This is a genomic window from Micromonospora sp. NPDC000668, assembly GCF_042897975.1.
In the GTDB taxonomy this organism is placed as follows: Bacteria; Actinomycetota; Actinomycetes; order Mycobacteriales; family Micromonosporaceae; genus Micromonospora.
This window is the reverse complement of the sequence record NZ_JBIAYP010000006.1, coordinates 443,410-501,080: the sequence shown is the minus strand read 5'-3', so window position 1 is coordinate 501,080 and position 57,671 is coordinate 443,410. Positions and strand designations below refer to the sequence as shown.

Below are 57,671 nucleotides of genomic sequence, written 5' to 3'. Positions count from 1 at the left end.
AGAGAAACTGCACCGCAGCAACGGCGTCAGCGATATACCCCATGGCTGCCGCCAGCGTGACTAATAATACGCCGATCGCTCCGATCAGCCCCCACGTCAGCCTCTTCATCCCCAGTCTTTCCTCTACTCGCTGGAGGTGATGTCTCCAGTGTTTCCACAGCCTAAGTCATCTTACGATAGGCCAAGAATGGGAGGAGCGATCGGCGTGCTTCTACCGCCAACCGCGAGCAGGTGCCCCCATCGGCAAGGCGGTGGCTCGCTGATAGGCGCCACTACCAGGCCCGCAAGAACCTCGACCGGCATCCAACTTCATCCTTGCCGCTTACATGTCCTCCGGCACGTCATCAATCACCACGCGGAACTGCCGAGTTCAGAGCGTCTCGTTACTTCATGAGGGGCTGTATTTGGGCGGTGGGCGCGCCCGGTCACGATCGCCTTGATACATCCCCGACAGCGTTCTAGGCGAGCCGCCAATCGAACGGCGCGTCGCGGCTTGGGGCCGATTATTGCGCCGATGGGTTCGCCTTGTCGCGTAACATGGGCCCCTGTGATTATTGCGGAGCCTCACCGTGCTCGAAACGAGCAGAACGGGCTTTGGCCAGCGCGACAGCCAGATCCGGGGTAGTCCACCCCTCAGCGTTCCAGAACCCTTTCTTGAGTTGCCAGCACTCCAGTGGGATTCCCTTGTATGCCGTCGGGCTGACCGTGAAACCCTTTAGCGTCTGTTGCGCACCCTGCTGATCCTCAAGCACGCCTCCAACCGGTCTCGCTTCCTGGACCGGCACATACTGGGCCATGGCAATGAAGCACGGAATCGTTGCGGTGCCGGGCATGCCCGGAGCATGTGACGGAGATCGGGGAATATCTCCCGCGAGCATCCGGTAGCGCCACCCGTCGACACACGCTTCACTGGCCAACTCCAGGGCGAGGTTCACTTCACGCTGCGTCGGAGACGATCCCTTGATCTCCAAGTAGACCTTTGCCTGGGGCAGTCGGAAGTCCGGCAGGTAGCGGCCAGACGGCAACTCCCATCCCTCGTGCTCGTACTCCCATGGCACATCCATCAGGTCCATGAAGTAGGCCCACCGGGGCTTCCAGACGGCTGCGGAATCGGCAGCCCGCGTAGTGGGTCTGGATCGCCTTCATCAAGTCGTACTCCTATGCAACGTCGCCGATCCGGCCAGTCTCCCGGTCGTCACGGTTCGCCGAACTAGTACGAACGTACAATCAGTCCGATACCGGCCGATCAGACCAACATCAGCTCCAGGCCAACCGTCACGGTCGGTAGTCCACCCGACCCGCTGCCCCGCATCCGGGCTCCCTCATCTGCCGCTGGGTTGAACGATCTCCAAGATGAGCGGTAGCCACCGCTCGAGCCCTGATTGGCCGGCCATCCGCTCATGGACCGAGTCTGGCCGGACATCGATCCTGCGCAAAGTCTCTAAGTAGCCGCGATCCGCGCGCTACCGGTGTGACACCGCGCCCGTACACAGACACCCATCGCTTCCACTCCGCCTGGCGGTGCAGTTAAGGTGGAAGTTCCGGACCAGGCTCGTGGCCGAGGCGATCGTCGGCGGGGTGACTGGCAGCATCCGCAGCCCCGTCACCGCGCTGCTCGGGCGCTTCGATCGGAGGGGGCGTGCGGTACACCGTCCGCACCCACCCGCTGACCGGCGCCCAGCGGGAGCAGCTCGCCGGGATGCTGTCTCCTCTGAATCCTCTGCAGCACCGCCGCGCAACCGTGGTGCACCCGTGGCCGGAGCCGCTGCCGGCGTCCTGGTCGGGGCAGCTGGAGCGGCCGGAGCCGCTGCGGTACGTGCAGATGGAACCGACGGTGGTGGCAGAGATCGACGCCGACGTCGCGTTCGAGCACGGGCGGTGGCGGCACCGGGTGCGGTACGCGCGGGCCCGGCCGGACATGTCGGTCTACGACGTGCCGCTGCTGCTCGGCGAGGAGGAGGGTTACTTCGGGGAGCCGTAAACACGCGCCTGCCCGCCAACGCACGGGCGGCGGGCAGGCGCGGGCGGCGGCTAGTGGAGCCGGGCGAAGCTGGCCGGTCAGGCGTTGGGGCCGTCGCCGGCCGCCGCGCTAGTGGTGCCGCTCACCGGCTCCACCCGCGCGCTGGTGAGGCTCTGCCGGTACTCCAGGGCCTCAGGCACCTCGTCGTACTGCAGGAGGTTGCCGGTCAGCGCGAGCAAATGCGTCTTGGCCTCCTGAGGGGCGACGTGAAAGAACTCGCGGCGTTGGTTGACGAGGTTGACGCGACGGTCCGCCAGGCGGGTGTGCATCTGGGTCTCGATGCCGACGGCGTCCTCGGAGAAGAACAGGGCATGCACGTCGAAGTTGAACGGGACCGAGGCGTCGCTGAGCTCTCGCACCCGGTCGAGCGGGTCGAGTCGCCGGGTCATGCCGATCTTCACCATATGCTCGCCGAACGCCCCGATGTTGGAGATCACGTAGACGTACCCGGCGCGGACGTTCGCGGCCCGATAGTCCACGGCGTCGACCGCCGCCTCGACCTCGGCGAGGCGTTCCTGCATCTGGGCGGCGCCCTCGGCGTCACCCTTGGCCTGAAGGGCGGCGAGCGCGTTGGCGTAGTGCTGCTTCTCCTTCTCCAGGCGGGCGCGCTCGCGCTCGATCTCCTGCTGGACCTTCCGCTCCTCGCGCAGGCGCGCCTTCTCCTCCCGCTCCCGCTCTTTCTCCTCGGCAACCTTCGCCAGGTAGTCCGCGGTGAGCTCGAGCTCCTTCCTGCGCAGGCGGTGGTAATCGTTGGAGATCCGGATGTCCATCGACTTGCCCAGCCGCGCGATCGTTTCCGCCACCTTGTTCAGGCGCTCGATGGCCGAGTCCACCTTGTAGGGCTTGAGGCCGCGAACCAGGTTGTCGGCCTCGGCGTTGTAGGAGCGCAGGATGAGCTTCGAGTAGTCCCGGACCATGGCCCGTCCTTTGGCCTCGGAACCGGAGATGGTTACGCGGGTGTCCGCCTGGACGGCGCCGCCATCCTTCGTGGCCATAGCCTTGATCCGGTCCTGGACGGTCGCGAGCTTGCCCTGGTAGGCGACGGCGTCGGTCAGCGGGTGCCGGTACTCGTACACCCCGGCTTCCTGCAGCAGCACGGTCTCCTCGGTGACGACCACCTGCTGGCTCAGCGCGCCCACTCGCTGTTCGAGCTCGGCTGTCTGCTGCGTCAGCCGGTCGCGGTACTGCTCCAGCTCGAACGCCGCCATCTGTCCAAGGCGCCGCATCTCGGACTGCAGACGGCCGTGCTCGCCTCGCAGCTGGGTGAGCTCACCCTGGCGCTGGTTCAGCTGGCCCTGCAGCTTGGTGGCCTCGGCATGCCACGCGGTCAGCTTCTTCTGCAGCTCACCGTTCTCGGCGGCCAACTCTCGCGCCTTCCCGCGGGCCCCGAACAGGGGGATCTCCTCGTCGACCCAGAGCTGCCACCCAGGAGGCGGAGGGCCCCATGCCGCGTCCGGCGTCCAGCCGGCCGGGGGCGTCCACCCGGCCGGGGGCGGGGGCCAGTTCGGCGGTGGGTTGTATCGCGTCGTTATGGGAGGTCGTGTCCTTTCCGGCTGCCGCACACCAGTCAGCCACCGCGCCGGCCCGTTGGGGGGCCCGGACAGAAGCGAACTGATCAAGCGTGGAGGTCTTCGATGAACTGGTCAATCGGCCGCAGGTGCTTGGGTGTCAGGCCGACGTGCCGCGGCGGGCCGACCGTTAGCACCGTCCCCAGCGAGCGCAGTGGCCCGTCGCGGCCCGCCACTCCACCCGCCAGCGCAAGGCGGGTGTCCCCGCTGCTCGGAACGCTGGGGCGGCGAGGAAGAGGGCTACTTCGGCGAGCCGTAGGGCGTGGTCAGGGCTTGTGGTCGTCGCAGCCCCAGCCGCCCGGGTAGAGGCGCGCCTTCTTCGTACAGCCGTTCGCCCGGCCGCACACCCCCGGGCGGACGACCACGATCGGCGGCGGGGTGAGCAGCTGCGGCGCCGGCGGGTTGGCCAAGGTGGCGAAGACCTGCTCGCCGGTGTCCCGGACCGTGCTCGTCGAGCGGACGTCGGACTCCTCGAGGTAGCCGCACATCCGGTCGAAGGCCCGCCGGTGCGCCCGCGTCTCCGCGTCGACGACCTGGCCGTCGGCCGGCGGCTCGTCGTCGTACGTGACCTCTTCTGCGTCAGCGGCCGGCACCCAGAACCAGCGCGCGACCCGCTTGCCTTTGAGGTCGGCGTAAGGCACCAGCTCGCCGGCGGCGCCGCGGGCGATGAGGTCGTCGAAGGGGACCTGGCGGACGTCCCAGCCGGAGCAGCGGCGGCCGGCCTTTCTTGTCGGGGCACACGGTGCCGAGGCGGTGGTACTGCTCGCGGACTAGGGCGCGGACACCACCTCGGACGGGCAGCGGATCGGTGGTGTACTGGTGCCAGGGCATCTGGTCGATGCGCGCCCACGGGGCCTGGTCGATGAGCTGGGCCTTGCGGTCCGTCGTGGTCCAGAGAGGGGTGATCCCGTCGGCCACGGCGACCCGGGTGCGCTTGCGGACGGACGCGGCGGTCGCGTACGACAGCTGCGCCTCGCAGCCGAGGGTGACCGTACCGCGGACCAGGACGTCGGTGCGGCGCTGGCGGTGCCGGGGGCTGTCCTCGACGACGGCCTCGAATCCGGCGGTGGTGGCGGCGGTGGCGATCCGCTCCTTGAGGGCCTTGTGCGCGTCGCTTTCCGGGGCGCCGTGTTCGCGGAGGCCGGTGGTGTGGTGGACGGCCTCACGGCGCCCGTTCCGCACCCGCAGGAACATCCACTCAGGGCAGTCGGGTTCGGCTGCCCGGCATTCGATGCACTGGAGGACGCCGTCGCGGTAGGGCTGCCGGTAGATCCGGCCCCAGAGGTCGGTGTGAGCGGGGTGGCCGAGGTCGTCTCTGGTGAGGTCAAGCTCGATGCCGAGGGGGACGTAGAAGACGCCGTTGGCCATGCCCTAACTCTATGGCCAGTTCTGACCACCTCCCACCCTGCGCGCCTTGCGTACCCTGCCCGCCAGCTGGTGGCGCTGGCGGGCAGGACGCGGCTCACTGGAGCCGGGTGTTGGCCTATCCGGCGGCCTGCCGCACCTCGTCTTCCGTGCCGAACAGGGTCACGGCCGGGATGAGGGCCTGGAGGATGCCGCACAGCCGCATAGCGGCCCCCGCCACCTCCCGGGCGATGTCGGCGCGTAGTTGTCCGCCACGACGTGCAGCTTCACCCTGGGGTGCGGTCCGGTCGAGGGCCTGGACCTGGGACTTCTCGTCGACCGAGAGCACCACCGCACCGGCTGGCGGGTCCAAGTACAGGCCGACCACGTCGCGGATCTTGGTTTCCAGCTGACCGAGATGCCCTCCCGGCGTAACTGGTCGGCCAGTAACCGGGCCGACCAGTGCGTCACGCCCAGATCCGCTGGTGGCCGCCCGTCGTCGGACACGGTCCGCACAACGATGGCGACCTCGTCGACCACCGCCGGAGCTGAGGCGAGACTTCGACCCTTCGATTTCAGGCCGCTCGTCATCGAGTTGAAGCCAGACGGGGAGCCCTGAGTGGCCGCCAGGCCGGCTTGCCGCCACCTAGTTGAGTGGGATGGCCTCTAGAAGCTGGCGTGTGATCGCTTCGCTGCCGTCGTCGATCGCGGCCAATGCCCCCGTTTGGATCAGGTGGGACAGGTTGCCGACCATCCCGTGCGTGCGTTCGTGTAGGTACCGGTCCAGGCGGGTAAGGGTGCCGCCCTCGTGGCGGTGTAGCCGCAGTCCGGCCTCCAGGCTGGCCACCAGGCCCTCCCACTCAGACCCGTAGGGAATCGGCTCCGATTTGACGATCGTAAACCGGCGAGCGGTTTGCGGCGAGTGCCCCCCGGTGAACAGCCCGGATTGTTCGAGATCGGTCCCTGCGTAGACGAACGTCGCCGGCAGCAACTCGGTCAGGTATTTGAGCTGATCGAAGGGGTACTCGTCAGCGGCGGTGGGCACGTACAAGTTGTTGATCTCGTCAACCAACACCACGTCACATCGGGCTTCTATGAGCGCCTGGCTGACAGCGTCGACGACGTTGGTGAGGCTGACCCGCGGGTTGATCGGTGACAGGCCGAGAAACCGGGCGGCCGCCACAACAAGGCCGCAGGGCGAGCATTGCGGCGGGGTGGCCACGTAAACCACGGGGATGCGATCCTGGCTGGGATAGCGCTGGCGGATCCACAACTCGTGAGCGCGTCCAAGCTGCATGAGAGCGGTGCTCTTGCCCGTGAACGAAGGTCCCGACACGACCAGGCCACGGCGGGCGATAGAGCCATGATGGTTAATCAGGGTCAGCCGCTGCTGTTCGACCTCCTGAAGAGTGGGGGTCGCCAAGACCACCCTTCTGCAGTGGTAGTTGAACCGCGCCTTGTTGTAGGCCGGGCGTGCAGCCTCGGACAGCGCGGCCCACTCGGCCTCGGGGAGCAACTCGAAGCGGGGCGGGACTTCCTCCACAAAACGGCGCCAGCCGCGCAAGGTTGTGATCGGGTCGGGCCGCTCATTCGGCAGACCGTCGCCGTGCGCCTCCGCGCTTACTGCCATTGCGTGGCCTCCTCGTTTGCATCGAAGACGGCGAGGGGAAGGCCCCGCCAGCAGCATTTCGTCTAGTTCCGGCTTGGCCGGTGTCTCCACGAATCGGTGCCGTCGGTAGTCGCGGTTGGGCGGGCAGGGGCGGATGTCGCGGTGCAGATAGGTGCCACCACCCGACTCGCGGCCGCTGGTGGCTCCGCCACCGCACCGCTCTCTCATATTGATCGACGATGATAGTAGCGGTCGCATGGCCAAAGGCAGAGGACATTCAGCGGGCCACGCCGGGGTCCGAGTTGGATTCAACCGAACATCGATCGGCCGTACCGAAGACCGGAAGGAGATTCAGCCAGCTGCCGGTGGCGGTCGCTTCAAGATCTCCCGAACGAAGCCAGATCGGATGTGCAGCGGCGATTGTTCGTGGAGACGAACCTGCCACAGTCGGGCACGTGTTCGTGGCTGACGGCGATCGGCGACAACGTCGACTACACCCACGTCTGCCTCAGGACGCACTTCTGGATACGGCTTCGCCGCCTCCCGGCGGGGAGCCCGAGGGGTTCGGGTACCCGAACCCGCACCGAGCGCGTTAGTACGCGCGTTCTAAGATCCGTTGTATTGTCCGTGGATGACAACCTCCGATGGGGCCGAGGCCGAGCCACCCCACATCAGTGCCAAGCAGCAGCGCATCCTGACTGTGATACGGGATTGGATTCAGCAGCACGGCTACCCACCCACGGTGCGCGAGATCGGCGCAGCAGTCGGGCTTGGCTCCCCCTCGTCCGTGGCGCACCACTTGAACATGCTGGAACGGCGTGGCCTCCTGCGTCGTGAGGCAAACGCGTCCAGGGCGGTCGACATCCGCAAGGCGCAGGTTGGTGCGGCATCGAACGGAGCAGAGGAGCCAGGTGTCAAAGTTCCGGTGCTTGGCACTATCGCTGCCGGTGCCCCGATCCTCGCCGAGGAACACGTGGAGGACGAGCTGGCGTTGCCTCGCGCCCTTGTAGGGCACGGCACGTTGTTCGCTCTGATAGTTAAAGGCGATTCCATGATCGAGGCGGCAATCTGCGACGGAGACGTCGTCGTCGTGCGCCAGCAGGCGGTCGCCGAGAACGGCGACATCGTCGCCGCGATGATCGAGGGCGAGGCGACGGTCAAGGCCTACCGGACCCGCGACGGTCGCGTCGAGCTGGTCCCGCGAAATCCGCTCTACGAGGTGATCCCCGCCGAACACGCGGTCATCCTGGGCAAGGTCGTCTGTGTGCTTCGGCGCGTCTAGCGTCCAACCGACGTCTGCTTACGGACGTCGGCGCCGTCCTCGGTCTGCTGCGATGCCAGCTAATTGGTGCGGCTGTCTTGGGCTAGGTCGCCCAATGGCACGCCGAGGGCATGCGCGATGCCGTGCAGCACGCCGGTTGTGCAGTTGATGCGGCCCTGCTGGACCTCAACCAGCATCCGCGCGAGATCCCGCGGCGCTCGGCGAGGCCGTCGAGGGTGAGATTGGTCGCGTGTCTGGCCTTCGCGACCGCCCGGCCAAGCGCCGCAAGGTTCCACAAAAATTCAGGCAAGTCGCTGCGGGACGCGCCCAGTGACGGGCGAGGGTGCCGCCTGGGGCCAATGCCACCCTTCGCCGCGAAGATCATCGAGGGCTGGGGTAGCTTCCACTGAAGGTCGGGTTCTGTAGGCAGTTCGCCATCCCAGTGCACGTCGTGGCGGACTTCCAGCACCCGGAGATGCATCATGGCATCGTCGATCCACCGGCTGTGGGCACGGAAGCCCTGGCCCGGGCCCAGCGCCCGGACCTCGACGAACACGTCACTGCCGGCGCGTACTGCCCGCAAGTCCCCGGGCCCGCCCTGCGGTTTTACCGGCTCAAGCGTTAGCCGCGCACCGGCTTGGCTAGCGAGGACCGCCAGCCGGGCCAAGGCGATGTGATGGCGGAACTCGTCGGCCGCCGGGTTGACGCGCAGGTTCTTCCGTACCTGGCCGATGCCCTGGACCCGGGCGTCGACCAGGACCTGCAGACGAGCCCACAAGCCGATCGCGGCGACGAACGCCGGCGCGCCCAGCAGCGAGGCGAAGTAGGGCGCCACCGTCGGTCCGGTCGTGCCTGGTCCGGGATGGGTGGCGCGGTGCAGCCAGCCAGGTCCGAAGAACGCGTCCAAGTCCGTGATCGCTCGGCTCGCAACTTGGTGGCCGAGCGGCGTCAGGTACTCCGCCTCGCCGGGATCGCCGATGGCGAACGCCCAGTCCAATTGTTGGCGGCCGGACTCGACGTCACGCCATGCATCGTTCACGTTCCTAGCTTCCCCTGCCTCGCCAACACTTTCCCGACACCGCACCCTCAGCGACTGCGGGCCGAGCCCGCGCTTCTCCACCAGGCGCTCCGGGCTCACGAGGCTGTCACGCCTCTTCACTCGGGCGTGGGCGCAGGCGACCCCTATCGGCATCGGGCAGGCCATGGTCGCCGGCGTGATCGGAAACCTGGCGTACGACGCGCTCAAGGCGGCGTTCGGCAAACTGCGCCGCCGCGAGGCATCTCCCGATCTCATGAAACCTGATCCCGACGTCGTGCTCCTCGGCCGTACCGCATTGGACACGCGGTACGGGGAGCTCGACGTCGATGAGGTGCGCGTTGCTGACGTCGACGTCGTTTGCTTCCGTGCGTCCGACGGCGTGGAGGTCCTGTTCCGCGCCAAGCCTCGTGGGTCAAGACATCGGTCCAGCTGTCGGTTGACGAGCAGAGGGCGGACGTCAAAGCGGAGGTTCGCCCGCCGGAAAAGCTGGTCAGCCAGCGCGGCGAGGTGAAGGACGACGGGCCGGCCGTCGGGGTCCTCCGTGTGGACGACGGGTGCGAGCGGCTACCGCCGACGTAGCCCAGGCCCTCTGCACAATCCGCACCGCGTGCCGGATCTCGTCGAGCGACGGCCCGCCGTTGTAGCGCAGATGCCCACCGACCCTCCACGCGGGTAGCCCGCCCTGGAACGATGAAGCTCGGCGGACCGTCGGAGTTGGGCTTGGGGCTCGCCCTCTCCCCCACCGGCGCGACCGGTCGTGATGCTGCGGTGCCCAGCTACTTCCTGGTCGTCGGCCTTGAAGTGCTGAAGCGTGTGCACGTCGTCCAGGGCGGTGTTACGGCCCCCGCAAGGCCATGCCGGTGTCGTAGGTGAGGAGGCGGACGCGGCGGCCAGCCAAGGTCTAGACGGTCGCCGTGCGGTCGACGATCTCATCATCGGTGATCGGTAGCCGGGTGTGCCCCGGCGGGTCGAGGACGACGTCCAGGGTGGTCCGGCCACGCGGGATGCCGCCGCTGTCGACCCGTGAGTAGTCCCGGTCGCGCAACAGACCTGAGATATCTCGTGAAGCTGTCAGTGCTTGATTCTCAGGGCCACATGTCAGTTGTTTCTCACCGAGTGCCAGTCTCGCGGGTCGGGTCTATCGACGACCTCAGCGGGCCTGACCTCCCACGGGCTCGGGGCAACTGGCGGATGTTGTTCGAGCGCGACTGAAGTGCGTGCGGGACGAAGGAACTCCTGTTAGCCTCAGAGCCGCAGGAGGCCCAATGGGTTCCCGCGCCCGCCTTGGGGCCCGCTTATGCGGGCCCTTCGTGCACTTGGCGCCCTATTTCCAACATCACAGCTCGGGCAGAACGGCGTGGCCTACGGTCATAGCCCCAGGCGAGCCGGGCGGCCGACCCGGCGCGCAGGCCGCGGGATCACCCCCGTCACCACAGCGCCGCACTGCGCGCAGCGGCCACCGTGACGTTCCGTTACGGCGAGCCGGCACCGACCGTATGGCGCATCCGCTTCTAGCCGAGATGAGTGCGCCGGCCCGCGCCCATGCCAGCTTTTCGGGTGGCGTGGCGAAGGCGAGCACGACCATAATCCGACCGTGACAAGTCCGGTGGTCGACTGGTCGCCTGCGGACCATCCCGAGGCGATTGCGGTCTCGGAGATCCAGTGGTGGCAGCGTGCAGCAGAGCTTGCCCTCTTGCGCATGCGGGATTCCGACGACCACCGGATCTCCTGGTTCAGCTCGCGTCAGATTGACGCGCGCCAGCTCATCTTGGCTCTGCGGCAACTTCTCGGCGCTGTCGCACTCGTGGACGGCCGACTGCAGGAGCTCGGTCTCGATCAGGCTCAGCACGCTCTCACGCAAGCGAAGAACGAATACGAGCAAGCCTTGCCGGGACTGACCGAGGTGCGAAATGCTCTGATGCATTTCGAGGCTTGGGCGCTCGGGGCTGGCCACGGCCCGCAGAAGCGGCGCATCGCCGCGGGCGCTCCGGCGCGTCAGGTTGCGAGTGAGTTCTGGGGGTTCGCATACGAGCCCGACACCGAGACAATCTCCCTCGGCCCGTACACCATCTCCGTAAATGCTGTCACCGGCGCCGTCGCTCGACTCGTGGATGCCGTGGATGTGGCTGCCCGGACAGTTGACCGCCGCAACGCGGTCGATTTGGGCGCCGACGTCAAGAAGGCTCTGACCGCTGGAGGGATCTCGACGGATGAGGGACCATCGTTTCCAAGGCTGATTGTAGGCAGTGACAACAGGCTTCGGCTGTCGCTGAACTCAGACGGAAACGCCGACGAAGTCGATCGTCATGCACTGGCGAACCGTGTCGTCAGAACTCTCCGCGCGGCAAACTTCAAGGTCATCTGGCCCGAGATGCCCAACGATTATGATGTGGCCGGCCCGTTGGCTCGTGGGGTGGCCCTCTTTTGCGAGAGAGGTTCCAACTGAGCCGGCCGACGGGCAATTCGTCGTGTCTGCGAGCCGCAACTGAGTGACCCGGCCGCTTCCGATTCTTCCGGCCGCAAAGCGAGCCCGCTGGTTCCATCTTTCAGTTTCGCCTTTCGGGCTTTCCTACGCGGCTGGTGGAAATGTCACACCCATCGCCTATCGTGGCCGGATGACTAAGCAGGAGATCGTGGTCGCATTCGCCCCGCACGGCCGGCACCCGGTTGGGAGCATCTGGCGTTTCACCGCCCAGAAGACCGACTTCTATCTGAAGGCCGTTGGGCGGCGGAACTCGCTGTTCCACCTGTCCGCCCACGGTCCGAACGAGCAGCATCCCAGCGGCCACCGCTTTCACCTCAAGGTGGACCAAGCAGCCATGACCAGGCGCGAGCGGTCGGGCGACTTCGTTATACACAGCGTGCCGGACGCGGGGCATCCGGTGACCGGTGAAGAACTGGCCCCCGGAGTGTTCCGTGTTGCGCGAATCCGTTGGCAGCGGGAGCTGCAGGACGGGCCATTCCGAGAGTACGCAGCCTACCGCGGGACGCTGCCGGAAATCACCGACACCCGGGCCGGTCGGGTATTGCAGAGACCGCTCGAGGTCGGCGATGCGGCCGACCTCGACGTGGTGATCTCCTACGATAAGGAGCATTGGCTGGAGGGCGAGAAGTCGTTCGAGGACAACGCCCGGCTGGGCCCGCTCCGCAACGACGCCGGTATGTACCTGACCGTAGTGTCGTACCACCGGACCGAAGGCGAGCGTCCGACCCCGCAAGAGCTGACCGTTCCGTCGCCCAGCCTCGGAGAAACCCCCATCCCCATGCTTTGCGTCGGTCCAGACGACGCCGGCACCATGTACTGGTTCGTGGAACAAATGACATCCCGCGAGTTCCTCGAAAGTTGAGGCGTTATGGCAAACCGATCAACACGTCAAGATCTAGCGTACTGATCTGCCGCAGATTTGGTCGCTTCGGCTCGTCGGTGAAGGTCCTTCTTTCCCGCGTCCTCATCCCCCGGCATTACCGGTTCTAAGCGGGGAGACGTTCCCTCTGGTTCAGGAAGGCGCTCACTGCTTCTGGACGCGATGCAGGTAGCGGTAGGCGGAAGGGTTTCCAACGCTGCCGCTGTGGTCGTAGCGGGTCTGATTTGTCGCTACATTCACGGCGATGTTGCCCAGTACGGTCAGCACCGACGCCGAAAGCGCCGTCTCAGGCAGGCCAGCTGCGACCCCGACGGCGGTCGTGGCCACCGTGACGTCCACCGACTGCTTGACCAGCGTCAGCTTGTGTGCCCGCGCCGCTCTGTGGAGATCACCGACGGCCTCCTCGATCTCGTACTTGACCCGCAGGAAGGCGTCCTCCGGGTGGACATTCCCGCAAGCTGTGCAGCAGATCCTGGACCGTCACCATCAAGCGCACCCGCTCCTCGGCGTATTTCTCTCGGAACGCGACGAGATCGCCAATTCTGATGTCGCCCTCGGGCACCGGCAAGACCGCGCCGATGTCGACTTTCCAGCCGGCGGCGTTCTCCTGGCCGGGGATCGGATCGGTGCCCAGCCGGTGAGCGGATGGCACGTCGGTGTGTGGGTGCAGCCCGAGAGGTCCCTGACCGCCGAAGCGGGCGTTGCGGTTAGCGGCGATTTGGTCGGCAATGATGCTCACGACGAGGTGCATCAATGCGGGCGAGCCCACCAGACGGTTCGGCGAGTCTGGATGCCGGTACACCAGTTCACGGCGGAGCAAATTCCGCACGACGCTACGGTGCAGCTTGTCGACATGCAAGGTCCGGGCGTGCCCGTCGGGCGCATTGTGCGGCGGGATCAAGTCGTCCAGCGGGATCTGCGCGAGCGCGAAGTCGAGCTCCGGCTCGATGACGGCGAGCGGAACCGGCTCGTAGGCGTCATACGGCTCGATCGGGCGATACAGGTCGGTGGCAAGGAGCTCCCGCATTGCCGGACTCATCCGCAGTCGCCATCCGGGCGCGACCACGGTGCTCAGATTGTCCCAATACAGAACCGCCTGGTTGATGACCTGGCTGGGCGCGTCCGCGAACGGGTAGTAGAGCATGCCGGGCACGGATGCCTCCCTAGCAGTCGGCGTATCCGATCGGATGCGCTCACATCCGGGGTGTTCCTGTACTGGTGCGCGGAGCGATGTATCGAACCGCTCCGCGTGCGGCGGATGGACGTGAGCCGTTCGTGCGCTGGCCGCAGGAGATGCGCCGGTTCAAACCGTTGACGGCGGGTCTGAATCGACCCAGATCCTGGTGCCAGAACTCGCGACCATCCCAGAGCCACCGGAATCTGACCACGTCAGCGCCCAGCCCCGCAATGACGTCAACGACCGGCGTCCGTCTGCACCACCAGGTCGTCCGCGAACAAGTCCGCGTTGACCATGACCTGGCGGCGCTGAGCATTCAGGATCCGTACCCGCAACTCCTCAGATACCTCCACAACGAACAGCTCGACGCCGAACTCCGCAGCCGCCCGGGCGAGCCAGCCCGAGATCGAGTCGCGTGCCTCATGACTCGCGAACGCGATGATCGTCCGGGTCCTCTCCCAGCCGGGCTCCCGCTTGAGCAGAGCCAGCTTGAGCACATCCTGCGCGATCTTCTTCGGCTGCGCACCCTTCAACCTGCCCTGCCGGGCATACGCCTCGACGACCACACCCATGTCCGATGTCGCCGCATCCACCTCGACGAACACACCACCAGACAGAGCAATTCTCTCCGGCTTGGCCAGGACCACACCCAGAGACGCGGCAAGCCCCGCGAGGATCTCCTCTTCAGCCTGACGCTGCGTATGCGAGTCACTCTGATGCGAAGCACCCTCGGGCATGCTGCCGAGCATACGGCCACCAAGTAGCGCAACGGCACAAGCCAGCTTGTATCGGAACCGGTCGGGTGCACCTGCCCTCGGCGCTGTCCGGTGGGCAGCGTGGTCGTCGAGCGTGCCTTCGCCGACGCCCTCGGCATCCACGTCGACGACACGGTCAACATCGACGGCCATCCGCTGCTCGTGATCGGGACCGCGGTCACCGCCGCGAGAGCGACGTATCCGTACGCCGGGTGGCACTACCCGGGCAGCGTCTTGGTCGAGCGCGGCGGCCTGGTCTGGGTCGACCGCGGCGACATGGCCACGCTCGCGGGCGGCCAGCCGCTGTCGTACACCCTCAACCTTAAACTCGCCGACCCGGCGGCCAGCACCACCTACGCCGGACGCTCTTGTACTTGCTCACCCGAGCCTTGATTACGCGCATCCGTCCACCCTCGATCGATTTTCATGTTTGACGTCCGTGAAGGGTTAGGGGGCGACACCGACACCCCCGTCGTCTACTGCCTGCTCAGCGGGGCAGCCCGCCGATGAACGTCCATGATCAGCGGCGGCGGCGGGAAGAGTCGGCCCGGCGAGGGCCCGGCACCGGCCACCCCGCGCGGGCGACGGGCATTGGCCGCCCGGTGGTAAGGGCCGCTACCGCCGGTGCAAGGCCTGCTGGTCGTCACGCGCCCACTGCTGGACGTCGGCCCACGACAGACGCAGCGCGCCCTGGCTGGTGACGATCTGCTGCCAGAGCTGACTGTGTGGGCGGCCCCGGTTGTCGTCGGTTTGTGCGGAGAGCTGCTGGATCCAGCTCTCGTGGGTGGCGGCTGTCCAGTCGCCCAGCGCGCACCGCACGAGGGCTTGGTACAGCACGGCCGGGGAGTTGCCGTCGTACCCGAAGGTGTATCGCGGCTCGTCGCCGGGGTTGGGCACCGGCTGCGGCGCCAGCAGTGTCCCATCGGGGCCGGGGGTCACCGCGAACAGGCCGGTGCCGGAGTAGGTCTCGTCGGCGGCGATGACGGTCTGCGCCGTCCAACCGGCCGGCGGCATGCCGGTCGGCCACTCGACGAGCAGGTGGTCGGCGATGCCCGCAACACCGGCGGTGAGGTGCGCGACGAGGCGTCCCTCCGGGTCGCGGTAGAGACCGACCAGGCGCTCACGAGCGCCGTCGAGCATCTGGTGGTGAGCGATGGCGGCGTCGGTGGCGTCCTCGGTGAGAAGGCGGACCAGCCGGCGGGTGGGGCGTTCCGGGTCGCCGTGTGCGTCGGCCGGGGTCAGTCGGGTGAGGTGCCGGCGGTACTCGTCGTGGATCGGGCCGTGGGCGTCGGGCCAGCTGTAGGTGACGCAGAAGGTGTAGACCCGCTCGGGTTGGGTGGCGGCGAGCCGGCCGCGTAGCAGCAGGATCGCCTGACGCAGGGCGCCGCCGTATGGGTCGCCGGGCCGCCACGGCAGGTCGGCCTCGACCTGCGCGAGCCGGTCGAGTTCGTCGGCAGCGGCCTCGGGGTCGAGGTCGCGGCCGGCGGCGACGGCGGCGCGTTGCTCCGCCACGGCGGGCCAGGTAGGTGGCTGGGGTGCGGCGGCGAGGTACCAGCCGTCGCCGGTGGTGGGGTGGGTCAGTGCGGTGCTGACGTCGCGATGCACGGCGCGCGTCTCGCGGGCGAGCAGGGCGAAGGCCTGCGGATAGGTGGTGTGCACGGAGTGCTCCAGCGCGGCGGTGAGCCGGGCGACGGCGGTGGGCCACTCGGTGATGGTGTCGGGGATGGGCAGCGGGCGCGGCTGGTCGAGCAGCCGGACGGTACGCATGATCTCCGGGGTGGTGGTGCCGGCCCACCACAGCGGCACGGGCCGGCCCAGCACCCGGGCGACTTCGGAGGCGAACACGGAGCCGGCGTACTCCGGCGCGTCCGGGCGGCGCTGCCGGCCGATGACGGGTTGCCGCAAGGCGGCCACCGGCTCGCGCTGGGGCAGGAAGCGGCGCAGCATCGCGGGCAGCGCGGCCGGCGCGGGATCCGGCGCAGGGTCGGGCTGCTCCGGCATCCGCCACAGCTCCAGGTGCGGGTAGGGTCCGCCGGATCTGGGGTCGAGCAGGAAGGGCTGCACGACGACGGCGCCGGGGCGGCGGTCCGGGTCGAGGCGCGCGATGGCGGCTTCGGCGATGGTGTCGCGGCTGACGTCCTGCCCGACGTAGCCGACGGCGTAGATGACCGGCTGGCCAGCGCCGTCGAAGATGGCCACCGCGGCGGTGTGCCCGCGGGGCAGGTCGATGTCGCCGGACCAGATCACCTCGGCGGGCTCGGTCTCGTCGGGCCAGCCGAACGGCCACACCGCGTCGTCGGGCACCGTCCGGCCGGTGGCGCGCAGCCACCGGTCGATGGTGGCGGTGGTCCACACGTCGGCGCCGTCGGGGTCGACGCCATCGGGTGCCGGTAGCCGGCGCTCGCCGTGCAGTACCCGCAGCCGCTGGGCGCTCATCCGCGCCCGGCGGGCGAACTGCGCCAGGGTGTGCGAACGGGAACGTGTCACTGTCATGCCTCAACCCTCCTGTTGCGAAGAAGGTAACAGTCTAGTCGGGACACGCCAACCACGCCACGCTCGGCGGGCAACACGGCGGTGTCAATCACCTCCCTTCCACGCTCCGCCTCACCCTCTGGCGGCCGGTGGACGAGCTGCCAAAGTTAGGTCCAAGAACGGAGGATTCCCGGGCTTACTCACTGGAAGGTGTTACCCCTACCTGCGAACGGTGGGGTCACGTCGTTCCGGTGCCCCAAAACCGCGCCACGCCCACGAGAACGACGGTAGCCCCCGGCGTCGCCATAGGTGTCTAATGTGTTGCCCTGCCCCACAGGCCCAGCCGGTCCCCTGCGTCGAGGCAGACGGGGAGCCCGACGGCCTGTGCCCCGGCGATGGCCTTCGTGCTTCCGTACGGGGTTCAGCCTGCCCGTGCCGGACCTGCCCCTGGCGCCTCGACACCGGCGGCCGGGTGCCGTGCCGCAACCTGAGCGAGTACGCCGCCGGCACCGTCCCCGGCGAGCCGGGCTTCGGCGTCGACGAGCCGGACGACCCGCACGCGGCGCTCGGGCTGCTCTTCGCCTGCCACAGCACCGCCGAGGCCGACGTGGACACCCTCTGCGCCGGACACCTGGCCGTCGTCGGGCACGCCCACCCGCTGGTGCGACTCGGCGCCGCTCTGGGCCTCATCGACCCGGCCGTGCTCGACGCCGGCCGCGGCTGGCCGGGTCTGCACGCCAGCTACGAGGACATGCTCGCCGCCACCGACACCCGCCCGGAGACGCCGTGAATCCCACCGCCAGCACCGACCTCATGACCCCGGCCACCGTGGACAACCGGCGCCGGGTGCGCCTGCCGGCCGGACTCGCCGACGCGGCCGGCCTGCATCCCGGCGCCGTCGTCGTGCTGCCCGGCGCGGCCCCGGGTGAACTCGTCCTGGCCACCCCGGCCGCCGCGCTGGCCCGCCTGCGCCGTGACCTCGCCGAGGCCCTGCGGCTGGTCGGCCGCTACCCGACCCTGACCGCCGCGCTCACCGGCCACACCATCGGCCGGGCCGCCGTCCCGCCGGCCGCAGACGGCCCCGCCCCGGCCGCCATCCCGGCCGCCAGGCCCCTCCTGGTCGACACCGCGGTGCTCACCGCGGTACTCGCCGATGGCCGACGCGGTGATCCCGCTGCTGCCCCGGCTGCAGCTGACCGATGCGGTTACCGACGACCTCATCGCCGCCGCGCACGCCGCCGGGCTGCCCGCCCGGCCCGGCAGCTTCCGGGCCATCCTGACCGCCCTGGACGCGCTCGGGGTGCGCAACTACCGCGCCGCCCTGGTCGTGCGGGACTTCGAGCTGCGCACCGCCGGCGTGAACTGCCCGGCCGAACGGGCGGCCCTCGCCCTGGCCGGACACCTCGGCGCGCCGGCGCTGCTCGCCCGCCCGGCCACCGGGCTGCCCGCCGGCGTGAGCGCCATCGACTACCGCCACCTGGCGGCCGTCGGGGCGTCGGCGTGAGCGTGGAGCGGCTGCCCGCCGTCCGGCAGCCGACCGACGTGCTGCACGGCGAGCTCGTCAACGCCGCGGCCACCCCGAGCCGGATCGACCTCACCCGGTGGCTGGCCACCCACCAGCCGGCGGCCGTGGCCGACGTCGGTCTGCTGCACGACCTCGCCGCCGACGTCGCCCGGTTCGCCGAGGCCTCCCGCGCCGCCGGCACCATCCGCAAGTACGACGTCGGCTGGGACGCCCTGCTCGACTGGTGCGCCCGGTTCGGCTTCGACCCCGGCCCGCCCACCCCGATCGAGGTCGTCGCCCTGTACCTGGCCCAGATGGTGCGCGACGACCTGGCGATCTCCACCCAGGACGGTCGGCTGGCCGCAATCCGCGACCGGCACCTCGCCGCCGGGCTACTGCCGCCCACCGACGATCCCCGGTTCCGCCGCATCCGCGACGGGGTGCGCCGCCTGCACGGCCGGCCCGTGGAGGGCAAGGCCGCGGTCACGCTGCCGCTGCTGGCCGCCATGCTCGCCACCCGCCCCACCGGCCGCCGCCCGGCCCTGATGCGCTGCTGGAGCAGCGACGCGACCACCTGGCCGCGCTACGCGACCGGTGCCTGCTGAGCCTCGGCTTCTTCGCCGGCCCGCGCCGCGAAGAACTGGCCGGCCTGCCGGTGGACCACGTGCAGCCGGTCCAGCAAGGACTGCGGCTGCTCATCGCCCGATCCAAGGCCGACCAGACCGGTCGCGGCCGCCACGTCGACCTGCCGGAAGCCCCCGCCGAGCTGGCCGCGATCTGCCCAGTGCGCACCACCGTCGCCTGGCTCGACGCCGCCGGCCGCCGCGAGCACCTGCACCGGCCCGGCCGCCGCCGCACCGGCACGATCCCAATGCTGTCCGGCATCAGCGTCGGCGCCCGGGTCCGCGCCACGGCGTTGAGCGACCGGTACGTCGCCGAGACCGTGAAGCAGGCCGCGCGGGACGCTGGTCAGCCGCCCGAGGTGGTCGACACCCTGGCCGGGCACAGCCTGCGGGCCGGGCTCGCCACCGCCCTCGAAGCCGCTGGCGTACCACAGACGGTCATCGCCCGGATCCTCGGCCACGCCACCGGCACCACCGGCCGCTACATCCGGCACGCCTTCGACGGCGCCGCCCACCACGCCCTGTACGCGTACGCTGCCCGGATCATGGCTGAGTAGTACCAGCCGCACGAAAAGGACGAATCAGGGTCGGTCGGCGCTCACCTGCCAGAGGTGAACTGCGGGCACAGGTCTCACTGCTGATATACTCCCCCGATAGGCTGGCCCTGACTCTGACAATCTCAAGTGGGCCCACTGTGAGGGCTTAGAGGTAATTCGGCAGCCTGCCGAGAAGTTCGGGCATCAACCCCCGCACTGGCACCCTCTGGCGATACGGCCGAACGGTCACGAGCGCGGCTGGCAGCCCGCGAGCGCATCATTATCGCCGACGAGCGCCGGGCCGGCCGATCGGTCCAGTCCATCGCCGAGCAGCTAAAGCGAGCGCCGTCGACGGTCAGCCCGGAGATCAACCGCAACAGCGGCCCGGTAACCGCCGACTACCATCCCTTCGCCGCCCACCCAGCGCGCGGCGGCCCGCCGCCCACGACCCAAGCCGGCCAAGCTGCAAAGCAACATCGAACTACAACTCGTGCCTCGCGTACACGGACCGCTCGCATGATCAGGTCAGGGTTCGGCTTGCCACGCCCGCAACGCCCTGGCCGCCGCTACGGTCTCGGGGTGTTCGTCGCCGAGGAGCCGCGCGGAGTCGGCGACCACCGTCTTGAGGAGGCTGATCGCCTCAGCGGTGCGTCCCGCCTGTCGGTAGGAGGCGGCGAGGTGGGCGCGGGCGGTCAGCGTGTCCGGGTGTTCGTCGCCGAGGAGCCGCGCGGAGTCGGCGACCACCGTCTCGAGGAGGCTGATCGCCTCAGCGGTGCGTCCTGCCTGTCGGTAGGAGGCGGCGAGGTGGGCGCAGGCGTCCAGCGTGTCCGGGTGTTCGTCGCCCAGGAGCCGCTCCCGGTCGGCGACCACCGTCTCGAGGAGGCTGATCGCCTCAGCGGTGCGTCCCGCCTCTCGGTAGGAGACGGCGAGGTTGGCGCGGGCGGTCAGCGTGTCCTGGTGTTCGTCGCCGAGGAGCCGCTCCCGGTCGGTGACGACTCTTTCCTCGATGGTGATCGCCTCGGCGGCGCGTCCCGCCTGCCAGAAGGAGGCGGCGAGGTTGGCGCGGGCAGTCAGCGTGTCCGGGTGTTCGTCGCCGAGGAGCCGCGTGGAGTCGGCGACGACTCCTTCCTCGATGGTGATCGCCTCAGCGGCGCGTCCTGCCTGTCGGTAGGAGGCGGCGAGGTGGGCGCGGGCGTTCAGCGTGTCCGGGTGTTCGTCGCCCAGGAGCCGCTCCCGGTCGGCGACCACCGTCTCGAGGAGGCTGATCGCCTCAGCGGTGCGTCCCGCCTGTCGGTAGGAGACGGCGAGGTTGGCGCGGGCAGTCAGCGTGTCCTGGTGTTCGTCGCCCAGGAGCCGCTCCCGGTCGGCGACGACTCTATCCTCGATGGTGATCGCCTCAGCGGTGCGTCCCGCCTGCCAGAAGGAGGCGGCGAGGTTGGCGCGGGCGTTCAGCGTGTCCGGGTGTTCGTCGCCCAGGAGCCGCTCCCGGTCGGCGACCACCCTCTCAAGGAGGCTGATCGCCTCAGCGGTGCGTCCTGCCTGTCGGTAGGAGACGGCGAGGTTGGCGCGGGCAGTCAGCGTGTCCTGGTGTTCGTCGCCCAGGAGCCGCTCCCGGTCGGCGACCACCGTCTCGAGGAGGCCGATCGCCTCAGCGGTGCGTCCCGCCTGTCGGTAGGAGACGGCGAGGTGGGCGCGGGCGGTCAGCGTGTCCGGGTGTTCGTCGCCGAGGAGCCGCGCGGAGTCGGCGACCACCGTCTCGAGGAGGCTGATCGCCTCAGCGGTGCGTCCCGCCTGTCGGTAGGAGACGGCGAGGTTGGCGCGGGCGTTCAGCGTGTCCGGGTGTTCGTCGCCGAGGAGCCGCTCCCGGTCGGTGACGACTCTTTCCTCGATGGTGATCGCCTCGGCGGCGCGTCCCGCCTGGTAGAAGGAGGCGGCGAGGTGGGCGCGGGCAGTCAGCGTGTCCGGGTGTTCGTCGCCCAGGAGCCGCTCCCGGTCGGCGACCACCCTCTCAAGGAGGCTGATTGCCTCAGCGGCGCGTCCGGCTTCTACGTTCGCAGGATCGGCACCGACCGGGTGCTGCTGGATTGTTAGGGCGGCGCTGTCCATCTCCTCTGGTGCGGCGGGCGGATGTGTATTTTTCAGTGAGGTCAGCATCGCCCGGATCCTGTCGGCCGGCATTGGCTTGAAGAAGTAGTAGCCCTGGGCAGCGGTACACCCCAACGCCTCCAACGCGGCCCGCTGCTCGGCCGTCTCTACTCCCTCGGCCACTACCCGCAGCCCCAACTCGTGGGCGAGCCCGATGCTGGTCCTTACGATCGCCGCCGCCTCCGGTGACTCAGGCATCCGCATCACGAAGGAGCGGTCGACCTTTAGCTCGTCGACCGCAATCCGGGTCAGGAAGGTCAGCGACGAGAAGCCGGTGCCGAAGTCGTCGACGGCGAGCTGCACGCCCATCCCGCGGACCGTGGCCAGCACCTCGTCGATCACCTCCAGCTCGCTCATCAACACCGTCTCGGTTATCTCTAGGACCAACCGGTGCGGCGGCACCTGGTGGCGGCGCAGCGCGTCGGCGATCTCGGCCGGTAGCCGGGAGTCGAGCAAGCTACGGGCCGACAGGTTCACCGAGATCGGCACGTCCAGGCCGTCCCGGGCCCAGTCGGCTGCCACGGCGAGCGCCTTGTCCAGCACGTACCGGGTGAAGGCGCCGAGCTGCTCGCTGTTTTCCACTTGGCGGATGAAGTCGACCGGGCCAAGCCACCCGCGGCGCGGGTGCCGCCAGCGGATCAACGCCTCCACCCCGGTTGGCGCGCCAGTGGACAGATTTAAGATCGGCTGGAAATGCAGTATGAGCTGATCGTTGACGGCGAGCGCCTCGCTTATCTCCGCCAGCAGCGCCAGCTGGTCGGTGCTCGCGGCATCTCGGGCGCTGTCGTACACGGCGACGCTCTCGCCGCTCTCCTTGGCATGGTGCATGGCGATGTCGGCCCGGCGCAGCAGCTCGGTCAGGTCGGCGGTTCCGGCCCCGGCCACCACCACCCCCACCGAGACCTCGACGGATATCCGTACCCCGACCGCCTCGGTCGGTGTGGCCAGCCGCTCGGCGATTTCCCTGGCCTGGCGCAGCGCGTAGGTGACCGGGGCAGTGCGGTCGTCAACCACCGGCACCGAGGTGAGCAGCAGTGCGAACTCGTCGCCACCGAGCCGGCCGAGCAAGTCGCCGGAGCGAGCCAGGGCGGCGAGCTGGTTCGCGGTCAACCGCAGCAACTGGTCCCCGCCGGAGTGCCCGAGGGTATCGTTGACCTCTTTGAGCTGGTTGATGTCCAGCAGCAGCAGCGCCACCGGATGCTCATGGGGGAGCTGCCGCAGCGCGTGGTCGCCCTTGACGAGCATCGCAGCCCGGTTCAGCAGGCCGGTGAGCTGATCATGCACCGCCTCAGACGAGGAGCGCGGTGTCTGCTGCGACTTTGTCGCCGCGACGATCCCTCCGATGGTCCACAGCCTGATCGTGTGGTCGAGGCTCGCCGTTACGACTGCCATCGAATCGTCCGGGAATGTGACGGCTGTCAGCGCTGAGATCGGCCCATGATGGCCAGTCTGTTCGACAAGCAGCGGTGTCCCGCCCGGAGCCCAGACCCTGACCGTGGTGTCGACGCCCGCGCTGGCGAAGGCACCCGCAGGCAATGGCAGCACCGAGTTGACGAACCCCTGATGCGCCGCTAGGACCCGATGTGTGTCGGCCCATGGGTCGCTGACGTGCACCGTGCCGTCATCGCCAGCGCTGAGCACCACCGTTCCGTCTGGAGCTCGCAGGGTGGCGATCGCATTGACCTGCCCGTCGTGCCGGCCGATTCGCCTTGGCGTGCGACCACCACCCCCGAGCGCGTCCGACAGCCATATGCCACCTGCTCGGTCGCCGAACACCAGAAGCCGGACGCCGTGTCGGGCGATCGCGCTGACGGTTAGCACGGCCTCACCATCGGGGTGTTTCATTGCGGGCGCCAGCGGCCGGCCGGTCTCCGGGTCCCAGGCACGGACCGTGGCGTCTTCGCCGCCGGAGATGAGAACCGGGACCTCACCGGAATCGGTCAACGTGGCCAGTGACCATACGGTGCCTCGGTGGCCTGTCAGCGGTCCGCCGAGCAGCGCGCCGGTCGTCACGTCCCACAGCCGGATCGTACGATCGGTCCCGCCGGCGGCGAGGACGGGTCGTTCATGAAGGGTCAGGCAGGTCAGGGCGTAGATCGCACCGGTATGCCCGGTCAACACCCCAGCCGAAGAGCCGTCCATGGGATCCCACAGCCGGATCGTCTTGTCCTCGCCGGCGGATGCGATCAGGACCCGTCCGCCGGGCAGGGGACACACCGCGAGGGCCCTCACCGGACCGTCATGTCCGATGAGGGTGGCGCCTAACCGCCATTCGATGGTTGGGGTCGTCGTAACATGTTCAGCTGACCGAGGTGCCCGGTTCGACCGCTCGCCTGCCGGGTAGAGGCGCTCGAGCGCCGTCGGGCTTAGGAGCGCGAACGCCGTGGACATTGTTCTGGCGGCGCCCGCCGGGTCCGGGACGAGTGCCTTGAAGGCGCTACTGGTGTAACCGGCCTGTCGCTCGATGCTTTCTGACACCTTGAACAGCAGATTCATCGTTGCCGCCGCGTCCGCCCGGCCGAGTCCGTCGAGCAGCACCTCACGAACGCCGGGGAGGAACGCGTACCTGCCCGGCACACCTTGGGTGGGTTTGAGCAAGCCACTGAGAACTACCTCGGCGAGTACGCCCGGATCAGGCTTGCCGAGGACGGCGCGCTGAATGAGTTGCATGAGCGGCACGGCAGGCGTGGTGGTCGCCGCGCAGTGCATCAGCCGTACCGCGGACGGTGAGGCCGCCGACCGGAAGGCGTGGATGAGCTCTGCCGCCGTCTCTTCGGAAGACGGCGGCGAGAGCGAAACGGGCACCGGCCGGCGGTGCACATAGGTGACCGCGGCCGGATCGAGCGCCGCGCCGTTGGCGACCATATTCGCCCAGCCAGCGAGCCAGTCCGGCCGCAGTTCCAGCACTGGTACCACCAACTCGCCCGGGGCCGGACCAGGCAACCCGTCGTACGGGAAAAATCGCGTGTGGCTACTCGGCGCGCACCGCCCGGCCGCCGTCAGGCGGCCGACAGTGACTGGCGCGGCGGTGCGGCCCCACAGACGCTCGGGCAATGGCTGCAGGATGGCGATCGGCCCGTGGCCGGCCAGCCGACGCAGCATGCCGTCGACTTCCCCCGTCCGCCAGGTAGGTCCGCAGCAGTCGCTCATGATGAATGTGACCTGACGCCCGTCTGGTCGAACCAGGGCCGCCGGATTCCGATGGGAAAGGCCGCCTTCCGAAACCAGGACAAGACGGCCTTTGTCGGACCGGTAAAGGTCCCACACAGTGACGTTGCGGAAGATCCCGGATTCGATGAGTGTCTGGCGAAGCTCCGCGCGAAGCTGTTGCCAGACCGCCATGGACGGCGCGACGTCGAACACCAGGGCGAGGTCGAGCCAGCGGCGCGTGCCTGGGCGGAGAACCGGCAGCCAGCTCCGGTGCCGCGGGTCCTGGTCGGCGATGAGATCCGCAGTGGCCGCCTCGTCAACGGCGTACTGGCGCGGGTCCGACACCCGCCGGGCCAGTGGCCTCAGGGCCCGCTGCAATGCAAGCCGATGGCCGAGCGCCGGCGCTGCCGGCGCTAGCAACGGGGTCGCCCGGGTTCCGGTGGTGTCGTCGCCAGCGGGCAGGTGCAGCGGTACGGCGGGCCGGGGGCGAAGGGCCGATGTCGGTTCACCGGGAGCTGCCGACCGATCCGGGGCCCGGCCTATGTCGTCGCCGGCAAATTCGGCGGCCGACCCGCCGTCCGAATTACCGGCCCCGATCGGCGGCAACACCGGGGCACCGACGCGCTCCGCCAGCCAGAGCACCTCCGCCAACTCGCGTGGGCTCGGACTGGCGCCGGTCGCCGATAGCGCCGCCCGTAGCCGATCAGCCCGCATCGGTCTCGGGTGGCTGCGCGGACAGGTAAGGCATCAGAGCGGCGGCCAGCGCCAGGGGGTCCGTCGCGCGGGTAATCTGGGTGAGGTAGATGGCATTGAGAAGCTGATCGGTGGCAAGCTCGCCGGTGCTGCGCCGAACCAGAAACTGATCGATGATGTCAGCGGCGTCGTCAACCAGGTCCGGTAGATGCGCGGCGATGATCCGATTCAGCTCCGCGCCGGTAGGCTGCGGGATCGCGACGGTGATACACCGTCGCAGGAAGGCGGGCGGGAATTCTCGTTCACCATTGCTCGTCATAATTACCAGTGGGAAGGCGCGGCAGGTGACCCGGCCGTCGGTGATCGTGACTCGCGATGTGCCGCCGGCGTCCAGCACCTGGGCGGTAGGGGTAGTGGCCCGAACTAACTCGGGGATCTCGTAGCTGCCGTCCTCGAAGATCGTCAGCAGGTCATTCGGCAGATCGAGGTCGCTCTTGTCGATCTCATCGATGAGCAGCACACGCGGCCGCGCGGACGGCAGCATGGCCGTGCCGAGCGGCCCAAGGCGGAGATATCGGCCAATGTCCTCCTCGTCACTGGCGCGACGACCGGCATCCTGCAACCGGCTCAGCGGGTCGTACTGGTACAGCCCGTCCCGGAGGCTCACCTGGCTACTTATCGACCAGCGCAGCAACGGGCCCAGGGACAGCTCGTGGGCCACGGCATACGCCAGTGTGGTCTTGCCCGTGCCGGGCGGCCCGGTCACCAGCAGCGGCCGGCGGAGATAAAGCGCCGCGTTGACCTGCTGCACGATCTGAGGGTCGGGCCGATACGTGGTCGCCCTGACCACATTGGCATGCGCAGTCGACGGCGGCGGAGAGTCCATCACAGGCCCGCCATCAAACACCCGCCACGGCGGCGGCGCGGGCAGCTTCCTGATGCTGTCGTGCGGCACACCCGTGCCCTTGTAGATTGCCCAATTCTCCAACATTGCCGCCTCACTCCCCGCGGGCCATCTGCAACGGCGGTGTCACCGGATGCTGGGAGGGAGGATCCCACAGCAGAGTGACCCCATGTCCGTGATGGTTTTCGTCGCCGGCTTCGCCGGCCTCCGTCCGCAGTCGTCGCAACACCTCCGGCAGCTCCACCAGTGAGCCCGAGTTCCCCAACGCGGTCATTTGCTCAGCCATTTTGGAGCGGAACTGGCTGCCCGTGCAGTTCTCCGCGGCGCCGTTCCCCTCGGTGTGCTCGGTGCAAGCCTCGCGGCGCCAGAGCATGACGGGCAGCCCACTGTCAAAGGCTGCCCGCAGCGCGGGGTGCGTAGCTACTGGCTCCGGCGCCGCGGCCAAGGCGAGGACGGCCCGTTCAGTGTGCCGGGCGAGCGCGGCCGCCAACTTTGACGCATCCACGGCATCGCGGCATCCGATCCAATGCACGACATCGTCGCAGCCGCTCCCGCACAGGGCCAACCAGCGGCGGCTGTGGTCCCAGTCTGGCGCCTGCTGCTGAAACCGGGCTAGGTCTCGCACGGTGACCGGATGACGCCAGCCGATCCGTACCACGCTGCCCGGTCCAAGCGTCCAGTCGTCCACTGGCAGGGACAGCAGCCCGCGTGGCAGGACGAACTCGACCGCCACTTGCGGACCGCTCGGCACGTGCCGAGCGATCACCTGCGGGACCAACTCTTGCACACGCGTACGGAGCCTGCCGCGAGATACGACCTCGTGACACAACTCAGCCAGTGGCTCACCGGCACGCCGCAATCGGATGCTCAACAGCAGGTTCCGCTGCCCCGAGCCGCTGCGGGACACACATACGGATACAGTAATTGTCTGCTCGGCTGCCGGCGGCTTTAGCGCCTGGTCATTCGGCGGACTGATGAGGCTACGACGGAATAGGTCGAGCACGGACCGAATCCGAGCAGGGTCGGTCCCATCCAGATAGAGCCCTTCGGCCAGATATGCCGCGACCTCGTACGCCGATCCTGCCGCTGCCAGTGCGGCCGGCTCCGGCTCCGGGCCGCGCTCATCTTCCGTAGCCCGGCGGGCAGCCGTGCGCGCGAGGTCGACCGGCATCCCGGCAAGCGCCCGGCGCAACTCGGTGTGGTCCGACGGTGCCAGGGGCCCCAGGGGAAGCAGATCCATCAGCGGCGGCCAGTAGTACTTCAGCCGCACCGTGGGAAGCATATGCCCCAGTCGGTCGGCCCGGTCGGCTGAGGTGATCATCCCGACGACCTCACCGCTGCTGGGCAGAGCAACGGCGGCACCGCTATACCCCTTGCCTACCACGGGGCCGAAAGCGGCTTGACTCTGCAGTTGCACCCATTCACCGTCGATGAGGAACCGGGCGGTGGTGGCCCGCACCGCGGCGATCCTCCCGTAGCCATCGCCTGTCGCTGGGAAGCCGAGAACTACCAAGTCTCGCGGCAGGTCCAACGCGTTGCCGGCGGCGAACCGAGCCGGCGCTACCGGCACGGGCTCACGCAATCGGAGTACTGCGACGTCGCCCTGGCCGTCGCCGCTTGGTTGCCACGTCCCGACGAATTCGACGGTGGCGGACAGCTTGCCGAGGTCTGGCCTGGCGGGCAGCTCTACGGTCGGCTCCGTCATGCCGTACACCACGTGTGCCGCAGTCATCACGTGCTCCGGCGTGATGACGAAACCGGAGCCACCTCCTCGCGGGCGGCCAGCGTCGAATACTCGCGCCGGCCAATGTTCACCGCTCATCCGCCTGCGCGCCCTTGGACGCTATCTGCCTCACGCGGATCGCCCTCGTCCCCGCGGGTCGCCTGGCGTTGCCAGCACAACTTCACCGTGAAGTGACCTTCAACCGCGGACTTCGCCAGGATGGCGCCAGCCTCCGCATTGAGCTTGACGCCAAACTCCAGCTCAATCCCGTCCGGCCGCAAGCTGCCGTCGCGGAACACGCCTAGGGCGCTCTCCGCGGCATCCCGTACGTCCTGCAGTGCGCCCTCCAGCTTCCGCCCGGCATCGGCGACGATCCCTTCCCGGGCCACCCGCTCAAAACCCGGCTCGCCCTCTGCGACCTCCACCACGACCGACCCAGACGCCGTTTCGAAGCGCATCAGTTCGTTCATAGCCGTCACCTCGGAGTTAGTGCGAGCATCGACCCGGATAGCCGCTGAAAGCAGAGTGCGACGGTACTCGCAACGGTTGCCCGTCCGCCATAGCCCTCATGCATTTTCTCGAGTCGTATGTCCGTCAGTGTTAGTCAAGCGTTCTCTCATGCCGCGATCCGTCCAACGGCTCGCGGTCGGTCCATCGCTGAAGGCCCTGGCCAGCCGAGGACACGAGCGCCGGTCGGCAGGCAGGCACGGCCGTCCCAGGCCTGATGCGAAGATTGGACGTCTCCTGCTCCGCCCGGCAGCCGGAGCACCGGCGAGTTTCGGCGAAGGACTGACGATGATGGCCTACCTGGACGAGACGGACGGCGCAGACCGCACCGAAGCACTCCTGTGGGCTGCCCCTACAGGACCGCTTCCCGCGCCACCGATCGACACCAAGGCTCAGGTGCTGCCCATCGGTGACCTGCACTGGCCGGACGCCGAGCGCCTGTTCCTGAAGCTGCTGAATACGGTCCGGCCGGTTCAGTATGCCAAGCTCTTCGGCGTTCCGGGTCAGGCCCAAGGCGGGATCGACGCCTACGCCCGGCTCCCACTGGATTTGACAAATGGTGAAGCCGGCGGCCGAGACTACATCGCCCTGCAATCTCGGCGGGTCCAGTCGTTGACGGCAGCCAGAATCGAGAAGGCTGTTGACGACTTGCTGAAGGGCGAGTGGGCCACGAAGACGGCCGCGTTCTATTTCGCCACCTCGTTCGACCTGCAGGCTACGACGCTGGACGCCGCGATCCGCCAGCAGACCGAACGGCTGTCCAGGCTCGGGATCACCTTCGTTCCATGGGGTGTGCAGGAGGTCTCCGCGCTGCTGAAGGATCATCCTCGCATCGTCGACGACTTCTTTGGCCGGCCGTGGGTCGAGCGTTTCTGCGGGCTGGAGGCAGCCCAAGCCGTGGCCAACAACCTGTCTTATCAGGACAGCAGAGACCTACGGGCCGGGCTACGTGACCTCTATCGGGCGGTCTTCAATGCCCAGGGCGGAGTCCACCCGGCTGAAAGCACCGAGTCCGACCACGAGTTCGTGATCTTGGATGTGGCCCCTAGCCTTCAGCAGTCCACCGTTCTCGAGACCGAACGGCCCGAGGCGACCGATGAGGGTCAGCACCCTAGGCAAGGTCCGGTCGACGGACACACCTACATCGCCTCCCGGCTGGGTGCCCGCCGGCAGTCGTTCAGATCCGCCCGCCACTTGCTCCACCGCACAACCGGATCCGCGCCGGCCGCGGTCGGCTCTGTCGGCGCCGACGAGTGGCTGGCCGCAGCCAAGTACCGGCTGCTCATCGGCCGTCCGGGAGCGGGTAAGTCCAGCCTCCTGCGGTTCGTGGCAACGGACCTGCTCTCGTACGAGCCACAATCGATCGCGCTGCAGCGGGAGCACGCCACCGACCTACCGATCTGGCTGCCGTTCGGGTTCCTGTGCCGGCACTTGGAAGCATCGACGGAGAACTCGCTCGTCTCGGCTGCCGAAGCCTGGCTGAAGTCGCAGAGCGCCGTGTACCTGTGGCCGCTGGTCCAGCGCGCCCTGCGAGACGATCGCCTGCTACTACTCGTCGACGGCGTCGACGAGTGGAGCGACGTCGGTGCAGCCGAACGTGCCCTCGGGATTCTGGAGGCGTTCCTCGTGCGTACCAACGCCTCAGCGGTCCTCTCTACGCGCCCGTACGCGGTCGACCGGCTCAACTGGCGGCTCCCGTGGGCGCACGCGGAGATCACACCGCTGACTGACGGTCAGCGCCGTACGATCGCCGCCGGGATCCTCCTGACGGCCGGACAGGCGGAAGCCGTCCCGGCCGGCCGATCGACGTGGGGCGCAGGGGTAGAGCCTTTCCTCAACCATCTCGCGGCGATCCCGGAACTCTCCGCACTCTCCCGGTCCCCCCTATTCCTGACGTTGCTGGCCGCGACATGGCAGGGCGAGCCTCTGCCGCGGCAGCGGTTCAAGATCTACGCCCGGCTCGTCGAGTTGCTTATCGAGAAGCATCCTCAGATGCGGCAGCGGGCCTCCCACGCCGACGGAGGGCCACTTACAGCCGCCGAGGTGACCACGCTGTTCGCCGCCGTGGCCTACCGCCTTCGCGTCAAGGACCCCGCCGGCGCCGTCACTAAGCCGGAGATGCGCAAGCTCATCGTCGAGTCGATGACCGACGACGAGGTCCTCGGCTACGAGCAACCCGCCGCCCGCAAGATTGCCGATGCGGTCCTCGCCATGGCGGAAGACGAGTTCGGCCTCATCGTGTCGCACGGCGCAGGCGCCTTCGGCTTCCTGCACCGAGTCGTGCTCGACCACATGGCCGGCCAGTACCTCGCCACGCTGCCCGCCGACGAGCAGGTCGAAGCCGTGCGGCGGTTCGTCCACGACCCGGCCTGGCGCGACGTGCTCGTTGCATTACTGACCGCACAGGTCAGTTATCACGCCACCGAACTGCTGCTCACTGCGGCGCTCGGCGTCGGTGACGGGCCGTGGGCAGACGTCGACGGGTACGATCTGCTGGCTGAAGCGCTCGCCGCAGGCGTCAGGCTCACCCCGAAATCTCAGATCACGTACGCGAACCGCCTCGTCGAACGCGTCGAGACCCATCCGTCGCTGCGCCACCGGGCGAACCTCATCACCGCGCTCGTCGGCACGCTCGCGAGCCACTCCGCCTGCAGTCACCTGCTCCCGATCGTGAAACGGTGGCTCACCGCGCCTCGCCCCGACCCGTCACCGACTATGTGGGGGCTACGAGATCTCGACGTCACTGACGATGTCACCGCCGGGTACCTGTTTTGGGGTATCCGGCACCCCGAGGACAACGTGAAGGTCAACGCCGCACTGGCCATCGCACACCGGCTCGGCGGTCAGCCACACATCGCCGACCGGCTCGTGGCGTTCACCGAGACCGGGCCTTCCTCGGCAACGCAGGCCGCAGCCATCCTCGCCCTCGGCAACGGCTGGGCCGAGGCACCCGAACACTCCCGCTTGATCGACTGGGCCCGCCGCCAGCCGTCCACACCACTGCGGCTGGTCGGCCTGCACCTGCTGCAACGCGGCACCGCGCACGGTGACGCCGCGCTCTTCCGGCCAGAAGAACGTGACTGGCTGCTGTCACTGCTCCGCCAGGAGGAATATCTCCGCGGGCCGTGGCCGACAGCAGACCTCGTCAACATCGCCGCCACCGGCGACGCGCAGGCGGCCGACTTCGCGCTGGAAACCTTGACGACGAACGGACGCACCGGAGGCGACCGATGGCTCGCCTGGACCCTTGCCTGCAACGCCTTCGCCGACGACAGCCGCTTCAAGGAGTGGGTGGCGGCGGAGCTCGCCGAGCCGGAGGCACGGGGCTTGACTTTGTACGACCCCGGCATGATTCCCCAGCAGTGGCGTGACGATCCGGCATTCGCCCAGGCACTCCGCCCCTACGTGGACGCCACGCTAAACAAGCCGATGGCGTACCGCGTCGCCGGTCTCGCCACGGCGATGCCACCCGACGATGCCCGAACGGTGCTGCTACGCGGCCTGGACGCCTGGCGACCCTACGCCGCAGCACGCACGCTGGTCGAGCAGTACGCAGACGACGAGCAGGTCCGTCCAACCCTCACCAGCCGCCTTTACGGTGAGTACGCGCGCGCCGCGCCCATGGCCGGCGTTGCCATCGACGTGCTCGGCCCGAAAGAGGGCTTCGCCGTCCTGGTGTCCCTCCTACGCCAGCCAGATGAACGTGGGCGCACGGAAGAACAGGTCATCGTCGCCGAGGCGACAGCCGAAGCCTGGAAGCGGCTTGAGGACACCGCCCGGGACCCAGGAGCCGAAGGCGAAGCCGCGCGGGACGTGCTCGCCAGCTACGACCCGGCCGAGCTGGCGGCGCTGTGCACGGCCGTGAACCCCCACCACCTGATGTGGCACGTCCCAGCCGTCATCACCGCCTGGCCCGGACAACCAGCGGTCCAGGAGTTCGCCGACAAGCTCATCCACGACCCCCAGCCCATCACCTCAGGCATTCCGGACACCATCCCGGTCGCAATTCTCAGGGCGTACTGCCGCAGGACCGACGAACCCTCCCGCCGAATCCTCGACAAGACCCTCAACCTGCTCAAGCACATCGAACCAGAGCTGCGCGAAGTCCTGGCCTTCGAACTGGCCCGCAGCTCGCTCGCCGCGAACGACCTCATCGACGTCATGGGCGAGTGGAGGAACGAACCCGACACCGAGGTTCGCCGCAACGCCTTCATCGGGCTCATCCAAGCAATCCAACGTCACCAGCAAACCCACGACGACGTAGCAGGCGCCGACACGCTGACCGCCGAAATGGCATGGCTCCGCAAGGAGATCAAGAACGACCTGTGCGCCTACGGCCCCGAACTCGAAGAACGTCGCCAACTGGCGTGGATCGGCATGCTCATGCTCGGGGACCTCACGCTCAGCGACGGCATCCAAGAGACTATCGGCCACGAAGGGCAGGTGCCTGGCGTCAAGCTCGATGTGCTCTACGACGGTGACGTAGACCATATCCTCGCCGACCTGGTCGGCGAGAACTGGGAACGGTTGCAGGTCCACTTCGGTGATGAGCTCTTCGCGCGCCTGAACAGCACGTCCGACCGACAGCGTCGAACCGCCAGCGAGCAACGCCACCACGTCATGTCAGCGCTGGCGACCGTCGCTTCCCGGTACCCCGCCATCGCGCAGATGCTCCGCGGCGAAGCCGACGCCGATGCCGCACTACGGGAGGATCGGCGCTTCCTCCTGTGGGCCAAGGAGGAGAACAGGGGCGACGAAGGAGTCCTCCGGGCGCTCGTGGCCAACCTCGGCGGAACGGTACACGGGCGGCAGGACCAGGTCGTCGACTCACTGCTGGACCGAGACAGCTGGAGTGTGCCCGATGAGGCATTCAAGGCCATCCTCACGGAAGACGCGATCGACACGGGGTCCGGCCTCGTCTACGTCAGCGACACGCTAGCCACGTACGCTCAGCTGTTTCCGGCGGACGCCGTATCCATCGCCGCCCTCCGTGACCTCGAATCGTGGTTCCGAACCGACCGCGCGACTCGCGAACGCCGCGATTGGGACGACCTCCTCGCCATCGCGTTCGCCACAGTTGACCCGCAAGGTCTGCCCGCCATCGTGACCCGCGCCCACACCCGCATCCGCATGGGCACGTCCGACCGGTACCTGCCCATGTTCACCAAGCCGCTCATGCGGCGGCTACGAGTAGACGTTGACGCCGTCGAAGCGTTCAGGGCCGCGCTGCGTGAACCGATGAGCATCCGTGAGGACAGCCCGATCTTCGAGACCTCCTGGGACCCAATTTCCGACGTGTGTCCCGACCTGCAACCGCTACAACGCACGTACCTCTTCGCCGTCGTTCTACGCCATGCGGGCGCCTTACCTCAGCAGGATGCGACCGTGGCCACCCGCGTCCTCGCATCCGCGTCACCTGACACCGTCGTGCACAATCCGTTCACCAACCATGAAGGCCCGCTCCGCCTAGCCGCATTGGACCTCACCGCTCACTGACAAGGCCATCCTGGTTCGAGGCTTCTGGGACACCGTTGCCGGGGTTGACGTGGCAAACCCTGATGTCCTCGCCGGCACGGCTGGGCCGCGCTGGACCTGACGGCACGTGGGAACCGGACGGCGATCCAAGGCTTTACGCCTGGTAGGCATCCGGCCAGCGCCAAGCCACCATTCTATTATCATGCCCCGATACGGATCGCCGAGATGGAGAGCCACACATACCGCCCTTGCGGGAGCAGCAGGACCGGTAGCCGTCGGCGGCGACGCGGCTCGGCCAACACCCCCCGACAGGCTGAGGCCAGCGCAATCCTCGATGTTGCGAAACGGTATGCAAGACCATGGAACCGGGCGCGGCTGAAATTCTTGGGGTATAGAAAATGGAGATCTAGCGAGACGATTCAGTCTGAGCTTCTCCGGCTCCCTCCGACGGGTTCTCATCGAGGCTGAGATCCAGCACCCTGACGCGTGCGTTAATACCGCGGTCGGCGAGCATCCGAGCACGGCTATCCAATTCCTCAGCAATGCTGGAACACCCTTTCCTCGCCCTGTTCCGGCGCGTGTCTCCGCTAATCCATGCATCGCCGTCATAGTACCCAACGATATAGATCCCGGTTGAGCCATGCGGCCCGCGGAGGTAACGGTTACCGAGCTGAGCTTCGATGGCTGTGATCACGTCGCGGTGCCAGTTGCATTTAACCTCTATGGGTAGCTTGACGGCATCGCCTGCGTTTGCGGACGCTATGGCGAGCAGGTCTGGTTGATCGCCAGCCTCCCCGGCCAGTCTGGGCTGGATCTCTGTTTCCCGTAGCATCGCAATCCGTGGCCGCACTCGTCGCTCAAGTTCGCGGGCCAGCCGATCGGAGAGTTCATTCTCCTCCGGCGGCGCGTAGCCCACCCACTGCCCTCCGCGTCGTTGCCGATGCCAGAAGAGCGCCTTTATCGCCCGATCACCTTGAATATCCTTGATTAAGGTGTCGAGTTCTTCGAGAATGAGCTTTGCCAGCTGATCGGGTGTGCGAACGATCCTCATCACGTGGTTGTCGAGGACGGTCAGGATTTCAGTCGGATCAGGTGGTTGCCAAGCGGCGGCTTTTGCGTTGGTGCGCGCTAGCCGGGCCGTGTGGCGCAACCAGACGTCTCCGGTTGTACGAGCGATCTCGTCAAGCGCTTGGACGGCCGCCGCATCGGGTATGTTGGTCAGCCGTGCCAGCACCTCTTCGGGGAATTCCTCGGCTGGATTCACCGAATAGGGGACGCCGGGCTGCGCCTTCCTTCTTGGTGGAAGGGCATCCCGTGCCCAGAGGTAGAGGGTTGCAAGTTGGTTGGGGGTAAGGGCCTGCCCGAACGCTGGTAGTTCCGCGGAAACCTTTGCGATGACAGCGCGGGCGAAGCGGATGTCTTCTTGGAGCGCTGCGAGGATTTCGGGAAAGGCGTCTTGCAGGCCAGGCATACGGGCTAGGGCTGCTGTTGCTTCTACCGCGCGTTCCTGCGCTTCCCGTACGTTGTCGTCGCTCTCCTGTCCGGCGTCATCGTCCAACGTCCGATCGACTGCACGATACCGACGCAGATGCGCGATGGCGGCGTCAGCGGCTAGCTCGGGAAGCGATGTCGCAGCGAGTTCGAGCAGTCCAGCCAGCGAACGCGGATCGGCATCGGCAGTTGTTGTCAGATCGAGGGCTGCCTCACTCAACGCCGTCGATCGGTATCCGCCCAACTGGTGGACCAGCCAACCGCGGCCCTCTGATACGTCGCGGCGTAGCTGCTCGATGAGAATCTCGTCGGTTCGCTCCCGGTCGGCAGCCACACTGCGGGCTCGGGCAAACCTCGATGCTGCGTCCGCGGCGGGTGTCCGCAAGAGGTGGGGAAGCCATCCAAGCCAGTGGTCTGGTGGCACTTCATCGAGTGCATGCCGATCTTGGATCGCGAGAATGGCATGGGCCTGGACGATGTTAGAACTGGTTTCGTGGTCAGCGGCGTCGAGGTCCCCTCGACGAAGGTACTTTGCAGCCGCAGCAGCGACTCGCTGGCGTTTTTCCGCATCAAGAGCCGGCCAGGCATTGACCGGCTGCCAGCCCCGGTCTCGCACTTCGACTTGCCGGTCGAGTTCACTAATTGCCGCGGCAAAGTCGTCGGCGCTGAGCGCGGCATCCAGGCGCTCAACGGAGAACATGAATTCAGCCCCGCGAGCGTCATGTCGATGCGCCTCCCGTGCGGCGAGAGCCTCCTGCTCCTTGCGTGCCCTGATTGCCGCGTCACCGAACAGATTCTCTACAACGGCGGGCGGCACATTCAGCGTCAAGGCCCGCTGCCTCGCGGAACGCGACTCCTGTTCATTCATCCGCCAGACAAGGCGATCCAACACCACCTTTGCGGAGAGGGCTGCCGGAGTGTCCGCAGCCAGTCCCTCCGCCAATTCCGTCAACCACCAGTCAAGATCTTCTGTTCGGATCACTCCTGCGTCGAGGAGACGTGCGGTGCCGCGTTCGCTCCGACGGCCCATGAGGACGTCGCGGGCAAAAGCGCGGCGATGATCGTCGCCGATGCCTGCTAGATCCTCCAGCATCCAGCGGAAGAAGCCACCGCTCGCGTGCATGCTCCGGACTGTTATTGCCACCGCCTGGCCCCACAGAGGCTCGCCGGGCCCCACGGAGGAGACGACGTCCAACACTGCTCTTCCCGCTAGATTGTCGTAGCTAGGATCATGGTGCGATAAAGCGTCGGTGAACCACGGCAGCAAGTCACGCGGTCGCACCTTTCCGGTGCGTGTGGCCCTCTCGAAGAGACGGATCATGCGTCGCCCGATGCCGGGCACGTTGGGGCGCCGGTCGTCGCCGGTCACGATAGCGAGGAGTTCCTGCGTGGACAAACGCGTAGGCCATAACGATTCAAGCAGCGATATTCGCAGCTGACGTGGCACGCCGGCATTTGCCGCCATCGCCTTGAGGCTGTCGACCAACTCCTGGTCGGGACTGCCAGTGAGGGCGTGGGCGGCGAAACATGCGACTTGTACCTCGTCATCGTAGTCGTCCGGCCCGAGGTTCTGGACTGCGGCGACGAGCATGTCGAAGATCGGACGATCCAGCTCGTGTAGATCGGTCACAGCCGCTATCAGGACAGCCTCGCGCCGTATCGCGGCCGGTTGATTCGGGTCAAGGAGCGGCCGAAGGTCCGCGTCTAGGCCGTCGTATGCCATGCCGTGGTACTTCAGTCCGGCATCAGGTACGTCGCCACCGCCTAAGTGCGACAATATTGCCTGGCCTACACGGCGGCGCTGCTCATCGGACCGCCTGGAAAGATCAAGGTTGACCAGGCTCTGCGGTTCATGCGTGAGCATCCACTCAAACCAGCCGACGTCCGCAGCGGCCAGCCAGGCTCCCACCTCCGCCAGTTGCGGCAACAGATCAGAAGGGTCGCTCGGATCGGCCAGCAAAGCGAGCGCAGTCTTGTGCGGAACCGCTCGGAGATGCTCGGCGCACAGATACTCTTCAACACTGCGGTGTATCCACGTACGGCCATCGGCGCCACCGGTAAGCAGCGCCGAGTCAAACACCGCCTCCAAGTCATCGCGGGTCACATCTTTACTGATCAGGATGTCCAGCTCGACCTGGCCCACCGCAGGCACGGACGTACGACGATACGCGACGCGGGGTCGACCGGTTAGCAGCGTGGCCGCGGCGAGACGCCCAGCGGCGGCAATTAGTCGGTCGAGCGCCGGCCCCGCCTGCCGCCGTTCATGGCGCCGCTCTCCTACTTCCTGCGCCAATACCTCGACACCAAGGTGGTATACGTCAACTCGGCCGTTCGGGAGCTCCGAGGACCTGTTGACACCCAAAAGCAAGCGCAAGGTGATGGGCCTCGCCGCCAACGGTCCTGCACCTGAGTCACGTATCGCCGCGACGAAGGCATCGACATCATCGACCTCCGTAGCTGCCGCCTGGCGGATCTGTTCCACGGTCAACGGTGCAAGCGCGAGCGATACCGCGTCACCACCCGACCATTCCGATAATGCATGGGCCAGGCTGACCGGCCACAGCGAACTCCGACAGGTGATCACGACCCGTACGTTGTCCCGATCCAGTCGACCAAGCTCACGCCGCAGGACATCCCCGAGATTAACGACGGAAAATAGTGGTTCGTCGAACCCGTCAAGCGCCAATGTCAGGCACTCCGCACCACTCGCCCGCCACCGTGAGACCGCTTGCCGGACGGCGTCGCTCACTTCACTTGAGCTTAGATGCTCGCCAAGATCAATATCTTCGACAAAGTAACCCTCGGAACGAAGCCGCCCGACCTCCGCACGCAGCTCAAAGGACTTGCCCATCCCAGCATCGGCAAGCAAAATCACGGCCCGGCGCTCCGAGTGGTCAGCAAGCACCGACACTTTTGGGTAGTGGTGACGGAGGAACATATCGGACAGATCTGGCAACATTCCGTCGCGATCCAGTGTCGGCTGGACATCTGCAGGAAGCCACCACCGCGTCCAAGCAACCGGATCACCTGCTACAAAGCCCACAAGCAAACAATATTCGGTGCAGGTTAAGGTCGGCTACCACCTTGAGCGCGTTTCGGCTCGGGCGACGTTGCAGGGGGTGGCTTTGCACCTGCGGGTTCTGCACTCGACAGAAGCGGATGCGCCGCCTTGCCGATGGCGCATCGCTGGTTACGGAACGCCACGACGGCCACCCACACTACCCATGGTCTCGGTGAGGCCGCGGGTCGGCTCGGGAGCGGTTGGAGCGCCGAACTGCCCGCTTTATCTCAGCTTCCGTCTACACGACGCTGTGCATGTTCAGCTGTACCTGCCTGGGCACCACGGCGGGGACACCCGCGACTCGCCCAGCGTGTCCGGTCTGTTGATGCGGGCCCTCGGCTTCGCCGAGAACATGCGCGCAGCCGCCAGAACCGCCGGGAGCACCAACGCGGGTGCCCGCATCACGTTCGCCGACGTGTTCTCCTGTATGTCCCCCAAGCCGACATGAACCGCGATTCGGTGATGACAGCACGCGGGCGCAGTGGTTACGGTGGGCTTCTCGACGGTGGGAGGTGTAGCCGTGAGCATTCGGTTGATCGGTGACGACGGTGCCCTCTGGTGCCACGGTGGGTCGGCCGCCGCGTCTCGGACGGCCGTAGCAGCGCGGTTTCCGAGGTACGCTGTGCCGCCGCTCGATCCCCGGTCGCCGCTTGGGTCGCGGTAGGACCGGAGCCCGGCATGTCACGCCCGCAGGCCGCCGCTTCGCGGCAGCGGTGCGTGGCTGCGGGACAGGTCGACGTGAGCTTCGTCTGTTCCGACGGGCAGGACCGCAGGGAGCCGCTGGACCAGTGCTGGATGCAGCCGTTCGAGGCTGCCCGCCCGATACACGCGACGCGGTCGAAGCGGGGTTCGAAGGGTTTCGCCGGGTTGTGGTGGTTCGCCACCACCGCGGATCACGTCGGCTACGAATCGTGGCTGCAGCGGGATCATGTCATGGCGTGGGACTTCGACCCGACGGTTCTGTCGCTGGCGCCACGGCCGTTGCGCCTGATCTGGCAGCGCGACGGCAAGACTGTCACCCATACACCGGACTTCTTCGGCAGCCTGTCCCACCTCATCCGCGCCGCGGCGATACGCGCGATCCTCGACGGCACCGAGACCATCTCGCGGGCCGCGATGGACGCGGTGCGCATTGACCACGCCGCCGAGTCCTCCGCCCGCCGCGCCGGTTCGCGACAATGATCCCGGCAACCGCCGGCTGGGGGCAGCCGCGGCTTCGGCGGCTGCCCAGACGCATCGCCCCGGTACACGACGAGACGCTCGAGTCGTACATCGGCCGGCTCGCGGCGAGAAACTATCTGTCCCGCGCTGATCTCGCGGCCCACCTGACGCCGCGGCGCCAGGGCAGCCGCCGCGGAGTCATCGCGTCGGAGTCCCTCGCGGCGGTCACCGGATTCGCCGAGCCGCGGCTGGCCTACGCCTTGCCGGAGATCCGCCAGCGCGTCCCGTACCGCTACGCGCCGCCGATGATTGGACAGGTCGTCGGCAGCTACCCCAACCGGCGGCATCCGTCATGCCGAAGGTGCGCGGGCGCCACCGGCCCCGTGACGATCTGGGCACGATGCGACTACAACGTCTGTGTCCGTCACCAGCTGTGGGTCGGCGACGGTGTCTCGCAGCCACGCGACCAGGTCGACGTGGCCGACATGCCCGAGATTGTCCAGGCGCAGGTGCGGCTGCGGCGGCTCATCCGCCGCCGCGGTTACCCCCGCGTGCGCTTCTACTTCTCCGACGCCTGCGCGATCGAACACTGGGGCTCGCGCAACCCGTTTGCTTTGACCCCACGCAACGAGCGCATGCGGCGTCTGCACGCCCGCGAGCACGCGGAGTTCCTGCCCTTGTCCTACGGCTACGCGGCGCAGTACCCCGAGGTCGTCACGATCTTGTCCGTGATCTCCTCACCGTTCTGGCGTCGCATGGCCACGTCGATCGAGATCGCGGACCGCTTCCGCTTTTACGACGAGATCCTCAAGGGACGTCCAGCGCACCCCTCCAGGTACAGCCACGGTGGACTCGCCTCGTGGATCAACCACGAGCGACACCCAACCGGGCCCGCTGACCCCGACGGCGAGCGGACCCTGCGCCGGCTGTACCTGGGCACCGCCGGAGTGCTGCGACTGTACGACCCCGCAGCCGATGCACCTCACCGTCCGCACGGAGCGCAAGCATGACTATCAAGACCACCATCGCTCCCGCACCCGGACCGGACCCTGGACCCTGGACCTAAGACCAAACTGACCTCTCCCTACGAGCGGCTCTCTTCGTCACCGAGTGGCTGCTGCTGCCGGTGACGACTTCGCGCGTGACGTAAAACCTACTGTCAAGGTGGTCTCGCAGGACGCCCACGGGCTCCCGCGCCCGCCGAGAGACCCGCTCCCGCGGGTCTCTCGTGCTCTGTCGCAGTCTTGCGGCGGACGGGCGTGGACGTCGTCGCGTAGTCATCAGCACCGAAAGCGGTAGACCTCGTAGCCGGCGAGGGTGACGTTGCGGCTGCCGGCCGCCGTGCGGGGCGTATGCGGGTGGAGGCAGCCCAACCCGCCGGTGGCGTAGTGCGTGATGCCATCGACCGCCACTGCGAAGCGACCCTCACCAGCCTTCCGAACTCATCCCGTCAAGAGCCACAACCGTTGCAATTCACCACACTTGCTCCGGCCACACAGACAGCCCTGCTCCCCAGAAGCCCAAACCTGTTCAATGCGAAGCCCTGGACTCGAAGTCCGCACTTGGCCCGAGAAAATGAGAAAGCTTGCACCTGGCCCGAGATAATGAGAGCCATGGCTCTTCAAGGATTCTCACTAACTTGGGCCACTGCAGATCAAGAGCCATCCGCGTGGCCCAGGTCAACTGAGAAATGACAACCGGGACGGTGACTACCAGTACGGACATCGATGTGCTTTGGTGAGCACACACCACAACACACCGCCTGGGAGCACAGATGATCAGGATTGCTCGGAGCAGCGTCCTGGCCGTCCTCACCGCCGCCGCCCTCACCGCGACGCTGGGGCTGCCCGACGTCGTCACGGCCGCGCCGAACCCCAGGAAAGTCCGGGTCTGCGCGCTGCGACCGCTGCCGCTGCCGGCCGATCTGAACGGTTACGCCCGGGTGGTCGACCCGACCGGTCGGTTCACCGCCGGCGTCGGCTACCGGGTCACCGACGACGACCGCCACCCGCTGCTGCTGCTCTGGGACGGCCTGGCGCGCCGGGACGGCCCTCCGCGCCGGCCGCTGGTCTGGGACGAGCCGCGCCTCACCATCGTCCCGACAGAGGCGGAGCTTCAACTCGCGAGCATCAACCGGCACGGCGTCATCATCGGCAGCGGTTTCGTCGACAACTCCCACCGGCCGTGGCGCTACCGCAACGGCCAACTGGAGTGGCTACCCATCCCGCCGACGGTCTCCGGCGCCTCGGCGCAGGGCATCAACTCCCGCGGCGACATCGTCGGCAGCGGCGCCGTCGAGGAGACCGAGACGTCCCTGCCGCTGCTCTGGCCAGCGGACCGGCCGGGTGCCGTCGAGGTGATCGACGCCCCGCCCAACGCCGGCGCGACGGAGATCCTCGACGACGGCACCATCGTCGGCAGCGCGGGAGGCTCGGGCGGTTCCCTGAGCTCCGGTTGGGTACGCCGCCCGGACGGAACGACCGTCCTGCTCACCGCGCCCGCTGCCCGGTGGTCCACTGTCTTCGCAGCCCAGGGAGACTGGGCGGTCGGCAGAATCGGCGCCGGCAGCCCGTACGAGGACAGCACCTCGGTGCGCTGGAACCTGCGGACCGGGCTGGCGGTCGCGGTCAACCCCGCGCTGGGGCCGGCATCCGACGTCAACGCCCGAGGCACGGTGCTCGGCGACCGAGCGGTCGACCACGACGGCCGCATCGTCCCGCTGCGCGGCGCCATCCCCGACGTCCTGATCATCTTCGGCTGGGCGATCGCCGACGACGGCACGGTCGTGGGCTCCACCAACGGCACCCGGCTCCGCCCGGCGCGCTGGATCGGCTGCTGACGAGCCGGATCACCTGTCCCCCGCCCCGGGCCGAAACGACTCGCAGCGGATGCGGGGCTGCGGGCGACCACACTGGCGCAGATAGACACAGATAGACGTCCTTGCCAGGGCGGTCCCCCGGGTGGTCGGGGTCCCCCGGGTCTTGTACCAGGTCCGGATTGACGGCTGGCGCATCGACGACAGTGTTGAAGTTCGATGCGGGCTAGCCTCCAGCCATGGGCGACGCCGCCAACCTGGAAGCCGCCGGTGCTGCGGTACGGCACCTGAGCGGGCTGCTGGCGGACGTCTGGTTGGCGGTGGACGCTCCGGACCACGTCGGTGGGCGCTGGATGGAGATCTGCCGTGGGTCGCCGGTCGACCCGGTGTTCGTGTGCATCGACGCCATGAGCAACGTGCTGCACGTGCGGTACCTCGACCCGGCGAACCTCTCCATCGTCTACCTGCCCGGCTGGTACTACGAGGTGGCGACGGCCGCCTCGCTGGGCCGGCCGCTCGACCCGTCCGCCGTGACCGTGCTGGATTTCCCGACCGCGCGTCCGCTCGCCTTCGACCTGACCGTCGAACACAGGATCGGGGGTGCGGCGGAGACCGTCACACTCCCCCAGGGCCGCGAGCCGGTCGAGTACGAGCCACTCCCCTTCGGGTACGCGTTCGCGCCCGCGCGCGGCTTCGGTATCACCGATGCGCCGGCGGGCACCGACCCGGCGACGGACCTGTCGGCGATCTTCCACTGGAGTGCGATGTCGCTGCGGGTCGCCGCGGCGCCGGGCGTCACGTTCGAGCAGCGGCCGCTGCTGGGCGAGGTCGCCCTGGGCGTCGTCCGGGCGGCCTACCGTCCGGGTGACGGCACCGTCACCTGCGATCAGGCGCTGCGCTTCGAGTTCGAGCGGCACCGTCATCCGATGACGGTGCCGCCGCTCGGCGCGCCGTTGCGTGCCGTACCGCTGGCGGAGCCGGACATCGTCGCGAACGCCGTCGCCATGGGCCGGGCACTCGGCGAGCCGCAACCCGTGGCGGTGCAGGAGACCTGCCCGGACGGCGTCGACCTGGTGCTGATGAAGCCGGACCCGCGCCGGCTGCCTCGGGGAACCCCGTGGAGTTGGCAGCCGAACTGGCTGGTCGAGACGGCGAAGGTCGTCGATGATGCCGTGTTCGCGATGTTGATGAGCCTGCTCGACACCTACGTCCAGTGGCTCGGCGGGTTGCCGGAGGCCGCACCCGTATCGATCCGCATCCGCGTCGATCCGGCGAGTGCGGAGGACCGCTTCGCCTATCGACTCGAATTTCTGGACGTGGACGGCGAGGTGTCGCCCGAACCGCCGGACACGACTGCGGCCTTCGCGCCGTGCTTCCGGTTGACCGTGGTCCGCACCGAGAACGTGCGGGTCGTCCTGGACCTGCCCCTCGGTGCGGCGGGTGATTCGGACATCGACGGTGTCGTCCAGTACCGCGAGAAGGTCGTCACGCATGTCGACGACGTGCCGCTGCTGATCGCCGACGGCGAGGTTGGCGTCGAGGCCGACCTGGAGGCACGGCCGGCGACGATCGAGGAGTTGGTCCACATCGTCGTGGCGGTCGGCGAGTTCGTTCCGTTTCCGCCCCTGCAGGTCATGTACGACCTACGTGACCTGGGCAGCGTGGCGGCGTACGTGCTGACCGGGAAGAATCTCTACGGCGAGCCGATGGGCGGCCTGGAGGCGGCGATCACCCTCGGTGGTGTGCTCCTTCCCGAGGTCGCCGAACGGGCGGTCGGCTCGCTGCTCGCCTCGGGCCGGCGGGTCACGACCCTCGGCGACGATCCCGGCCGGCGTCTGCGGGAGGCGGCGGAGGCAGTGGTGCCCGGCGACGCGGCGTTGGCCCGTTCGCTGGTCGAACGCGTCGAGGACCAGCCATGACGCGGGTGCCGGCCAACGCCGGCCTGTCCGTACCGGAGCGGCTCGCACTGCTGGGCCAGTTGCAGCGCATGACTCCCCAGGCCCGGGCGCTCCTGCGGCCGGACGTCCCGTCGCCTGCGTTCCTGCGCGATCCCGAGCAGCTGATCGACCGGTCCGGGGTCTGTTTTCGGTCCGGTTTTCTGCAGCATGCCTTCGAGGCGGCGCGCCGGGACTTCCCGGGCATGTCGATGGAGGGGTTCCTGGCCGCCGCAGGTCAGGGGTCGCTGCTGTCCGGTGTGGTCGACGCGCTGCTCGGGGAGGCGTCCGCGACGCTGCTGCGTACGTCGGATCCGGCGCGCTACGTCGATGCCCTGCGGCGGGCGTACGCCGATTTCCGGACGGTGTCGACGCCGTTCGACGGCGGGGTGTCCTATGGGTCCTACCGCTACCACGAGGGTTTTCACGTCGAGTTGCCCGACGATCTGAACGTCATACCGATGAACGCTCCGGTCAGCCCGGGCCTGCGCTACCCGGCGTACGGCGCGGTGGTCACCGGCCGGGGCAACCGCTCGATCGGCACGGTGCTGGCGTCGCGGGTGTGGGACCGGGAGATCCCGTTGACCGCGCGGGGTCCGGAGCTGTTCCGGGAGCTGCAGGTGCGGAGCTCGGACGAGTTGCACGCCTGGGACTACGACCCCGACCTGCTGATGTCCGAGGTGCAGATCGCCCACATGATCTCCACCGGGGACGCCCCGATCTACCGTTTCTCGTTCGAGACGGGGCCGCCCAGCGCCCGGACGGTCACGCAGGCGCGTTGGGAGCTCGCGGCGCGGTTGGAGGACGAGCGGATCCTGACCGGCGACGACGCCGAGCTGCAGCGGTTGTGGGATCACCATGGTCGTAGCGCGACCGCGCCGCGCGGGGGTCCGCTGGACGTGCGCAGCCGCTACGGCCGTGATCCGTACTACCGGCTGTCCCGCGATGAGTTGTTCGAGACGGCCATGCGGCTTCCGTCGGCGCGGAACGTGGCCATCCGTGTCTACGAGTGGGAACACGCGAGGCCTCAGCGGTTCATCAAGGAGATGCAGCGCTGGGTTCGGACGTTGCGGAAGAAGCTCGACGAGGATCTGTGGAGCAGCCGGCTGTCGATGCTGACCGGGGCGAGCGAGCCGGCCAATCTGCACCTGCTCTCCCCACGGGATCACGCGCTGACCGACCTCTACGCCGGACGCATGATGGGCGGCATGACCCGGCTGGACCGCTGGGGTAACCGCGTGGTCCCGACCGTCGCGGAAGAGGCCGACTACGACTATGCGGCGCGCGCGCAGGACTACACGTCCACGTACGGCGCGACCGCGGAGCCGTTTCCCCTGACCGACATCGCCCGGGTGACCGAGCCGGTCATCGCGTTCGACCAGCGGACCCTGGCCGAGCTGATGGCCGCGCTGCGGGACGACGAGTGGCAGCGGGCGCTGGCCTCGACACCCGAGGCGGCCGGGGCCTGGAACGAGCTCGTGCGACGACTCAACAGCCAGGTCGACCGGTACGGCATGCCGACCGCGCTGCGCCTGCCCCAACTCTGACTGGAGGATCGGCCATGCCGGCAACACCAGAGGCCACGCTCCGTTTCGTGCAGTTGCGCCGGGCGGGTGACCCCGCGGGTGCTGAGGACGGCGCCTGCTCCACTGGACCGAAGGTCATCGGACCCGTCCTCGACTTCCGCGACGACTGGTCACCGCCGGTCAGGAATGCGCTGGCCAGCCGCGACGTCGAGCAGGCCTGGGCACTGTACGACGCCCGGAGGAAGGAGCAGGACGACGCGATCGAGGACCTCGGTCGGTTGGCTCTGGCCCTGTTGCGGCGGGCCGCCGTCGACTCCAGCCTCACCGTCGGGAAGCTGCGTCAGGTCATCACCGGGTGGGCGGCCGAGCGGCAGGTGACCGAGGAACAGCTGCGCGGTCCGACAGCCGCCCTCACGCGCTGGACCGTGGACATGACCGCCCTCGGCCGGTTCCTGGGTCGGCCGCGCGGCGTGGCGTCGACCGTCCTCCTGCGGCTGCTGCGCGGCATCACCCTGATCCGTCTCGCTGGCAGCGACGCCGAGGACGTTTGCCTGGTCCGCTCGCTGATCGGTGGCCGCGACCTGGAGTTGCCGCCGGCACCGAAGCCGGCGCCGCAGTTCGACGCCGACGTCGGCTACGCCCAGCACTTCGGAGACCTGGCCGTTCACGCCGGTCGTCTGCTTGCCCGGGCACGCGTCACCGGTAATCCGGATCCGACACTCGCCGACGTCCAGGCGGCCGGCTTCGCCGACCTCGTCCCGGCCATCGAGGCGGCGTCCCGCGCCGCCACCGAACTGGGCGTGCCGGCCACCGCCACGCTGCGCGCCCTGCGCAAGCTGTTCGACACCGAACGCGAGGCTGCCCGCCGTCGTGCGGACCGGCGGGCTGAGGCGATGGATCCGGGGCGGCTGGTCGAGAGCGGGCCCGTCGTCGTCGGTGACGACATTGAGTACGTTCCGCCACGGGTTCCGGTGCTGAGCGCGCAGGCGCGGGTCGTCGGCCGCGGCGACCTCATGGTCATCCGGACCGTGCATCTGCGCTACGAGTTCGGCGAGATCTCGCACGTCGAGAATGTGCTGGCCAGCGAGGTACGCGGTCGCACCCACGTGGTCGACACCAGCACCCGGGAGTCGGTCACCACGTCGACGCAGTCGATCGCCGAGACCACCCAGGAGCTGGAGACCACGGAGCAGAACAGCCTCGACCGGGCGCTGACCACCGCTGCCACCCAGAGCACCTCGATGTCGTTGGGGGTCAGCGTCTCGGGCGGTTTCGGCCCGGTTCAGGCCGGCGTCGACATCAACGCCGACCGGTCCACGACCACCGCGAGCAGCATGAGTTCGGCCGTTTCGTACTCCAAGACCCTCACCGAGCGGGCTTCCGAGCTGCTGCGCAGCGAGGTTTCCGAGCGCCGCGCCATCACCAGCACGACCCGGGTGACCGAGACCAACGATCACCGGTTCGACAACGCCGACGGGTTGGCGAACATCACCGGCGTCTACCGCTGGCTCACGAAGGTCGACCAGGCTCAGGTTTACAACTACGGGGAACGGCTGCTGCTCCAGTTCATCGTGCCTGAGCCGGCCGCCGTGCTGGTCCACCTGGCGCAGCAGAGCAGCGACGAGGGTGCGGTCGCGAAGCCGGCCGGTTGGTTCCTCGACGTCGCCGACCTCAATGAGGAGAACTACGCCGAGAAGGCGGCGCGCTGGGATGTGGTCGGCGTCGAGCCACCGCCCGAGCCGGAGGTGTCGGCCACCGTCACGTTCGCCGACCCGCCGGCGCGGCCGTTCGACTACGCCCAGAACTCCACTGACAAGTCGCAGCCGGAGTGGGGTTACAGCTCGTACGTCGGTGAGGTTATGGTGCCGTCCGGCTACGAGGCCACCGAGGCGTACGTGACCACCACCTGGGGGCTGGTGGACGGCGAGTACACCGCGGAGGAGGGCAGCCCGCCGCAGGCTGTGCAGATCGCGATCGGTGAGAAGCGGGTCAGCAGCAACGACGGCGGTGACGGCCAGATGCACGTCCCGCTCGACCAGGTGCTTCCCGGGCCGCTGCCCGTCGGGATCAGCGCCGATCAGCGTGGTGGTCTCACGGTGGTGGTGCGGGTGCGTTGCGAACGCACCACCGCCGCGTACGAGGCCTGGCGGCTGCGGGCGTACGAGGCGATCCGGGCCAGCTATCTGACGCAGTTGGCGGCCTACGACAACGACCAGCGGCTGCGGCTGGCCCGCGCGGTGTACCGGTCCGAGCAGCCGTCGGAGATGAACCGGCGGGTCGAACAGTTGGAGTTGAAGCGGGCCTGCCAGAGTGTGCTCTTCGGCCACGAGTTCGACCAGTTCGGCAGTCTGACCTTCCCGGCTGACGAAGCCCCGCGCATCAACCGTCTTGAGATCACCGCGGAGGCGGACCAGATCCAGTTCGGTGAGGACCTCTTCGACTGGGAGAACATGGTCTACCTGTTCTACCCGTACCAGTGGGCCGGCCGGGAGCGGTGGGCGACGCTGCGTACCCGGACCAGCTCGGACCTTGTTCATGAGGCGTTCCTGCAGGCCGGTGCCGCCCGGGTGACGGTGCCGGTGCGTGCCGGCTACGAGCATGCGGTCGGGAGGTACCTGGAGACGTCGCAGATCCCGGTGCTGACGCCGCGCCCGTGGCGGGACGGCAGGAACCCGTACCCGCCGATCGAGGACCTGATCGGCGACGCCCTCGACCGCCCGGGTGAGGAGGTCGCCGTCGACGAGCCTTGGGAGGTCTGCACCCCGACGGCGCTGATCTGTCTGCAGACGGGATCCGAGCTGAATCCGGAGCCCGCGTGACCGACGGGCTGTCCTCATGTGCGGGTTCGGTGCAGCCAGTCCTGGGTGAGTGACCGCAGCAGCGTGGGTTGTTCGAACGGGAGGTAGTGCCCGGCCGCGTCGATCGCGGTGAAGGTGCCGCGGGGATAGTGGCGCATGGCGTGGAACTGGTCGGCGTACCCGACGATGCCGTCCTGTCGGCCGGTGATGACGCTGACCGGACCGTCGAAGGCGATGTCGGCGTCCTCGTCGGGAAGGGCGTAGTCGGTGCCCGCGCGGAGTTCTTCCTGGAACTTCTCGTCGCCGGGGCCGCCGGACTCCAGTGCCGCGAGCACCGTCGCGACGACAGCCGGCGTGCGGTGACCCAGCGCCACGTCGAGGTGTGCCCGCAGTCCGGTGGGGGCGGCGTCGAGCCAGCCCGGGGGCGCGGCGGGTGGATCGAGCTCGGGCAGGGTCCGGCTTGCTGGCGCGATGGTGACACCCGGGCAGACGAGGAGGAGACCGCGGACAAGCTCGGGCCGCTGGCGCGCTATCCCGGCGGCCAGGTAGGCGCCGTAGGACGCACCTGCGAGCAGGACCGGCGCGTCGACGTGGCGGTCGAGCCAGGCGCATACGGTGTCCAACACGGCCTGGGAGGCGGGCTGGCAGGTCACTGGGGAGTCTCCGTGGCCCGGCAGATCCACGTACACCTCTCGCAGGCCGGCGCCCGCGAACGCCGGGCCGAAGGCTGCGGCCGTGGCGGCGCGCGTCGTGCTGAACATGGGAAGGCAGACGACTGCCGGTCCGGCTCCCGCTGACTCGTCAACCGCCAGGCTCATGTCGGGATCCTAGCGAGCGTGTTCGTCATCGGCGCCGCCCCGGATGTGGGTGGGCGTGCGCGGGCGCCCGGGCCGGACCCCCGCGCACGCCCATCCGGTCAGAGCCAGGGCACCTGCGGGGACGGGTAGAAGTCGACCTCCTGCAGCCGCCAGCGGGGCGCCTGCTCCCCCAGTCGCGTCCGGAACGACTCCCAGTTGTGGCTGGCCGCCGTGGACCAGCCGAGTTCGGCGATCGCGGGCAGGCGTGGGAAGGCCATGTACTCGATGTCGTCCAGGGTGCGCAGCGTCTCGGACCACAGCGGCGCCTCGACGCCGAGGATCGCGTCCTCGCCGACGCCGGTGACCCGGGTGGCCGGATCCCAGCCGTACGCGTCGGACACCTCGATGTAGCCGGCCCAGCGCAGCCCGAGGCGGGTGTTGGCGTCGTACTTCATGTCCAGGTAGGACTTGCTCGCCGGCGACATGACCACCTTGTTGCCCCGGGCGGCGGCCTCGGCCAGGTCGGCGTTGGTGGTGCCGGTGCCCCAGAACTGCGCGACGACGTCGGTCGGCGGGTCGGCCTGCGCGACTTCGTTCCACCCGGAGGCGCGCTTGCCGTACTTGGCGACCAGTGGGAGGACCCGGTTCATGAAGGTGCGGTAGTCCTCGTCGGTGGTCGCGTGCGCCTCGTCGCCGCCGATGTGCAGGAACGGGCCGGGCGTGATCTCGGCAAGCTCGCGGATGACGTCTTCGACGAACCGGTAGGTCAGGTCGTCGTTGATGCACAGCGAGCTGTAGCCGACCGCCGTGTCGGTACGCGGGGCCGGTGCGACGCCGTCGCAGTTGAGTTCGGGGTAGGTCGACTGGGCGGCGTTGGTGTGCCCGGGCATGTCGATCTCGGGAACGATCGTGATGTGGCGGGCGGCGGCGTACGCGACCACGGCCTTGTAGTCGGCCTTGGTGAGGAACCCGGGGCCGACGCCGTCGACTCCGGTGCCCGGCCCGCCGCCGACCGTGGTGAGCCGGGGCCAGGAGTCGATCTGGATCCGCCAGCCCTGGTCGTCGGTCAGGTGCAGGTGCAGGTAGTTGATTTTGTACTGGCTGAGCAGGTCCACGTACGCGGTGATCTCGTCGACGGTGTGGAAGTGCCGGGCCACGTCGAGCATCGCTCCGCGGTACGCGAAGCGGGGGTAGTCCACGATCCGTCCGCCGGGCACCGTCCAGGTGACCCGCTGCCGGTCGGGTGCTTCGATCTGGGCGGGTAGCAGTTGACGCAGCGTCTGCGTGCCGGCGAACAGCCCGGCCGCGGTGTTGGCCCGGATCGTCACGCCGCGGCGGGTCACGTCGAGTTGGTAGCCCTCCGGACCGATCCGTGCGTCCGCGCCCCCGACGACCAGGGCGATCTCGGGCAGCGGAGTCGAACGTACGGGCAGCACGGGCAGCGGGTAGCCGGTGGCGGGGCGCAGGGTTTCGGCGAGTTGCCGTCCTGCCTGCCAGGCGGCGAGCGAGCCGGGCGCGGTGAGGATGACGGTCAGCGGGCTGATCCGGAAGGTGCCGCGGGTGTCGGGGCGGGTCTCCACGGGTGCGGGGACCACGTCGGTCAGCTGCCGGGGTGGGGTGGTCGGGGCGGCGACGGCCGGGGCTCCCGGAAGGATGAACGGCAGTCCGAGTGCGGCTATGACCAGCAGCCGCGTCATGGTGTGTCGGCGACGCACGGATACCTCCAGGCCTTCGTGGCTATCGGTGGTGATCGATCCGATTCGCACGCTACCCGGGGTACGCCGGAACTGTAAACCTTCCTTATTGTGTTCGCCTGGACGGCCGCGCCCACCGGGGCCCTGTCGCCGTCCTCACGCGGGTTGCTCGGGGGGAATTCGAGCGTGGGCCGGGAGGTTCTCCGGTTGGAAGATCAGGTTCACTCAATCGGATGGAAGAACCATGCACGTGCGCTCAGACGCGGTAGTGCTGTTCGGCGTCACGGGAGACCTCGTCTCAAAGAAGCTGTTTCCGGCGCTGTACGAATTGACCAGGCGCGACCGCCTCGACGTCCCCGTGATCGGCGTGGCCCGCTCCCCCTGGGATGACCAGCAGCTCGTCACCACCGCCCGCAAGTCGGTCGCCGAGGCCAACGACGAGGTCGACGACGAGACGTTCGACGCGTTGGCGCGCAACCTCTCGATGATCTCCGGCGACTACGCCGACCCCAGCACGTACCAGCGGCTGGCCGCCCGCCTGCAGGGCGCCGCACGTCCGATCTTCTACCTGGCGATCCCCCCAGCGGTGTTCGGCTCCGTCGTCGAGGGCCTGGCGGCGGTCGGTCTGGCCGAGCGCGGCCGGGTCATCGTGGAAAAGCCGTTCGGGCGCGACCTGGAGTCCTCCCACGAGCTGGACCGCACGCTGCGCGCGGCCTTCGACCCGGAGCGCGTGTTCCGCATCGACCACTACCTCGGCAAGGAAGCCGTCGAAGGCCTCTACGCCTTCCGGTTCGCCAACCGGCTGTTCGAGCCGCTGTGGAACAGCGAGCACATCGACAACATTCAGGTCACCCTCGCCGAGGGCTTCGGCACCCAGGGCCGCGCGGGCTTCTACGACACCGTGGGTGCCACCCGCGACGTGCTGCAGAACCACATCCTGCAGGTCGTCGCGCTGATCGCGATGGAAGCGCCGGTCGCCGACGACACCGACGCGTTCCGCGAGGCGGAGGTCGCGGTGCTGCGGCAGATCGAGCCGCTGTCGCCGGAGTCCACCGTGCGGGGTCAATACGCCGGCTACCGGGACGAGCCGGGCGTACGGCCGGACTCGAACACGGAGACGTTCGTCGCCACCCGGTTGACGGTCAACTCCCCCCGCTGGGCGGGAGTGCCCTTCTACCTGCGGACCGGCAAGTCCCTGCCCGGGACGGCGACCGAGGTCGTGGTCGAGTTCAAGCAGCCGCAGCGGTCCCTCATCCCGGCCGAGGGCGGCGCCGTGGCACCCGCGAACCTACTGCGGTTCCGGCTCGGCCGCGGCGACGGCATCACCATGTCGATCCAGGCGAAGAGCCCGGGCGCCGAGGTGGCCAGCCGTCCGGTTGACCTGTCCGTGGACTTCGGCGCGGCACTCGGGCACCGGCAGGAGGCGTACGAGCGCCTGCTCGACGACGCGATGGACGGGCAGCACCTGCGGTTCGCCCGCGAGGAGACGATCCAGCAGGAGTGGCGCGTCGTCGGACCGATCCTGGATCTGCCGGCGGAGGTGCAGACGTACGACAAGGGCACGTGGGGTCCGGTGGACGCCGACGCGCTCGCCGGCGGCTGGCACGCCCCACACCTGCGGTGACCGTGCCGGGCATGGTGGCGGACGCGGCCAGCTAACGCCTCGGCTCAGATCCCTGGCCTTTCAATTGCCCCCGTTCGGGGTGTCGGCGATCTGAGTGACGAGGAAATCGAGCCGTTCTTCCTGGCCGGCCGGGGGGATGCGGCCGCTGTCGGACAGGACAGCCATGCCGTGCAACGCGCTCCAGATGACTTCGGCGAATAGTTCGCGTCGCTCGTTGTCCGGGCGGAAGCAGCTGACGAACTCGTCGAAAGCGGCCCGTAGCGGGGGCAGTGTCTCGGCGCTCGCGAACTTCAAGTCAGTGGGCAGGACGAACATGGCCTGGTACAGGGCCGGTCGTTCGGTCGCGAACTCCAGGTAGGCGCGGCAGACGGCACGCAGGGCCTGCCCCGGCTCGGGGGCGGCCTGCCGCGCGCGGCGCAGGTGGGCGGCGAGTTCGCTGAAGCCGTCGATGGCGACGGCGCTCACGATGGCGTCCTTGCCGTTGAAGTGGCTGTACAGCACCGGCTGGCTGTACTCGACGCGTTCAGCCAGCCGGCGCGTCGTCACCGCCTCCCAGCCTTCGGCTTCCGCGAGTTCGCGCGCGGCCGTGACGATCAGCTCATGGCGCTGGGCGCGTTCACGCTCACGGCGCTCGTTGATGGCGGACATGACAACATCCTAGCAGCACTAGACATGCTGTCGAGGCTAGGGTTATCGTCGCTACCACTACTAGTGCCGCTAGGAATCGCTGCGGCACTGCCGTCGGGAGGGGACCCAACCCATGCTCACCAACGTCGCCAGCGTGCTCGCCGGACTGATCGGCGCGGGCATCATCTTCATCGGCGCGCGCGCCTTCTGGGCGCCGCAGGCCGCGGCAGGCTTTGGCATCCCCGGCACGCCGACCGAGGATCGGAACTTCCAGGCCTGGCTGACCGTCAAGGCCGTGCGAGACATTGCCTCGGGGCTCTTCATCTTCATCCTGCTGGCTGGAGCGACACCCCACCTGTTGGGTTGGTTCATGCTGGCCGCCACCGTCATCCCCGTCGGCGACGCGCTGATCGTGCTGCGCAGCAACGGGCCCAAGGCGGCCGTTTACGGCATCCACGGGGCCACCGCCGTGGTGATGCTGGCGATCAGCGTGCTCCTGCTCGTCGCGTAACCGCTTGTCACGCCGCTCGGGTCGGGACTCACCGGCCGAGTTGTGCGGCGAACCGGCGGCGTACCGGCGGAATCGCGTTGACCGTGCGCAGCACCGTCCGGAAGGCGAGCAGGAAGCACAGGCCTACTTCACGGCGATGGTCGACGACGTACGTCGCCGCCAGGAAGCCGGCGAGCTCGCGGCCGGCCTCGACCCGGCCTACGTGCTGCTCATGCTGTTCGCGGCGACGCTCGCACCGACGGTGCTGCCCAAGGTCGTCCGCCGGGTGACCAGACTGCCCGCCGACTCGCAGGAATTCCTCGACACCTATGCCGACCAGCTCGGCAAGATCATGGCCCACCTCGCCGGTCCCACGCCGGCAGCCTGACGGCTGGTCAACCGTTCTCGGCGCGCCGAGAGCGGTTGGCGGCGGCCTTGGGCGACCGCCGCCTGAGGCGCTAGGCCAGTGCTGCCGCGATGTCGGCCGAGCTCTGCAGTGCCCCCGTCGCCCGCTCGGTTTCCTCCGTGTTCAGCGCGACCCGGTCGACGCGGGCCAGCATTGTCGCCGCCGTCGCCGGCTCGTTCAGCACCATCGCCACTTCGGCGCGATAGGCGAGGACCTCCACCAGCGCGACCGGGTCGTCGCCGGTCTCGACACGCGCCAACGCACTGTCGAGGATTCGGGCGGCCTGCTGGAAGTCACCCCTGGAATCCCCCTGCACGACAGCGTTCGCCAAGGCTTTGGCGAGCCGTCCAGCCGGCACGGGCGACGGTGTGGGGCTGACAGCCGCGTTCTGAACGACGCGGATCCAGTTGCCTCCCGGGTCGATGACGCTGAACCCGCTCAACCCGTCGTGGTTCTTCCGTGCCCGGGGCCGGGTCATTCGCGGGGTTCCGGAGATCAGCACCTTGCCGTAGGCGGCCCGCATTCCCGCCGCGAATGCCTGGTACAGCTCACCCGTGTCCGACGTCAGCACCAGGCACGAACCGTAGGACTGCTCCGGATCGAACCCGGGCATCTCGAAGAAGTGCAGATGCAGGTCCTCACGCCGCAGGGCCACGTACGGGTTGGGCTTGCGTTGCCGATGCGTGGTTCGGAAACCGAGCACCTCGTAGAACGCGACGATGTCGTCGATGGACGCGCAGGGCAGCAGCGGAACGGTCACCTCGTTGGCCATCCGTTCTTCCTAGCCGCCGTCAACGGACCGTCGCACATGGATCTGGCCGATCGTCGTCCCGGGCCATCCGAAAGGCGGATGCTGCAGCGCGGGGTAGCGCCGCGCGGGGCGGCTGGACCGCTCAGCTCACCGGACCGACCGTCCGGCGATCGTGAGGTTTGCCAGCTCCGCGATGTGTGGGCAAGTGGTGAGGACGTTTCTCGCCCGCTTCGGAGAGGAAGCAGCTGATGCTTTCCGCGCTCGATCGTCGGCACACCGTCGCGCCGCCCGGTTACAGCCGATGGCTCATCCCCCCTGCGGCGTTGGCCATCCACCTCTGCATCGGCCAGGTCTACGCGACCAGCGTGTACAAGAACTCGCTGATTGCCCACTTCGATGCCAGTCAGACCGCCATCGGGGTGATCTTCAGCATCGCGATCGTGATGCTGGGGTTGTCCGCCGCGATCGCCGGGACCTGGGTGGAGGCGAACGGGCCGCGTAAGGCGATGTTCGTCTCCGCCTGCTTCTGGGCGACGGGCTTCCTGGTGGGCTCGCTGGGCATCGCCACGAAGCAACTGTGGCTGCTGTACCTGGGGTACGGACTGCTCGGCGGCATCGGTCTGGGGATCGGGTACATCTCCCCCGTCTCCACGTTGATCAAGTGGTTCCCGGACCGGCCGGGCCTGGCCACCGGGCTGGCGATCATGGGGTTCGGCGGTGGGGCGATGGTGGCCTCTCCCCTGTCCCGGCAGTTGCTGTCGTTCTACGACCCGGGCTACGACCCGGCCAACGCAGGATCGACCGCGTCGGGCAGCGCACTGGTGTGGCTGTTCGTGACGCTCGGCCTGGGCTACTTCGTGATCATGATGTTCGGGGTGGCGAACGTGCGGGTGCCCGCGCCGGACTGGCGTCCCGCCGGGTTCGACCCGGCGACGGTGGCGGCGAAGCCGCTGGTCACCACGGCGAACGTGTCGGCGGCGAACGCGGTGAAGACCCGGTCGTTCTGGCTGCTGTGGGTGGTGCTGTTCTGCAACGTGACGGCGGGCATCGGGATCCTGGAACAGGCCAGCCCGATGATCCAGGACTTTTTCCGGGACAACGGCACCTCGGCGGTGACGGTGGCGGCGGCCGGCGGATTTGTCGGACTGCTGTCGCTGTTCAACATGGCCGGCCGATTCGTGTGGTCGTCCACCTCGGACGTGATCGGGCGTAAGCCGATCTACCTGGTGTACCTGGGTGTGGGCATGGTGCTGTACGCGCTACTGGCCCTGGTCGGGCAGACCGCCACGGCTCTGTTCGTCCTGCTGGCGTGCGTGATCCTGTCGTTCTACGGCGGCGGGTTCGCCACGGTGCCGGCGTACCTGCGGGACCTGTTCGGCACGTTCCAGGTGGGCGCGATCCACGGCCGGCTGCTGACCGCCTGGTCGGCGGCGGGGATCGCCGGCCCGCTGATCGTCAACGGGTTCCTCGACGCCGAGGGTGAGCCGGGCACGTTGACGGCGGCGGCGTACCGGCCCGCGCTGTTCACGATGGTGGGTGTGCTGGCGGTGGGCTTCGTGGCGAACCTGCTGATCCGGCCGGTGCCGCAGCGGTTCCACGAGCCGCCCACCGGTGGGGACGCGGACGAGGGTACGGCGCCGGTGGCGGCGGAGAGGAGTGGCACGCGATGAGCGACGACGGCCGGCACGGGCAGCAGGCCCGGTTGTGGATCTCCTGGTTGGTGGTGGCGGCGCTGCTCGGCTACGGAGTGGCGCAGACGGTGATCACGGCAGCGAAGCTGTTCACCCACTGACCCTCGGGTGGTGCCGCGCTGACGCGGCACCCACCCCAGGTCGGTTCAGAGACCGCCGGAGACGCGCAGCACGGTGCCGGTGGCGTACGACGCGTCCGGGCCGAGCAGCCAGGCGATGGCGGCCGCGATCTCGTCGGGTTCCCCGGCGCGGCCGAGCGGGATGCGGCCGGCGGCGGTGTCGGCGCGGTCGGGTACGCCGGAGTCGGCGTGGATGTCGGTGCGCACGATGCCGGGCGCGACGGCGTTGACCCGGATGCGCCGCGGGGCGAGCTCCTTGGCCAGGCCGACGGTCAGGGTGTCGGTGGCGGCCTTGACCGCGGCGTAGTGCACGTACTCTCCCGGGCTGCCGAGGGTGGCGGCGGCCGAGGACACGTTGACGATGGCGCCGCCGTCGGTCATCCGGCGGGCGGCCTGCTGGGCGCAGAGGACGTAGCCGATGAGGTTGACGTCGACGACCCGGCGCAGGTCGTCGACGCGCAGCTCGGTGAAGGGCCCGATGGGGCTGGTGACGCCGGCGTTGTTGACCAGACCGGTGAGCGGGCCGAGCTGCGCGGCGGCGGCGAACAAGTCGTCGACCTGGGCGGGGTCGGTGGTGTCGGCGCACACCGCGATGGCCTGCCGGCCGGTGGCGTGCAGGTCGGCCAGGACGGCGCTGGCGGCGGCGTGGTCGCGCCGGTAGCACAGAGCGACGTGGTGCCCGGCCGCCGCGAGGCGGCGGGGGGGGGGGGGGGCCCCCCCCCCCCCCCCCCCCCGCGCCCGGGGGGGGGGGGGGGGGGGGGGGGCCCCCGCGGGGGGGGGGGGCGGCGCCCGGCCCCCCCCCCCCCCCCCCCCCCG

At 68.5% G+C, this 57,671-nt stretch carries 46 protein-coding genes and 5 pseudogenes (1 of these 51 running past the window's edge); 24 read left to right on the top strand and 27 right to left on the bottom strand.

From position 1 onward, the window contains the following. Both ACFY29_RS29880 and ACFY29_RS29875 read right to left on the bottom strand, forming a co-directional pair. Positions 1–109, bottom strand: partial view of a hypothetical protein gene (locus tag ACFY29_RS29880; protein ID WP_386991486.1) — the 5' end (the start) only. Its footprint begins 683 nt before the window's first position; 109 of the gene's 792 nt are visible here — the first part of the coding sequence; the start codon lies at positions 107–109; the stop codon falls past the left edge of the window. A 442-nt stretch (positions 110–551) separates the two neighbouring features. Further along, positions 552–1,073, bottom strand: coding sequence for a hypothetical protein (locus ACFY29_RS29875; protein ID WP_386991484.1), 522 nt, complete (start codon positions 1,071–1,073; stop codon positions 552–554). A 566-nt stretch (positions 1,074–1,639) separates the two neighbouring features. On the opposite strand from ACFY29_RS29875, the gene ACFY29_RS29870 reads away from it, so the two are divergent. Further along, on the top strand, positions 1,640–1,981 hold the full coding sequence (locus tag ACFY29_RS29870) for a hypothetical protein (protein WP_386991483.1): 342 nt from the start codon (positions 1,640–1,642) through the stop codon (positions 1,979–1,981). Positions 1,982–2,058: 77 nt separating this feature from the next. Here ACFY29_RS29870 and ACFY29_RS29865 read toward each other — a convergent pair whose 3' ends face one another. The 5 genes from ACFY29_RS29865 to ACFY29_RS29845 form a co-directional block, all read right to left on the bottom strand. Beyond that, positions 2,059–3,384 (bottom strand): DUF4041 domain-containing protein, encoded by a 1,326-nt coding sequence (locus tag ACFY29_RS29865; protein ID WP_386991481.1) that lies wholly within the window; start codon positions 3,382–3,384, stop codon positions 2,059–2,061. A gap of 470 nt (positions 3,385–3,854) precedes the next feature. After that, complete coding sequence (locus ACFY29_RS29860) at positions 3,855–4,181, bottom strand: hypothetical protein (RefSeq protein WP_386991479.1); 327 nt, start codon at positions 4,179–4,181, stop codon at positions 3,855–3,857. Then, on the bottom strand, positions 4,168–4,956 hold the full coding sequence (locus ACFY29_RS29855) for a hypothetical protein (protein ID WP_386991477.1): 789 nt from the start codon (positions 4,954–4,956) through the stop codon (positions 4,168–4,170). Before ACFY29_RS29855 ends, ACFY29_RS29860 begins: the two co-directional genes overlap by 14 nt. Positions 4,957–5,071: 115 nt before the next feature. Further along, a complete protein-coding gene (locus ACFY29_RS29850; protein WP_386991579.1) occupies positions 5,072–5,320 on the bottom strand; it encodes a hypothetical protein in 249 nt (82 codons plus the stop codon). 258 nt (positions 5,321–5,578) lie between these two features. After that, positions 5,579–6,562 carry a TniB family NTP-binding protein gene (locus ACFY29_RS29845; RefSeq protein ID WP_386991475.1) on the bottom strand — a complete coding sequence of 328 codons (984 nt, stop codon included), beginning with the start codon at positions 6,560–6,562 and terminating at the stop codon, positions 5,579–5,581. A 610-nt stretch (positions 6,563–7,172) separates the two neighbouring features. Between ACFY29_RS29845 and lexA the strand changes: the two genes are divergently transcribed. Then, on the top strand, positions 7,173–7,823 hold the full coding sequence (lexA, locus tag ACFY29_RS29840; protein ID WP_386991473.1) for a transcriptional repressor LexA: 651 nt from the start codon (positions 7,173–7,175) through the stop codon (positions 7,821–7,823). Between the two features lie 82 nt (positions 7,824–7,905). On the opposite strand, the gene ACFY29_RS29835 is transcribed toward lexA, so the two are convergent. Then, positions 7,906–8,841, bottom strand: a complete 936-nt coding sequence (locus ACFY29_RS29835; RefSeq protein ID WP_386991471.1) for a hypothetical protein — start codon at positions 8,839–8,841, stop codon at positions 7,906–7,908. Between the two features lie 175 nt (positions 8,842–9,016). Between ACFY29_RS29835 and ACFY29_RS29830 the strand changes: the two genes are divergently transcribed. Further along, positions 9,017–9,352: a hypothetical protein gene (locus tag ACFY29_RS29830; RefSeq protein ID WP_386991470.1), complete on the top strand. Its 336-nt coding sequence runs from the start codon at positions 9,017–9,019 to the stop codon at positions 9,350–9,352. A gap of 390 nt (positions 9,353–9,742) precedes the next feature. Here ACFY29_RS29830 and ACFY29_RS29825 read toward each other — a convergent pair whose 3' ends face one another. Beyond that, positions 9,743–9,886: a hypothetical protein gene (locus tag ACFY29_RS29825; RefSeq protein WP_386991468.1), complete on the bottom strand. Its 144-nt coding sequence runs from the start codon at positions 9,884–9,886 to the stop codon at positions 9,743–9,745. A gap of 549 nt (positions 9,887–10,435) precedes the next feature. On the opposite strand from ACFY29_RS29825, the gene ACFY29_RS29820 reads away from it, so the two are divergent. Both ACFY29_RS29820 and ACFY29_RS29815 read left to right on the top strand, forming a co-directional pair. Beyond that, the gene (locus ACFY29_RS29820; protein ID WP_386991466.1) at positions 10,436–11,287 is read left to right on the top strand and encodes a hypothetical protein; all 852 of its coding nucleotides are present in this window, start codon (positions 10,436–10,438) and stop codon (positions 11,285–11,287) included. Between the two features lie 169 nt (positions 11,288–11,456). Further along, positions 11,457–12,188, top strand: a complete 732-nt coding sequence (locus ACFY29_RS29815) for a hypothetical protein (RefSeq protein WP_386991464.1) — start codon at positions 11,457–11,459, stop codon at positions 12,186–12,188. Between the two features lie 162 nt (positions 12,189–12,350). Here ACFY29_RS29815 and ACFY29_RS29810 read toward each other — a convergent pair whose 3' ends face one another. The 3 genes from ACFY29_RS29810 to ACFY29_RS29800 form a co-directional block, all read right to left on the bottom strand. After that, positions 12,351–12,545: a hypothetical protein gene (locus ACFY29_RS29810; RefSeq protein ID WP_386991462.1), complete on the bottom strand. Its 195-nt coding sequence runs from the start codon at positions 12,543–12,545 to the stop codon at positions 12,351–12,353. A 49-nt stretch (positions 12,546–12,594) separates the two neighbouring features. After that, a complete protein-coding gene (locus tag ACFY29_RS29805) occupies positions 12,595–13,359 on the bottom strand; it encodes a hypothetical protein (RefSeq protein WP_386991461.1) in 765 nt (254 codons plus the stop codon). Positions 13,360–13,619: 260 nt separating this feature from the next. Beyond that, positions 13,620–14,120, bottom strand: coding sequence for a hypothetical protein (locus ACFY29_RS29800; protein WP_386991459.1), 501 nt, complete (start codon positions 14,118–14,120; stop codon positions 13,620–13,622). Between the two features lie 99 nt (positions 14,121–14,219). Between ACFY29_RS29800 and ACFY29_RS29795 the strand changes: the two genes are divergently transcribed. Beyond that, positions 14,220–14,531: a hypothetical protein gene (locus tag ACFY29_RS29795; RefSeq protein WP_386991457.1), complete on the top strand. Its 312-nt coding sequence runs from the start codon at positions 14,220–14,222 to the stop codon at positions 14,529–14,531. A gap of 222 nt (positions 14,532–14,753) precedes the next feature. Here ACFY29_RS29795 and ACFY29_RS29790 read toward each other — a convergent pair whose 3' ends face one another. Then, on the bottom strand, positions 14,754–16,631 hold the full coding sequence (locus tag ACFY29_RS29790) for a hypothetical protein (RefSeq protein WP_386991455.1): 1,878 nt from the start codon (positions 16,629–16,631) through the stop codon (positions 14,754–14,756). Here ACFY29_RS29790 and ACFY29_RS29785 point away from each other — a divergent pair. Continuing rightward, positions 16,630–17,400, top strand: coding sequence for a DUF6283 family protein (locus ACFY29_RS29785; protein ID WP_386991454.1), 771 nt, complete (start codon positions 16,630–16,632; stop codon positions 17,398–17,400). The two genes, ACFY29_RS29790 and ACFY29_RS29785, sit on opposite strands and share 2 nt — an antisense overlap. On the opposite strand, the gene ACFY29_RS29780 is transcribed toward ACFY29_RS29785, so the two are convergent. Continuing rightward, positions 17,352–17,651, bottom strand: coding sequence for a hypothetical protein (locus ACFY29_RS29780; RefSeq protein WP_386991452.1), 300 nt, complete (start codon positions 17,649–17,651; stop codon positions 17,352–17,354). The two genes, ACFY29_RS29785 and ACFY29_RS29780, sit on opposite strands and share 49 nt — an antisense overlap. Before the next feature lie 112 nt (positions 17,652–17,763). Between ACFY29_RS29780 and ACFY29_RS29775 the strand changes: the two genes are divergently transcribed. The 4 genes and pseudogenes from ACFY29_RS29775 to ACFY29_RS29760 all read left to right on the top strand — a co-directional run. Then, positions 17,764–18,114: a hypothetical protein gene (locus tag ACFY29_RS29775; RefSeq protein WP_386991450.1), complete on the top strand. Its 351-nt coding sequence runs from the start codon at positions 17,764–17,766 to the stop codon at positions 18,112–18,114. Next, a complete protein-coding gene (locus tag ACFY29_RS29770; protein WP_386991448.1) occupies positions 18,111–18,719 on the top strand; it encodes a hypothetical protein in 609 nt (202 codons plus the stop codon). Before ACFY29_RS29775 ends, ACFY29_RS29770 begins: the two co-directional genes overlap by 4 nt. Continuing rightward, positions 18,665–19,294, top strand: coding sequence for a tyrosine-type recombinase/integrase (locus ACFY29_RS29765; RefSeq protein ID WP_386991573.1), 630 nt, complete (start codon positions 18,665–18,667; stop codon positions 19,292–19,294). The genes ACFY29_RS29770 and ACFY29_RS29765 overlap by 55 nt, the downstream gene beginning before the upstream one ends. Before the next feature lie 195 nt (positions 19,295–19,489). After that, positions 19,490–19,591 (top strand): annotated as a pseudogene (locus ACFY29_RS29760) (hypothetical protein); the annotation flags it as partial. Positions 19,592–19,798: 207 nt separating this feature from the next. Here ACFY29_RS29760 and ACFY29_RS29755 read toward each other — a convergent pair. From ACFY29_RS29755 to ACFY29_RS29730, 6 genes and pseudogenes are all read right to left on the bottom strand, one after another. Continuing rightward, positions 19,799–21,310 (bottom strand): annotated as a pseudogene (locus ACFY29_RS29755) (tetratricopeptide repeat protein); the annotation flags it as partial. A 54-nt stretch (positions 21,311–21,364) separates the two neighbouring features. Next, positions 21,365–22,720 (bottom strand): annotated as a pseudogene (locus ACFY29_RS29750) (putative bifunctional diguanylate cyclase/phosphodiesterase); the annotation flags it as partial. Between the two features lie 57 nt (positions 22,721–22,777). Beyond that, a pseudogene (locus ACFY29_RS29745) lies at positions 22,778–25,282 on the bottom strand (SAV_2336 N-terminal domain-related protein); the annotation flags it as partial. Beyond that, complete coding sequence (locus ACFY29_RS29740) at positions 25,272–26,252, bottom strand: AAA family ATPase (RefSeq protein WP_386991446.1); 981 nt, start codon at positions 26,250–26,252, stop codon at positions 25,272–25,274. The pseudogene ACFY29_RS29745 and the gene ACFY29_RS29740, both read right to left, overlap by 11 nt. Before the next feature lie 7 nt (positions 26,253–26,259). Beyond that, a complete protein-coding gene (locus ACFY29_RS29735; protein ID WP_386991445.1) occupies positions 26,260–27,987 on the bottom strand; it encodes a trypsin-like peptidase domain-containing protein in 1,728 nt (575 codons plus the stop codon). Beyond that, positions 27,984–28,358 carry a CU044_2847 family protein gene (locus tag ACFY29_RS29730; protein WP_386991443.1) on the bottom strand — a complete coding sequence of 125 codons (375 nt, stop codon included), beginning with the start codon at positions 28,356–28,358 and terminating at the stop codon, positions 27,984–27,986. Before ACFY29_RS29730 ends, ACFY29_RS29735 begins: the two co-directional genes overlap by 4 nt. Before the next feature lie 325 nt (positions 28,359–28,683). Here ACFY29_RS29730 and ACFY29_RS29725 point away from each other — a divergent pair, with 325 nt between their 5' ends. After that, on the top strand, positions 28,684–33,891 hold the full coding sequence (locus ACFY29_RS29725; protein ID WP_386991441.1) for an NACHT domain-containing protein: 5,208 nt from the start codon (positions 28,684–28,686) through the stop codon (positions 33,889–33,891). Positions 33,892–34,276: 385 nt separating this feature from the next. On the opposite strand, the gene ACFY29_RS29720 is transcribed toward ACFY29_RS29725, so the two are convergent. Beyond that, positions 34,277–38,404, bottom strand: coding sequence for a hypothetical protein (locus tag ACFY29_RS29720; protein ID WP_386991439.1), 4,128 nt, complete (start codon positions 38,402–38,404; stop codon positions 34,277–34,279). 268 nt (positions 38,405–38,672) lie between these two features. Between ACFY29_RS29720 and ACFY29_RS29715 the strand changes: the two genes are divergently transcribed. The 3 genes from ACFY29_RS29715 to ACFY29_RS29705 all read left to right on the top strand — a co-directional run bounded on the left by ACFY29_RS29715 (position 38,673) and on the right by ACFY29_RS29705 (position 40,593). After that, positions 38,673–38,870 carry a hypothetical protein gene (locus ACFY29_RS29715; protein ID WP_386991437.1) on the top strand — a complete coding sequence of 66 codons (198 nt, stop codon included), beginning with the start codon at positions 38,673–38,675 and terminating at the stop codon, positions 38,868–38,870. Between the two features lie 269 nt (positions 38,871–39,139). Beyond that, on the top strand, positions 39,140–39,604 hold the full coding sequence (locus tag ACFY29_RS29710) for a hypothetical protein (RefSeq protein WP_386991435.1): 465 nt from the start codon (positions 39,140–39,142) through the stop codon (positions 39,602–39,604). Then, positions 39,601–40,593, top strand: coding sequence for a TniQ family protein (locus ACFY29_RS29705; RefSeq protein ID WP_386991433.1), 993 nt, complete (start codon positions 39,601–39,603; stop codon positions 40,591–40,593). Before ACFY29_RS29710 ends, ACFY29_RS29705 begins: the two co-directional genes overlap by 4 nt. Positions 40,594–40,863: 270 nt before the next feature. Here ACFY29_RS29705 and ACFY29_RS29700 read toward each other — a convergent pair whose 3' ends face one another. After that, a complete protein-coding gene (locus tag ACFY29_RS29700; RefSeq protein WP_386991431.1) occupies positions 40,864–40,995 on the bottom strand; it encodes a hypothetical protein in 132 nt (43 codons plus the stop codon). A 362-nt stretch (positions 40,996–41,357) separates the two neighbouring features. On the opposite strand from ACFY29_RS29700, the gene ACFY29_RS29695 reads away from it, so the two are divergent. The 4 genes from ACFY29_RS29695 to ACFY29_RS29680 all read left to right on the top strand — a co-directional run bounded on the left by ACFY29_RS29695 (position 41,358) and on the right by ACFY29_RS29680 (position 48,677). After that, complete coding sequence (locus tag ACFY29_RS29695) at positions 41,358–42,422, top strand: hypothetical protein (protein WP_386991429.1); 1,065 nt, start codon at positions 41,358–41,360, stop codon at positions 42,420–42,422. Between the two features lie 215 nt (positions 42,423–42,637). Continuing rightward, positions 42,638–44,317 (top strand): hypothetical protein, encoded by a 1,680-nt coding sequence (locus ACFY29_RS29690; RefSeq protein WP_386991427.1) that lies wholly within the window; start codon positions 42,638–42,640, stop codon positions 44,315–44,317. Further along, positions 44,314–45,879, top strand: a complete 1,566-nt coding sequence (locus tag ACFY29_RS29685) for a hypothetical protein (RefSeq protein ID WP_386991425.1) — start codon at positions 44,314–44,316, stop codon at positions 45,877–45,879. Before ACFY29_RS29690 ends, ACFY29_RS29685 begins: the two co-directional genes overlap by 4 nt. A 14-nt stretch (positions 45,880–45,893) precedes the next feature. Beyond that, on the top strand, positions 45,894–48,677 hold the full coding sequence (locus tag ACFY29_RS29680) for a hypothetical protein (RefSeq protein ID WP_386991424.1): 2,784 nt from the start codon (positions 45,894–45,896) through the stop codon (positions 48,675–48,677). Between the two features lie 14 nt (positions 48,678–48,691). On the opposite strand, the gene ACFY29_RS29675 is transcribed toward ACFY29_RS29680, so the two are convergent. Next, complete coding sequence (locus ACFY29_RS29675) at positions 48,692–49,474, bottom strand: alpha/beta fold hydrolase (protein ID WP_386991422.1); 783 nt, start codon at positions 49,472–49,474, stop codon at positions 48,692–48,694. A gap of 98 nt (positions 49,475–49,572) precedes the next feature. Beyond that, positions 49,573–51,168, bottom strand: coding sequence for a beta-N-acetylhexosaminidase (locus ACFY29_RS29670; protein ID WP_386991421.1), 1,596 nt, complete (start codon positions 51,166–51,168; stop codon positions 49,573–49,575). A gap of 223 nt (positions 51,169–51,391) precedes the next feature. Between ACFY29_RS29670 and zwf the strand changes: the two genes are divergently transcribed. Further along, positions 51,392–52,771, top strand: a complete 1,380-nt coding sequence (gene zwf / locus ACFY29_RS29665) for a glucose-6-phosphate dehydrogenase (protein WP_386991420.1) — start codon at positions 51,392–51,394, stop codon at positions 52,769–52,771. Between the two features lie 60 nt (positions 52,772–52,831). Here the strand turns inward: zwf and ACFY29_RS29660 are convergent, their stop codons facing one another. Next, entirely contained in the window at positions 52,832–53,419 is a 588-nt protein-coding gene (locus ACFY29_RS29660) for a TetR/AcrR family transcriptional regulator (protein WP_328416619.1), read from the bottom strand. Positions 53,420–53,531: 112 nt separating this feature from the next. Between ACFY29_RS29660 and ACFY29_RS29655 the strand changes: the two genes are divergently transcribed. Further along, positions 53,532–53,909, top strand: coding sequence for a DUF4267 domain-containing protein (locus tag ACFY29_RS29655; RefSeq protein WP_386991418.1), 378 nt, complete (start codon positions 53,532–53,534; stop codon positions 53,907–53,909). A gap of 4 nt (positions 53,910–53,913) precedes the next feature. Beyond that, the gene (locus ACFY29_RS29650; RefSeq protein ID WP_386991416.1) at positions 53,914–54,276 is read left to right on the top strand and encodes a hypothetical protein; all 363 of its coding nucleotides are present in this window, start codon (positions 53,914–53,916) and stop codon (positions 54,274–54,276) included. Between the two features lie 70 nt (positions 54,277–54,346). Here ACFY29_RS29650 and ACFY29_RS29645 read toward each other — a convergent pair whose 3' ends face one another. Further along, positions 54,347–55,066 carry a VOC family protein gene (locus ACFY29_RS29645; RefSeq protein WP_386991414.1) on the bottom strand — a complete coding sequence of 240 codons (720 nt, stop codon included), beginning with the start codon at positions 55,064–55,066 and terminating at the stop codon, positions 54,347–54,349. Positions 55,067–55,293: 227 nt separating this feature from the next. On the opposite strand from ACFY29_RS29645, the gene ACFY29_RS29640 reads away from it, so the two are divergent. After that, positions 55,294–56,715 carry an OFA family MFS transporter gene (locus tag ACFY29_RS29640; RefSeq protein WP_386991413.1) on the top strand — a complete coding sequence of 474 codons (1,422 nt, stop codon included), beginning with the start codon at positions 55,294–55,296 and terminating at the stop codon, positions 56,713–56,715. Continuing rightward, positions 56,712–56,837 carry a hypothetical protein gene (locus ACFY29_RS29635; protein ID WP_328416631.1) on the top strand — a complete coding sequence of 42 codons (126 nt, stop codon included), beginning with the start codon at positions 56,712–56,714 and terminating at the stop codon, positions 56,835–56,837. Before ACFY29_RS29640 ends, ACFY29_RS29635 begins: the two co-directional genes overlap by 4 nt. Before the next feature lie 45 nt (positions 56,838–56,882). On the opposite strand, the pseudogene ACFY29_RS29630 reads toward ACFY29_RS29635, so the two are convergent. Further along, positions 56,883–57,557, bottom strand: a pseudogene (locus ACFY29_RS29630) (SDR family NAD(P)-dependent oxidoreductase); the annotation flags it as partial. Positions 57,558–57,671 lie beyond the last annotated feature (114 nt).

Coding starts and splice junctions, on each gene's coding strand:
- ACFY29_RS29660 (WP_328416619.1), bottom strand. CDS start 53,419: ATGTCCGCCATCAACGAGCGCCGTGAGCGTGAACGCGCCCAGCGCCAT.
- ACFY29_RS29725 (WP_386991441.1), top strand. CDS start 28,684: ATGATGGCCTACCTGGACGAGACGGACGGCGCAGACCGCACCGAAGCA.
- ACFY29_RS29740 (WP_386991446.1), bottom strand. CDS start 26,252: ATGTTGGAGAATTGGGCAATCTACAAGGGCACGGGTGTGCCGCACGAC.
- ACFY29_RS29785 (WP_386991454.1), top strand. CDS start 16,630: ATGCCTCAACCCTCCTGTTGCGAAGAAGGTAACAGTCTAGTCGGGACA.
- ACFY29_RS29790 (WP_386991455.1), bottom strand. CDS start 16,631: ATGACAGTGACACGTTCCCGTTCGCACACCCTGGCGCAGTTCGCCCGC.
- ACFY29_RS29705 (WP_386991433.1), top strand. CDS start 39,601: ATGATCCCGGCAACCGCCGGCTGGGGGCAGCCGCGGCTTCGGCGGCTG.
- ACFY29_RS29690 (WP_386991427.1), top strand. CDS start 42,638: ATGGGCGACGCCGCCAACCTGGAAGCCGCCGGTGCTGCGGTACGGCAC.
- ACFY29_RS29855 (WP_386991477.1), bottom strand. CDS start 4,956: ATGGCCAACGGCGTCTTCTACGTCCCCCTCGGCATCGAGCTTGACCTC.
- lexA (WP_386991473.1), top strand. CDS start 7,173: ATGACAACCTCCGATGGGGCCGAGGCCGAGCCACCCCACATCAGTGCC.
- ACFY29_RS29800 (WP_386991459.1), bottom strand. CDS start 14,120: ATGCCCGAGGGTGCTTCGCATCAGAGTGACTCGCATACGCAGCGTCAG.
- ACFY29_RS29680 (WP_386991424.1), top strand. CDS start 45,894: ATGCCGGCAACACCAGAGGCCACGCTCCGTTTCGTGCAGTTGCGCCGG.
- ACFY29_RS29675 (WP_386991422.1), bottom strand. CDS start 49,474: ATGAGCCTGGCGGTTGACGAGTCAGCGGGAGCCGGACCGGCAGTCGTC.
- ACFY29_RS29815 (WP_386991464.1), top strand. CDS start 11,457: ATGACTAAGCAGGAGATCGTGGTCGCATTCGCCCCGCACGGCCGGCAC.
- ACFY29_RS29735 (WP_386991445.1), bottom strand. CDS start 27,987: ATGAGCGGTGAACATTGGCCGGCGCGAGTATTCGACGCTGGCCGCCCG.
- ACFY29_RS29640 (WP_386991413.1), top strand. CDS start 55,294: ATGCTTTCCGCGCTCGATCGTCGGCACACCGTCGCGCCGCCCGGTTAC.
- ACFY29_RS29730 (WP_386991443.1), bottom strand. CDS start 28,358: ATGAACGAACTGATGCGCTTCGAAACGGCGTCTGGGTCGGTCGTGGTG.
- ACFY29_RS29875 (WP_386991484.1), bottom strand. CDS start 1,073: ATGGACCTGATGGATGTGCCATGGGAGTACGAGCACGAGGGATGGGAG.
- ACFY29_RS29775 (WP_386991450.1), top strand. CDS start 17,764: ATGGCCGACGCGGTGATCCCGCTGCTGCCCCGGCTGCAGCTGACCGAT.
- ACFY29_RS29695 (WP_386991429.1), top strand. CDS start 41,358: ATGATCAGGATTGCTCGGAGCAGCGTCCTGGCCGTCCTCACCGCCGCC.
- ACFY29_RS29655 (WP_386991418.1), top strand. CDS start 53,532: ATGCTCACCAACGTCGCCAGCGTGCTCGCCGGACTGATCGGCGCGGGC.
- zwf (WP_386991420.1), top strand. CDS start 51,392: ATGCACGTGCGCTCAGACGCGGTAGTGCTGTTCGGCGTCACGGGAGAC.
- ACFY29_RS29635 (WP_328416631.1), top strand. CDS start 56,712: ATGAGCGACGACGGCCGGCACGGGCAGCAGGCCCGGTTGTGGATCTCC.
- ACFY29_RS29685 (WP_386991425.1), top strand. CDS start 44,314: ATGACGCGGGTGCCGGCCAACGCCGGCCTGTCCGTACCGGAGCGGCTC.
- ACFY29_RS29845 (WP_386991475.1), bottom strand. CDS start 6,562: ATGGCAGTAAGCGCGGAGGCGCACGGCGACGGTCTGCCGAATGAGCGG.
- ACFY29_RS29645 (WP_386991414.1), bottom strand. CDS start 55,066: ATGGCCAACGAGGTGACCGTTCCGCTGCTGCCCTGCGCGTCCATCGAC.